The 57,671-nt window shown below is 72.2% G+C and carries 47 protein-coding genes (2 of these 47 running past the window's edge); 20 read left to right on the top strand and 27 right to left on the bottom strand.

The window, feature by feature from the left end:
- The 5 genes from EV385_RS06000 to EV385_RS05980 form a co-directional block, all read left to right on the top strand.
- Positions 1-236 carry the final stretch of an FAD-binding oxidoreductase gene (locus tag EV385_RS06000; protein WP_130508543.1) on the top strand. The gene continues 1,333 nt to the left of window position 1, outside the view, so the window shows 236 of its 1,569 coding nt (coding positions 1,334-1,569); its start codon lies beyond the left edge, outside the window; the stop codon is at positions 234-236.
- Positions 233-1,138: a diacylglycerol/lipid kinase family protein gene (locus EV385_RS05995; RefSeq protein ID WP_130508542.1), complete on the top strand. Its 906-nt coding sequence runs from the start codon at positions 233-235 to the stop codon at positions 1,136-1,138. Before EV385_RS06000 ends, EV385_RS05995 begins: the two co-directional genes overlap by 4 nt.
- A gap of 213 nt (positions 1,139-1,351) precedes the next feature.
- Positions 1,352-2,695 (top strand): L-serine ammonia-lyase, encoded by a 1,344-nt coding sequence (locus EV385_RS05990; RefSeq protein WP_130508541.1) that lies wholly within the window; start codon positions 1,352-1,354, stop codon positions 2,693-2,695.
- Positions 2,696-2,879: 184 nt separating this feature from the next.
- A complete protein-coding gene (locus EV385_RS05985; protein ID WP_207229764.1) occupies positions 2,880-4,940 on the top strand; it encodes a GGDEF domain-containing protein in 2,061 nt (686 codons plus the stop codon).
- A 119-nt stretch (positions 4,941-5,059) separates the two neighbouring features.
- Entirely contained in the window at positions 5,060-6,031 is a 972-nt protein-coding gene (locus tag EV385_RS05980; protein WP_130508539.1) for an extracellular catalytic domain type 1 short-chain-length polyhydroxyalkanoate depolymerase, read from the top strand.
- A 22-nt stretch (positions 6,032-6,053) separates the two neighbouring features.
- Here the strand turns inward: EV385_RS05980 and EV385_RS05975 are convergent, their stop codons facing one another.
- A complete protein-coding gene (locus EV385_RS05975; RefSeq protein WP_130508538.1) occupies positions 6,054-7,136 on the bottom strand; it encodes a DUF3616 domain-containing protein in 1,083 nt (360 codons plus the stop codon).
- A gap of 257 nt (positions 7,137-7,393) precedes the next feature.
- Between EV385_RS05975 and EV385_RS05970 the strand changes: the two genes are divergently transcribed.
- Positions 7,394-8,629 carry an acyl-CoA dehydrogenase family protein gene (locus EV385_RS05970; protein WP_130508537.1) on the top strand — a complete coding sequence of 412 codons (1,236 nt, stop codon included), beginning with the start codon at positions 7,394-7,396 and terminating at the stop codon, positions 8,627-8,629.
- Between the two features lie 42 nt (positions 8,630-8,671).
- Here the strand turns inward: EV385_RS05970 and EV385_RS05965 are convergent, their stop codons facing one another.
- Positions 8,672-9,091, bottom strand: coding sequence for a glycosyltransferase (locus EV385_RS05965; protein WP_130508536.1), 420 nt, complete (start codon positions 9,089-9,091; stop codon positions 8,672-8,674).
- A gap of 359 nt (positions 9,092-9,450) precedes the next feature.
- Here EV385_RS05965 and EV385_RS05960 point away from each other — a divergent pair, with 359 nt between their 5' ends.
- Entirely contained in the window at positions 9,451-12,273 is a 2,823-nt protein-coding gene (locus EV385_RS05960) for a S8 family serine peptidase (protein ID WP_130508535.1), read from the top strand.
- Positions 12,274-12,319: 46 nt separating this feature from the next.
- On the opposite strand, the gene EV385_RS05955 is transcribed toward EV385_RS05960, so the two are convergent.
- From EV385_RS05955 to EV385_RS05945, 3 genes are all read right to left on the bottom strand, one after another.
- On the bottom strand, positions 12,320-15,256 hold the full coding sequence (locus EV385_RS05955) for a glycosyl hydrolase (RefSeq protein WP_130508534.1): 2,937 nt from the start codon (positions 15,254-15,256) through the stop codon (positions 12,320-12,322).
- Between the two features lie 815 nt (positions 15,257-16,071).
- Positions 16,072-16,968 carry a polyphosphate kinase 2 gene (ppk2, locus tag EV385_RS05950; RefSeq protein ID WP_130508533.1) on the bottom strand — a complete coding sequence of 299 codons (897 nt, stop codon included), beginning with the start codon at positions 16,966-16,968 and terminating at the stop codon, positions 16,072-16,074.
- Between the two features lie 56 nt (positions 16,969-17,024).
- Positions 17,025-17,204 carry an ATP-binding protein gene (locus EV385_RS05945; RefSeq protein ID WP_242624738.1) on the bottom strand — a complete coding sequence of 60 codons (180 nt, stop codon included), beginning with the start codon at positions 17,202-17,204 and terminating at the stop codon, positions 17,025-17,027.
- A gap of 432 nt (positions 17,205-17,636) precedes the next feature.
- Between EV385_RS05945 and EV385_RS05940 the strand changes: the two genes are divergently transcribed.
- The gene (locus tag EV385_RS05940; protein ID WP_130508532.1) at positions 17,637-18,740 is read left to right on the top strand and encodes a HesA/MoeB/ThiF family protein; all 1,104 of its coding nucleotides are present in this window, start codon (positions 17,637-17,639) and stop codon (positions 18,738-18,740) included.
- Positions 18,737-19,996, top strand: coding sequence for a hypothetical protein (locus EV385_RS05935; RefSeq protein WP_130508531.1), 1,260 nt, complete (start codon positions 18,737-18,739; stop codon positions 19,994-19,996). The genes EV385_RS05940 and EV385_RS05935 overlap by 4 nt, the downstream gene beginning before the upstream one ends.
- A gap of 43 nt (positions 19,997-20,039) precedes the next feature.
- Here EV385_RS05935 and EV385_RS05930 read toward each other — a convergent pair whose 3' ends face one another.
- On the bottom strand, positions 20,040-20,579 hold the full coding sequence (locus tag EV385_RS05930; protein WP_130508530.1) for a hypothetical protein: 540 nt from the start codon (positions 20,577-20,579) through the stop codon (positions 20,040-20,042).
- A gap of 304 nt (positions 20,580-20,883) precedes the next feature.
- Here EV385_RS05930 and EV385_RS05925 point away from each other — a divergent pair, with 304 nt between their 5' ends.
- Positions 20,884-21,423 carry a hypothetical protein gene (locus tag EV385_RS05925; RefSeq protein ID WP_130508529.1) on the top strand — a complete coding sequence of 180 codons (540 nt, stop codon included), beginning with the start codon at positions 20,884-20,886 and terminating at the stop codon, positions 21,421-21,423.
- A 15-nt stretch (positions 21,424-21,438) separates the two neighbouring features.
- Here EV385_RS05925 and EV385_RS05920 read toward each other — a convergent pair whose 3' ends face one another.
- The 6 genes from EV385_RS05920 to EV385_RS05895 form a co-directional block, all read right to left on the bottom strand.
- Entirely contained in the window at positions 21,439-22,374 is a 936-nt protein-coding gene (locus tag EV385_RS05920) for a helix-turn-helix transcriptional regulator (protein ID WP_130508528.1), read from the bottom strand.
- Between the two features lie 596 nt (positions 22,375-22,970).
- Complete coding sequence (locus EV385_RS05915) at positions 22,971-23,213, bottom strand: hypothetical protein (protein ID WP_130508527.1); 243 nt, start codon at positions 23,211-23,213, stop codon at positions 22,971-22,973.
- 263 nt (positions 23,214-23,476) lie between these two features.
- Complete coding sequence (locus tag EV385_RS05910; protein WP_130508526.1) at positions 23,477-24,580, bottom strand: helix-turn-helix domain-containing protein; 1,104 nt, start codon at positions 24,578-24,580, stop codon at positions 23,477-23,479.
- A 95-nt stretch (positions 24,581-24,675) separates the two neighbouring features.
- Positions 24,676-25,674: an SMP-30/gluconolactonase/LRE family protein gene (locus EV385_RS05905; RefSeq protein ID WP_242624737.1), complete on the bottom strand. Its 999-nt coding sequence runs from the start codon at positions 25,672-25,674 to the stop codon at positions 24,676-24,678.
- A 100-nt stretch (positions 25,675-25,774) separates the two neighbouring features.
- A complete protein-coding gene (locus EV385_RS05900) occupies positions 25,775-26,452 on the bottom strand; it encodes a response regulator (RefSeq protein ID WP_130508525.1) in 678 nt (225 codons plus the stop codon).
- A complete protein-coding gene (locus EV385_RS05895; protein ID WP_165449404.1) occupies positions 26,440-28,185 on the bottom strand; it encodes a sensor histidine kinase in 1,746 nt (581 codons plus the stop codon). The genes EV385_RS05900 and EV385_RS05895 overlap by 13 nt, the downstream gene beginning before the upstream one ends.
- Before the next feature lie 220 nt (positions 28,186-28,405).
- On the opposite strand from EV385_RS05895, the gene EV385_RS05890 reads away from it, so the two are divergent.
- The gene (locus EV385_RS05890; RefSeq protein WP_130508523.1) at positions 28,406-29,161 is read left to right on the top strand and encodes a hypothetical protein; all 756 of its coding nucleotides are present in this window, start codon (positions 28,406-28,408) and stop codon (positions 29,159-29,161) included.
- A 66-nt stretch (positions 29,162-29,227) separates the two neighbouring features.
- On the opposite strand, the gene EV385_RS05885 is transcribed toward EV385_RS05890, so the two are convergent.
- Complete coding sequence (locus EV385_RS05885) at positions 29,228-30,196, bottom strand: matrixin family metalloprotease (RefSeq protein ID WP_130508522.1); 969 nt, start codon at positions 30,194-30,196, stop codon at positions 29,228-29,230.
- 193 nt (positions 30,197-30,389) lie between these two features.
- Between EV385_RS05885 and EV385_RS05880 the strand changes: the two genes are divergently transcribed.
- The 3 genes from EV385_RS05880 (at position 30,390) to EV385_RS05870 (ending at position 32,637) form a co-directional block, all read left to right on the top strand.
- Positions 30,390-31,178 (top strand): prolyl oligopeptidase family serine peptidase, encoded by a 789-nt coding sequence (locus tag EV385_RS05880; protein ID WP_130508521.1) that lies wholly within the window; start codon positions 30,390-30,392, stop codon positions 31,176-31,178.
- Positions 31,179-31,235: 57 nt separating this feature from the next.
- The gene (locus EV385_RS05875; protein WP_130508520.1) at positions 31,236-31,802 is read left to right on the top strand and encodes a hemerythrin domain-containing protein; all 567 of its coding nucleotides are present in this window, start codon (positions 31,236-31,238) and stop codon (positions 31,800-31,802) included.
- A 67-nt stretch (positions 31,803-31,869) separates the two neighbouring features.
- Positions 31,870-32,637, top strand: coding sequence for a DUF4190 domain-containing protein (locus EV385_RS05870; RefSeq protein ID WP_130508519.1), 768 nt, complete (start codon positions 31,870-31,872; stop codon positions 32,635-32,637).
- Positions 32,638-32,685: 48 nt separating this feature from the next.
- Here EV385_RS05870 and EV385_RS05865 read toward each other — a convergent pair whose 3' ends face one another.
- From EV385_RS05865 to EV385_RS05855, 3 genes are all read right to left on the bottom strand, one after another.
- Positions 32,686-34,269 (bottom strand): TROVE domain-containing protein, encoded by a 1,584-nt coding sequence (locus EV385_RS05865; protein ID WP_130508518.1) that lies wholly within the window; start codon positions 34,267-34,269, stop codon positions 32,686-32,688.
- A gap of 702 nt (positions 34,270-34,971) precedes the next feature.
- Complete coding sequence (locus EV385_RS05860; protein ID WP_130508517.1) at positions 34,972-36,096, bottom strand: ScyD/ScyE family protein; 1,125 nt, start codon at positions 36,094-36,096, stop codon at positions 34,972-34,974.
- Positions 36,097-36,216: 120 nt separating this feature from the next.
- Positions 36,217-37,470, bottom strand: a complete 1,254-nt coding sequence (locus tag EV385_RS05855) for a threonine/serine exporter family protein (protein ID WP_242624736.1) — start codon at positions 37,468-37,470, stop codon at positions 36,217-36,219.
- A gap of 215 nt (positions 37,471-37,685) precedes the next feature.
- Between EV385_RS05855 and EV385_RS05850 the strand changes: the two genes are divergently transcribed.
- Positions 37,686-38,174 (top strand): DUF1269 domain-containing protein, encoded by a 489-nt coding sequence (locus EV385_RS05850; RefSeq protein ID WP_130508515.1) that lies wholly within the window; start codon positions 37,686-37,688, stop codon positions 38,172-38,174.
- 4 nt (positions 38,175-38,178) lie between these two features.
- Here EV385_RS05850 and ppk2 (EV385_RS05845) read toward each other — a convergent pair whose 3' ends face one another.
- From ppk2 (EV385_RS05845) to EV385_RS05820, 6 genes are all read right to left on the bottom strand, one after another.
- Positions 38,179-39,054, bottom strand: coding sequence for a polyphosphate kinase 2 (gene ppk2, locus EV385_RS05845; protein WP_130508514.1), 876 nt, complete (start codon positions 39,052-39,054; stop codon positions 38,179-38,181).
- A 16-nt stretch (positions 39,055-39,070) separates the two neighbouring features.
- Positions 39,071-41,887: a cation-translocating P-type ATPase gene (locus EV385_RS05840; protein WP_130508513.1), complete on the bottom strand. Its 2,817-nt coding sequence runs from the start codon at positions 41,885-41,887 to the stop codon at positions 39,071-39,073.
- A gap of 174 nt (positions 41,888-42,061) precedes the next feature.
- On the bottom strand, positions 42,062-42,637 hold the full coding sequence (locus EV385_RS05835; RefSeq protein WP_130508512.1) for an HdeD family acid-resistance protein: 576 nt from the start codon (positions 42,635-42,637) through the stop codon (positions 42,062-42,064).
- 121 nt (positions 42,638-42,758) lie between these two features.
- Positions 42,759-43,787, bottom strand: coding sequence for a YhjD/YihY/BrkB family envelope integrity protein (locus EV385_RS05830; protein ID WP_130508511.1), 1,029 nt, complete (start codon positions 43,785-43,787; stop codon positions 42,759-42,761).
- 5 nt (positions 43,788-43,792) lie between these two features.
- Positions 43,793-44,992 (bottom strand): AI-2E family transporter, encoded by a 1,200-nt coding sequence (locus EV385_RS05825; protein WP_242624735.1) that lies wholly within the window; start codon positions 44,990-44,992, stop codon positions 43,793-43,795.
- A gap of 41 nt (positions 44,993-45,033) precedes the next feature.
- Positions 45,034-45,483 carry a DUF7144 family membrane protein gene (locus tag EV385_RS05820; RefSeq protein ID WP_130508510.1) on the bottom strand — a complete coding sequence of 150 codons (450 nt, stop codon included), beginning with the start codon at positions 45,481-45,483 and terminating at the stop codon, positions 45,034-45,036.
- Positions 45,484-45,725: 242 nt separating this feature from the next.
- Here EV385_RS05820 and EV385_RS05815 point away from each other — a divergent pair, with 242 nt between their 5' ends.
- Entirely contained in the window at positions 45,726-47,057 is a 1,332-nt protein-coding gene (locus tag EV385_RS05815; RefSeq protein ID WP_130508509.1) for a cation:proton antiporter domain-containing protein, read from the top strand.
- Complete coding sequence (locus tag EV385_RS05810; protein ID WP_242624734.1) at positions 47,054-49,078, top strand: phage holin family protein; 2,025 nt, start codon at positions 47,054-47,056, stop codon at positions 49,076-49,078. The genes EV385_RS05815 and EV385_RS05810 overlap by 4 nt, the downstream gene beginning before the upstream one ends.
- Here the strand turns inward: EV385_RS05810 and EV385_RS05805 are convergent.
- The 4 genes from EV385_RS05805 to EV385_RS05790 form a co-directional block, all read right to left on the bottom strand.
- Positions 49,015-49,773, bottom strand: coding sequence for a potassium channel family protein (locus EV385_RS05805; protein WP_242624733.1), 759 nt, complete (start codon positions 49,771-49,773; stop codon positions 49,015-49,017). The genes EV385_RS05810 and EV385_RS05805 overlap by 64 nt on opposite strands.
- Positions 49,774-49,790: 17 nt before the next feature.
- Positions 49,791-50,033: a hypothetical protein gene (locus EV385_RS05800; RefSeq protein WP_130508508.1), complete on the bottom strand. Its 243-nt coding sequence runs from the start codon at positions 50,031-50,033 to the stop codon at positions 49,791-49,793.
- Positions 50,034-50,064: 31 nt separating this feature from the next.
- Positions 50,065-50,946, bottom strand: coding sequence for a polyphosphate kinase 2 (gene ppk2, locus EV385_RS05795; RefSeq protein WP_130508507.1), 882 nt, complete (start codon positions 50,944-50,946; stop codon positions 50,065-50,067).
- A gap of 89 nt (positions 50,947-51,035) precedes the next feature.
- Positions 51,036-53,720 carry a winged helix-turn-helix domain-containing protein gene (locus EV385_RS05790; RefSeq protein WP_242624732.1) on the bottom strand — a complete coding sequence of 895 codons (2,685 nt, stop codon included), beginning with the start codon at positions 53,718-53,720 and terminating at the stop codon, positions 51,036-51,038.
- 203 nt (positions 53,721-53,923) lie between these two features.
- Here EV385_RS05790 and EV385_RS05785 point away from each other — a divergent pair, with 203 nt between their 5' ends.
- Positions 53,924-55,351, top strand: a complete 1,428-nt coding sequence (locus EV385_RS05785; RefSeq protein WP_130508506.1) for a DUF2252 domain-containing protein — start codon at positions 53,924-53,926, stop codon at positions 55,349-55,351.
- A gap of 95 nt (positions 55,352-55,446) precedes the next feature.
- The gene (locus EV385_RS05780) at positions 55,447-56,283 is read left to right on the top strand and encodes a class II glutamine amidotransferase (protein WP_130508505.1); all 837 of its coding nucleotides are present in this window, start codon (positions 55,447-55,449) and stop codon (positions 56,281-56,283) included.
- A 5-nt stretch (positions 56,284-56,288) separates the two neighbouring features.
- On the opposite strand, the gene EV385_RS05775 is transcribed toward EV385_RS05780, so the two are convergent.
- Positions 56,289-57,143 carry a M48 family metallopeptidase gene (locus EV385_RS05775; RefSeq protein WP_242624731.1) on the bottom strand — a complete coding sequence of 285 codons (855 nt, stop codon included), beginning with the start codon at positions 57,141-57,143 and terminating at the stop codon, positions 56,289-56,291.
- A 204-nt stretch (positions 57,144-57,347) separates the two neighbouring features.
- Here EV385_RS05775 and EV385_RS05770 point away from each other — a divergent pair, with 204 nt between their 5' ends.
- A protein-coding gene (locus EV385_RS05770; protein ID WP_242624730.1) for a diacylglycerol/lipid kinase family protein crosses the window boundary here: on the top strand, positions 57,348-57,671 show its 5' end (the start). 1,020 nt of this gene lie beyond the right edge of the window; only the first 324 of its 1,344 coding nucleotides appear in the window; its start codon is at positions 57,348-57,350; the stop codon falls past the right edge of the window.

Below are 57,671 nucleotides of genomic sequence, written 5' to 3'. Positions count from 1 at the left end.
CCGTGGTGGCGGCACAGGCCGACGACCCGGTGGCGCAGTGGCGGGCGGCCAAGACCGCGGCCGCCGACGCGATCGCCGCCACCGGCGCCACCATCACCCACCACCACGGCGTCGGCCGCGACCACCGCCCCTGGTACGGCCGGGAGATCGGCCCGGTCGGGGCGGCCGCGCTGCGCGGGGTCAAGGAGGCGCTGGACCCGTACGGAATCCTCAATCCCGGAATCCTGCTGCCGTGAGCCGCGAGGTCTTCACCGCGGTGGTCAACCCCGCGGCGGGCGCGGGCAGCGCCCCGGAGCGGATCATCCGGGTGGCCCGTGCCCTGCGGGAGGGCGGCGCCGCGGTGACGGTGTCGTTCAGCCGGTCCCTCGGGCATGCCACCGATCTGGCCGCCGAGGCCGCGGTGCGGGGCCACGCGGTCCTGGCGGTGGGGGGTGACGGGTTGGTCGGGGCGGTCGCCGCCGGGCTGGTCGGCACGGGGGCCGAGCTGGCGGTCGTCCCGGCCGGGCGGGGCAACGACCTGGCCCGGGCGGTCCCGTTGCCCGCCGACCCCCGCTGGGCCGCCGAGTCCCTGCGCACCCTGCCCGCCCGGGACGTCGACGTGGCCGAGGCGGAGTCCGAGGCGGGGGGCCGGGTCGTGGTCGGCGGTGTCTACACCGGCATCGACGCGGCCGCCAACGACCTGGCGAACCGGCGGCGGCTGCCCCGGCGGCCGATCGCGTACCAGTTGGCGGCGCTCGCGGTGATGGCCCGCTGGCGTCCGGTCGGCTACACGCTCACCGTGGACGGCCAGACCGTCCCGCTGACCGGCCACACCGTGGTGGTCGCCAACGCACCCTGGTACGGCGGCGGCCTGCGCGTCGCGCCCACGGCCAGCCTCGACGACGGCCTGATGGACCTGGTCACGGTCGGGGCGCTGCCGCGCCGCCGGATGCTGCCCGTGCTGTCCGCCCTGCGCCACGGCACCCACCTCGGGCTGCCCGGCATCGCCGCCAGCCGGGCCCGCGAGGTCACCATCGAAGCCGACCGTGCCCTGCCCGTGTACGCCGACGGTGAACCCCTCGGCCGCTGCCCGGTCACCGTCCGGGTCCGGCCGGGCGCCCTGCGGTTGATCGGCGCCCCCGACCCGGCGGGCGGCTGATCGGCGGCCCGGCGCCGGCCCTCGGATCTTGGTGGGTTTGGGTGAGGAGCTGACCCTAAGTCTTCAAGGTTCGGGTGCCGGGGTGAGCGTCGGCGGCGCGTTGGCCGGTGCCGGGCGCCGGGAGCCCTCCGGGCAGCGGGTTGATCCGCCGATACCACGGGTAGTCTCTGCTCCGCCGGAGCCGACGACGTCTCGCGGTGACAGGAGTGCGCGATGATCAGTGTGTTCGAGCTGTTCAAGGTAGGTATCGGGCCGTCGAGTTCGCACACCGTGGGGCCGATGCGCGCGGCCCGGATCTTCGCCGAGGGGCTGGCCGCCGACGGTGAGCTGGCGCGTACCGTCCGGGTCAGCGCGGAACTGTTCGGCTCGCTCGGCGCCACCGGGCACGGACACGGCAGCGACAAGGCCGTGCTGCTCGGTCTCGCGGGCGAGGCGCCCGAGACGGTGGACACCGACACGGCCGACGAGCGGGCCGCCGCGATGCAGGCGCGGGTGCCGCTGCTCGGCAAGCACGACGTCGACATCACCGTGGTGCTGCACCGCCGCCGAGCCCTGCCGCTGCACCCCAACGGGATGACCTTCACCGCGTACGACGCGGCCGGTGAGCCGGTGCGCTCCCGCACGTACTACTCGGTGGGCGGCGGCTTCGTCGTGGACGGGCAGGCGGGGACGGTGGTGGCCGAGCAGGTGAGCGTCGCGCACCCGTTCCGGACCGGCGCGGACCTGCTGGAGCTGACCCGGGCCACCGGGCAGCGGATCAGCGACGTGGTGCTGGCCAACGAGCGGGCCTGGCGTACCGACGCCGACACCCACGCGGGGCTGCTGCACATCTGGCAGGTGATGCAGGAGTGCGTCACCCGGGGATGCTCCCGGGAGGGCACGCTGCCGGGGAGCCTGAAGGTGCGCCGCCGCGCGGCCGAGCTGCACCGCAGGCTGCGCGAGGAGGCCTACAGCGTCGACCCGCTGCGGGTGATGGACTGGGTGACGCTGTTCGCCCTGGCGGTCAACGAGGAGAACGCGGCGGGCGGGCGGGTCGTCACCGCACCCACCAACGGCGCGGCCGGGATCGTGCCCGCGGTGCTGCACTACTACGCGCGTTTCGTGCCCGGCGCCACCGACGACGGCGTCGTCCGTTTCCTGCTCACCGCCGGTGCCATCGGGATGTTGTTCAAGGAGAACGCGAGCATCTCCGGCGCCGAGGTGGGCTGCCAGGGTGAGGTCGGCTCGGCCTGCTCGATGGCCGCGGCCGGGCTGGCCGAGGTACTCGGCGGCACCCCGGAGCAGGTGGAGAACGCCGCCGAGATCGCCATGGAGCACAACCTGGGCCTCACCTGCGACCCGGTCGGCGGGCTGGTGCAGATCCCGTGCATCGAGCGCAACGCGGTGGCCAGCATCAAGGCGATCACCGCGGCGCGGCTGGCGCTGCGCGGTGACGGGGTGCACAGCGTCTCCCTGGACAAGGTCATCAAGACCATGCGGGAAACCGGTGCCGACATGAAGATCAAGTACAAGGAGACCGCCCGCGGTGGTCTCGCGGTCAATGTCATCGAGTGTTGAACTCCACCCGCCGCTGAGCCGTTTCACCCGCCGATCCGTCCGTTGAGCGCGCGCGCCTGCTGAAACGGTTCACTGCGGCCCGGCGATGCTCCCGCTCTGCTCCTGCGCGGTCATTCAGTCGCACCCCACCGTGTCGATGCTGGTCACACATGGGCCGGTCCGTTGCGGGGAGGTGAGGCGGGCAGTGACGACCACGTCATCGCCGGGCGACAAGTCCCGCCAACGCCTGCGCAGCGTACGGGCCGGGGCCGCGCTCACCATGCTGACTCCGCTGTGCACCCTGGTGTACGTCGCGACCACCTGGTCGGCCGGGAACCGCCCGGCCATGGCGATGATCTGCGTGAGCATGCTGGTGCTGGCCGCCGTGGCCCTGGCCGGTGCCCAGGCCATCGAGCGCGCGGGGCGCCGCGCCACCGTCCAGATGGCCGGGCTCGTCGTCAACATCGCCGGATTCACCGCGCTGGCCCTGCTCGACGGCGGACTGAAGAGCGCGGTCGGCGCGTACCTGCCGTTCCTGGTCATCATGCTCGCGGTCGGCATGCCGCTGCGGCCGTTCCTCGCCGTCGCGGGCCTCGCCGTGGCCGGATACTGGACGGTCGCGATCATCGGCGGCCCCGCCCAGATGAGCTACGCCGTGATCCACACCATCCACACCGGCATCATCGCGACGCTGTGCCTGCGGTACTCGGCGGCCATGGTGTCGCTGCAGCGCCGCCTGAGCGACCTGTCGCGCATCGACCCGCTCACCGGCTGCCTCAACCGGCGCGGCTTCGAGGAACGCCTGGCGAACGAGCTGGCCGAGGCCGAGCGCACCGGCGACAGCGCCGTCCTGCTCCTGGTCGACCTGGACGGCTTCAAGGAGATCAACGACCGGTACGGCCACCAGGCCGGCGACGACCTGCTGGTCTGGACCGGCCGCACCATCGACGAGCAGTTGCGCACCCACGACGCCGTGGGACGCGTCGGCGGCGACGAGTTCGCCGCGGTGCTCAGCGGCATCGAACCCGACGGCGTTCCCGTGGTGCTCGAACGGCTGCATGCCGCCCTGGACGGGGTGGCCTCGGCCGGCATCGGGTACGCGTGCTATCCGGCGGAGGCGACCAGCCCCGAGGCCCTCAAGGAGATCGCCGACCGGCGCGTCTACCGCGACAAGGTGGACCACAACCGGCAGGTGCCTGCCGAGGCCGCGGTCGCCGGTGCGCGCGGCGACGGCGCGCGCCGCCAGTCGGCCAAGGTGTCCCGGCACGAGCGGCGCCGCCGCGCGATCACCGAGACCGGTCGGCTCGGCATCTCGACCCCGGGCATGGGGCTGCTCTACGTGCTGCTGTTCGCCGGCGGGCACCCGAACCGCTGGCTGATGGCCACACTGCTGACGGTCGCCGTCACCCTGGGCGTGACCACCGTCGCGGCGGCTGCCAGGCTGAGCCGCAGCTCCGCCGCCGCGATGATCATGCCCATCGTCGGCGCGCTCCAGTTCACCATCTGCACCGTTGTGGTCTGCCTGGACGGCGGGGCCAGCTCCACCCCCGCGCTCGGGATGCTCACCACGCTGCCGCTGATCGCGCTGATCAGCCCCAGGGCGGTGCTGCTGCCGTTCGCCGCGTCCGCATTCGTGGCCATCGCCGTGTTCGTCGGCGTCTCCAGCACGTGGTACGCGATCGGCCACCTCACCAGCGCACTGGTCGTCTCCCTGGTCTGCGCCAGCCGGGGCCGCGTCGCCGCCGAGCAGCGCCGAAAGCTGCGCGAACTGTCCCGAGTGGACGCGCTCACCCAGTGCCTCAACCGGCGGGGCTTCATGGAACGCTCCACCGCCGAACTGGCCCACGCCCACCGGCACCGCCGGGACCTGTCGCTGCTGATCCTCGACCTCGACCGGTTCAAGGAGGTCAACGACTCCGAGGGCCACGCGGCGGGCGACGAACTGCTCTGCTGGGTGGGCGCCACCCTCAGGGAGCGGCTGCACCCGCACGACGTGGTCGGCCGCCTCGGCGGTGACGAGTTCGTCGTCCTGCTCTCCTCGCACAGCGCCGGTGAGACCGACGACGTCGCCGGGGACCTGGAGGCCGCGCTGGCGGAACGCATCGGGGTCAGCGTCGGCGCCGGGGTCCTCGGCCGGCACGGCACCGATCTCGAAGGGCTGTACGCGCACGCCGACGCGGAACTGTACCGGCGCAAGCTGGCCCGGGGCCGGGGCCGCAGTCGCCGCCCGGCCGCCCCGGCGGACGGCAACGCGCTGGTCGCGTAGGCGACCCCGGTCGTCGGCGACATCGCGGCCCGCGTGGTTGTGGGGCGCGGACCCATGTCGCGGCCCGGCGGCGGGACCTAGCCTGGGCAGATCCCCGAATCCCCCACGCGGAGGCCGCCATGGCCCATTTCCCCATCCGCCGTGTCCGTCACCTCGCCGTCGTCCTCGCCGTCCTCCTCGGCACCGCCCTCGCCGCCCCCCGGCCGGCGCATGCCGCGGGCCTGGAACAGGTGACCGGCTTCGGCACCAACCCCGGCAACCTCGCCATGTACGCGTACCGCCCCGCTGACCTGCCGCCCGGGGCGCCCGCGGTCGTGTTGCTGCACGGCTGCACCCAGGACGCCGCCGGCTACTTCGCCAACTCCGGGTGGCGCACCTTCGCCGACCGGTGGCACTTCGCGCTGGTGCTGGCGCAACAGCGCACGGCGAACAACTCCGCCGCCTGCTTCAACTGGTTCCTGCCCGCAGACACCGGCCGGGGGCAGGGCGAAGCGTTGTCCATCCGGCAGATGGCCGGCTACGCCGTGGCCACGTACGGATCCGACCCGTCCCGGATCTTCGTCTCGGGCCTGTCGGCGGGCGGCGCGATGAGCGCCGTCATGCTGGCCACCTACCCCGACCTGTTCGCCGCCGGCTCGATCGTCGCCGGCCTGCCCTACCGGTGCGCCACCTCCGTGGCCGCCGCCGTGACCTGCCAGTACGTGCCGCCCGACCGGACGCCCGCGCAGTGGGGCGACCTGGTGCGCGCCGCCTTCCCGGGTTACCCCGGGCCACGGCCCCGGGTGGCGATCTGGCACGGCCAGGCCGACTGGAAGGTCGTCCCGGCCAACGGGGTCGAGCTGCGTGACCAGTTCACCGACGTGCTGGGCGTCCCGGCGCAGCCGACCGCGACCCGGACGCTGCCCGCGGGCACCACGCTGGAGGTGTACGGCGCCGACCAGGTCCGGCTGTACCGGATCGCGGGCATGGCCCACGGCCTGCCGGTGGACCCCGGCGCGGAGGCGCAGCAGTGCGGGACCGCGGCCGCGTACTTCCTGGACACGATCTGTTCGGCGTACTCCGACGCCGTGTTCTTCGGCCTCGACCGCTGAGCCTGCGGCCAAAGCCCGGGCGTCAGGCGTCGCCGGGCGGGAGGCGGACCACGTCAGCGACGACGGCGCCGTCGTCGGTGAGGCGGTCCGCCGCCGGGCTGTCGTACACGACCAGCACCCGGCCCTGCTCGCGCGGCGCCAGCAGCCCGATCCCCTCGGCGTGGTCGTCGCCCTCGCCGTAGGGCAGTTCCACCTCCCGGCTGACGGCCTCGCCGCGGACGACCGCGGGCATCTCCACCCGGCAGGCGCCATGCCAGCGGTAGATCCGCACCGGCCCGTCCAGGTTCATGGTCGGTCCGGCCAGCACGAGCAGGTCGTCGCCGTCCGGGCACAGGTCGCGCACGCCCAGCCCGTCGAGGTCCAGCACGTACTTGCGGTAGGGCCGCTCGTCGTCGAAGGGCCGCAGCAACAACCGGCCGGGATGCTCCGGATCCGGGTACGGGCGCACCTCGAGCACGATCGCCCAGCCGCGTAGCACGGGCCCACGCAGCCCGAGGTAGACCCGGTCACCGCGGACCGCGATGCCCTCGATGTCCAGCCCGTTGTCCTTGCCCGGGATGGCCAGGAACGGTGCGAGGTGCTCGTCGTCCGCCAGCAGGGCCCGCAGGTTGCCCCGCCCGGCGAGGATCGCCGCCCGCTGCGCCTGGCCGTCGACGACGATCTCGCGGACCGGGGTGGGCAGCCCGTCCACCTCGGCGATCGGCAGCCGGACCAGGATCTGCCGGTTGTCCTGCCCCTCCACCCGGCCCAGCCGCTTGAGCGCCTTCGCGTCGGGGTGGCGGGACTTGATCTGCCGCCGGCGCAGGCTGTGCGAGCCGACCGCCCACAGGAAGTGTCCCGTCCGGGCGAGGCCCTCGATGTCGGCCTCCTCCTCGCTGTCGTCGCCGGGGAGATCGACCAGGTCGGCCAGCCGGAACGTCGCCTCGTCACCGTACGCGGTGGGGCGGTGCGGATCGTCGGCCACCAGCCGCTCCACCGTCGCGGTCTCGTCACCCGCGACCCACAGCACTGCGCCGTCGGCGCGGACCGCGGACAGGTTCGTGTGCGTGGCGGCGGCCCGGGACCGGTCCCCGAAGTGCAGCCGGACGGTGTGTTCCAGAGTCATGCCCGAGATCCTGGCATCTCCGCGCACCCGGCGGGGCCGCTAGGGCGACATCGCCGGGATCCTCGCGCGGGTCCGGGGCGGGGGCGCGGGGCCGAAGGTCCTGGGTGCGGGGGCCGGTCGCGGCTGTCAATGATCGAGGGATTTCCATACGCTCGGCACCGGGATCGACCCGCGCGCGGCCGTGTCGTCGCGCGCCGGTCGAAACCCCGCCGGGTGCGGAAACCGCCCGGCCGTGTCCTTCAGGGAGGGTGCCGGTCATGGATTCCGCTGGAGGAAACGATTCCCGAACGGTCGAGGCGGCGCTGTCCGCAGTGGACGAAGGCGGGGCGTTCCACGCGTACCGGGTCGTCGAGCTGCGGGCCCGGGCGGATGCCGGCGGGGTACACCCGGCCGTGCTGACGTTCCTGCGCGAGACCGGCGGCCCCGACACCGCCGGTGCGCGCGTCGTGACCGGGGCCTGTGCCCTGGGGGCCGGGTGGGCGGCGCTGGACCAGGCCCTCGCCTACGCGCGCAGCCGGGTGCGCCGCGGCGCCTCCCCGGACGACCACCACACCCACCGGCTGATCGTGCCGCACGCGGTCCGGCTGGAGGCGGCCCGCGCCGCCCTCGAGGCGACCGCGGCCCGGATCGACGCGGGCAACCGCTCTCCGGCTGACGGCGCCTCCCGCTCTCAGGCTGACGCGGGCGACCGCTCCGGGGCGGGCGGACCCGCGTCTGGGCTGGTTTCGCCGCCCGGCCCGGGGACCGGGCTCGACACCGACGGCGCCATCGCCGCGTACCTGGCCGTCGAGGCCGGTGCGGCCGCCCACGCGGCGGTCGCCGCGTACGGCGGGCCCGACCCGGTGATCCCCGCCACCTGGACGTGCGGTGGGCAGGCCTGGGTGCTCGGCATCGCCCGTGACCGTTTACGGGCGTATGCCGGCACCGCGGGCCGGTTCCACCGGGACCTCGCCGCCGCTCTCGGGCGGCTCCCGGCCGACTCCGGAGCCCCCACCGCCGCGCTCGCCCTGGACTGCCTGGCCGCGCTGCTGGACGGCGCCGAGTCCCCCCGGCCGGGGTGGGGGGAACTGGTCGCGTCCGCGGAGGCCGCCGGGTGGCTGGCCCGCCGTGCGGTCGCGGCCGCCGCCGGTGCCCTGCCAGCGGCGGCGGACCGGGGGTTCGCACCGGCCGGGTGCGCCGCGCTCAGCCGGATCTTCGCCCGCCAGGCGGCGCTCGCGGTTGCCGAGGAGACGCTGCGCCGTGCGCCCGGGCCCGTGCGGCCGGGCCACAGACCGGAGCGAGACGCGCCACCACCGGGGCTGGCGGAGCGAGTGGGGCTGGCCGAGCGAGTGGGGCTGGCGGAGCGAGTGGGGCTGGCGGAGCGAGTGGGGCTGGCGGAGCGCATCGGGCTGCTGGACCGGGCCCGGGCCGCTCAGGCCGGGCTGTTCGCCGACCTCGACACGGTCGCCGCCGCACTGGCCGTCCGTGCGGTGGAACCGGTTACGGCCTCCTGATCAACCACTCGGCCGCTGGGGCAAGGCCGGCAGGGTGGCCGATCAGGCCTCGATGGCGTAGCCGTCGCGGGCGCGGTGCAGGTTCTCCACGACCTCGTACGGGTCGATCTCGCCATCGCCGTCGATGTCGAGGATGCCGATCCAGGTCCCGCCGGCGGCCGCGAAGCCCGCATCCAGAGCGGCGCCCTTGTCCTGGATCTCGCGGCTGGCGATGACCCGGGTGTGGGCCACGTCGGCCAGGGTGGCGCCGGAGCCGTCGATGCAGCCGGCGGAGACGGCGATCACCTCGAAGCTGATGTTCTGCGCGTGCAGCACCTCGGCCAGCCGCTGCACCGTGCTGAGCAGCCGGCCGCCGGGCTTGTGGAACGGGATCACGACGGAGAAGTCGACGGTGGTGGGGCGCGTTCCGGCGAAGGCGGGAACGACGACGGGCGGGGCGGCGATCAGGTTCGCAACGGTCATGCCCCAACGGTCGGAGAGCAACCTCAACGCCACCTCATTCGGAATTCAAGGCGTCCGCAAATGTTGTCACCGTCACATTCTGGGAGCCCTCCCAAGAACTGTCCATTGTGGTGGCACGCCTTTGTGAGGCCAATCCCACGCTGGAATGTGCGCCATCTGCGGGCCATTACCGGAGCCGGCAACATCTTTGGTGCCGTCCGGAAGCGATGGCCTGCGGCGGGTGCCGCCCGGCAATCGCGCCGTCATGACGGCGCAAGGCATCGGCAACAAGTGCAAGAACTTGCAAGCCATTCACGTACGTCGATAGCGTCCCCACCGGCTCCATTCGCGGAGCCGCTCCCGGGGAAGGGACGACCCAGGTGACGAACGACAGGCCGACCCGGCGCCGCTGGACCGCCGCCCTCGCCGCCGCGGCCGCCGTGACCGCGCTGGCGACGGACGCCACGGCGGCCCGCGCGGCGGACGACCACACCGGCCGCCCGACGAACACCACGGCGGCCCGCGCGGCCGCCGAGGCCCCGGCCGCGATCTCCGCCCAGGTACGCGCCGAGGTGGCACGCGGCGACACGACCTTCTGGGTCCTGCTGCGCGACACTCCCGACCTGAGCGCCGCCCGCCGCGCCGCCGGACAGGCCAAGGCCGGCGCGGTCTACCGGGCCGCCACCACGGCCACGGCCCGCCATCAGGCCGGACTCCGCGCGCTGCTCACCCGCCGTGGGGCACGGTTCAGCACGTACTGGATCTCGGACACGATCCGGGTCACCGGCGGCGCCGCCCTGCTGCGTGAGCTCGCCGCGCGGCCCGAGGTCAAGGCGGTGCTCCCGGACAACCCGGTCCGGCTGCCCACCCCGGTCACCGGCACCACGCACGCCGCCGTGCAGGGCACGGAGTGGAACATCGACCGGGTCGGCGCGCCGCGCGTCTGGAACGAGCGCCACGACCGGGGCGAGGGCATCGTCGTCGCCAACGTCGACACCGGCGTTCAGTACGACCACCCGGCGCTGGCCGCCGGATACCGCGGCCGCCGCGCCGACGGCGGCTACGACCACGACTACAACTGGTTCGACCCGGCGCACATCTGCGCCGACCCGGCCCCGTGCGACAACGTCGGCCACGGCACGCACACCATGGGCACGATGGTGGGCGGCGAGGGCGAGACCGCGATCGGCGTCGCCCCCGGCGCGAGCTGGATCGCCGTCAAGGGCTGCGAGACCAGTTACTGCTCGGTCGCCGCGCTGCTGGCCGCCGGGCAGTGGATCGTGGCGCCCACCGACCGTTCGGGCAACAACCCCCGCCCGGACCTCGCGCCGGACGTGGTGAACAACTCGTGGGGCGGCGCGTCCGGCTTCGACCCCTGGTACTCCGACGTCGTGCGCGCCTGGGCCGCCGCGGGCATCTTCCCGGCGTTCTCCGCCGGCAACTCCGGCCCCACCTGCGGCACCGCCAACACTCCCGGCTCCTACACCGCCACGTACGCCTCGGGCGCCTACGACATCAACAACGCCATCGCGTCGTTCTCCAGCCGCGGGACCGGCCAGGACGGTCTGGTCAAGCCGAACATCGCCGCACCCGGCGTGGACGTGCGCTCCAGCGTCCCCGGCGGCGGGTACGCGGTCTACAGCGGCACCTCGATGGCCTCCCCGCACACCGCCGCGACCGTGGCGCTGCTCTGGTCGGCGGTCCCGGCCCTGCGCCGCGACATCGCCGCCACCCGCGAGGTGCTGGACACCTCCGCGATCGACGTCGATGACGTGTCCTGCGGCGGCACCGCCGGCGACAACAACGTCTTCGGGCAGGGCCGCCTCGACGCGGCCGCCGCGGTCACCCTGGCGCTCAGCCCGTCCGGCAGCCTGGTCGGGACGGTCACCGCGGGTGGCACCCCGCTGACCGGGGCCACCGTGCGGGTGAGCGGCCCGGCCGAGCGCAGCGTCACGACCGGCGCGGACGGCGGCTACCGGTTCGCGCGGCTGGTGGCGGGCGCGTACCGGGTGCGGGTCACCGCGTTCGGGTACGACACGTCCGAGGCGCAGGTGCAGGTCGACAACGGCGCGGCGGACCGGCTCGACGCCGATCTGACCGCGAGCGCCTCCGGCCTGCTGACCGGAACGGTGACCGCGGGCGCGGCTCCGGTGCTCGGCGCGACCGTCGCCCTGGCCGGCACCCCGGTGTCGGTCACGACCGACACCGACGGCCACTTCCGGATCGCCGCGCCGCTGGGCACCTATCAACTCACGGTCCGCCCGGTCGGCGGATGCTCCGCCCCCGCCACCCGCGCGCTGACCCTCGCGGGCGACGCAACCCTGGCGATCGCCCTGGACCCGGTCACTGATCACTACGGCCACACGTGCGGGCCCGCCACCGAGGCGTACCGGACCGGTGACACCCGGGTCGACCTGACCGGGGACGACCTCGCCGCCCAGGTCACCATCCCGTTCCCGTTCCCGCTGTACGGCGTCGAGCACAGCGTGGCGTGGGTGAGCACCAACGGTGTGATCGCCTTCGGCGGTCCCGCGCCCGCGTTCGTCAACACCGCGCTGCCCAGCGCGGACCAGCCCAACGACGCGCTGTACCCGTTCTGGGACGACCTGTACGTCGACGCCGAGGCCGGGGTGTGGACCACGGCCGACGCGGACACGTTCGTGGTGGAGTGGCGCAACGTGCGGTTCTTCAGCGACCCGCAGCAGCGGCTGTCCATCAGCGCGATCCTGCACCGCGACGGCGGGGTCACCTACCGCTACCGCAATCCGCAGGGCGCCTCGGCCACCGGCCGGTACGCCACCATCGGCGCGGAGAACCCCACCGGAACGGACGCGCTGGCGTACTCGGTGGACACGGCGGGCGTGGCGACCGACGACATCGGGGTAACGATCCGCCCGCCCGCCGGGCGTGTCCCGGCCGCGTTCCACGTCACCACCCAGACCCGCTGGGGCCAGAACGTGTACGTCGTCGGGGACGTGCCGCAGCTCGGCGGCTGGGATCCGGCGCGCGGGGTGCCGCTGGGCGCCGGCGGTTACCCGGTCTGGTCCGGCGGGGTGGGCCTGCCCGCGGGCACCCAGATCGAATTCAAGTACGTGATCCGTGACCCGGACGGCACGGTGACGTGGGAGCCCGGCGCGAACCGCACCGCGCTCACCCCACCGTCCGGGCGGTACGAGACGAACGACGTCTTCCGCGGGCGGTGACCGCGTTGGGGGTCCGGTCCTCTCCGGCCGGACCCCCAGCGGCGGTTCACTCGTACGGCAGCTCCACCCGGGACTGGTCGCCCAGCCCGAGGGTGGTGGACTGACTGCCGATGGCGCTCCACACCTCGACGGTCACGGTGCCGTGCCGCAGGTCGCCGGCGGTGCCCGTAGCGCTGAGCAGGCCGGCGGCCTGGGTGTAGTGCTCGTATCCGGGCAGCGGATCGGTGGCGAAGTACCGGTACGTCTCGCTGCGCTCCACCGTCCCGTCCCCGGTCAGGTCGTAGGAGATCCGCACCTGCACCCCGTTGCCGACGGCCGTGCCGGCGTCGAGGAACAGGTCGAACGCGGTCGTCCCGCTCCGGTAGGTCAGGTCGACGCCGGTGGCCCGGTAGACCAGGGCACCGGCCGGGGTGCCGTCGTGGTTGCCGGCCGCGGCGGCCACCGTCGCGGTGCCCCGCGCCCCGGCGGCACCGGACAGCTGCCCGGCCGCACCGGCCAGCGCGCCCGAGACCAGGTAGAGCGTCGGCGACGCGGGCGTGGACGGCGTGGGGCTGGACGGTGTCGGGTTGGACGGCGTGGGGTTGGACGGGGTGGGGCTGGACGGGGTGGGGCTGGACGGGGTCGTCGACGGGTCCGGGTCGGTGGACGGCTGGGCGGAGCCGTTCCCGCCGCTCCACGAGTGCGCCCCGGCCGCGACGGTCCGCCCCGCCGGGACGTTGACGACCCTGCCGTCCGAGAACGTCACCGTGATCGCGCGGTCGCCGGTGTTCGCGGCGACGTACGTGCGGGCGCCGCCCTCCGTGAACACCGCCGCCAGCGGATGGTCGGCGTGCACCGCGGTGTCCACGGTGCCCAGGGCCGCCAGGTTGCGGATCCAGTGGAAAGTGTGCCCGCGGCTCTCGCCCTCCTCGGTGGTGTATCCGGGATTGGCCCGCAGGTTCGCCAGCGCCGCTGCCCCGTCACCGAGCGCCTGGTACGACCAGAGCAGGTCCTGCCACACCGACGGCTCGCCGCCGTTGTTGCGCACCATCTCCGCGTACGCCGAACGCACGTACCCCGGGTGGCGGCCCAGGTAGAGGTGGCCCGCGGTGATCGGCAGGCGGTTGATGCCGATGATCATCTCCGGCTCGGCGCTGAACCAGGTGGAGTACGCCCCGCCGTCGCCCCACACCATGCCGACCCCACTGTGGGCGAACGCGGCGGGGAAGTTGTCACCGTCCACATCGAACCAGTACTCGTCGATCGTGGCGGCCTGCGTGGTGTATAGGAACACCCCCGCGTCCCGGATCGCGGTGTTACCGGTCGCCTGACCCCACAGGATCGTCGCGGCCGCGAAGTTCATCCCCTCCGAGGACGACTCCTGGTTGTTGCCCGCCCCGAACGAGCCGTGACCCGACGCCCAGTCGTGCCCCTCGTAGATGTCGAAGTCGCGCAGGAACGGGAAGCGGGCGTCGGTGCGGTCGTAGTTGTTCGCGTCCCGGATCAGCATGTCGACCATGTCCGCGTACGGTGCGGTGCGCGCCCAGGCCGGGTCGAAGCGGGCCAGGGTCGCCGCCGCGGTGATGAAGTAGCCGTAGTGGAAGCTGTGGTCGTTGAGCTCGGAGTCGGACCCGTAGGACGCCGGGTAGCCGATGAGCGCACCCCAGTCACCGTTGTACGAGAACACCTGCCTGGTCTTGCCCGGCGGGGCGGTGAACCAGTCGGTGAGCGTCGCCTTGATGGCCGCGACCGCGCGGTCGCGCGTCTCGTTGTCGTTGACCAGGTCGGCGATCTCGGCGATCCGCGCCGCGCGGCCCAGACCCTTCCCGGTCCAGTATGTGTCCTCACCGACCCGGGCCTGCGGGTTGGCCCGGTCGGCGCTCAGGTACCTGGTCAGCGTGGCGAGGTCGGCACCCGTACCGTCACCGACCGCGGGCAGTTCCGGCAGGACGCCGTGGAACGTCATCGTGGTGCGGAACGTGCTCACCCCGGCCAGCAGTTTCATCGTGCCGCGGGCGGTCCGGTAGGTGGGCGCCAGCGGGGTGGCTCCGGCGAGGTGCTTCCACTGGTGCGGGTACAGCCCCACCATTGTGCCGGTGGCGTCGCCCTCGCGGGCCCGGGTGGTGAAGGAGTACGTGGTGCTGACGGCGCCGGTGGAGGGGGCGTACTGGTAGTCGAGGCGGGTGCCGGTCACGTGGGCGTGGGCGTACCGGCCGAACTGCTGCGCCAGGGCGGTGCGTCCGGCGTTGTCCGTGCTGCGGGGCAGCAGTGCCACGGAGAAGTAGCCGCGTCCCGCCAGCCCCGACGTGACGGTGGTGCCGGTGACGGTCCAGGATGCGCCGGTGGGCGCGTACCCGACGTAGTCGTGGCCGTTGGCGGTGAAGCCGATGGTGGCGCCGTCGCGCAGCCACACCGTCGGGGTGCCGGTGGTGGTGATGACCGCGTCGCCGCCGCTGGCCTGGAAGTAGGCGAACGGCAGGCCCTTGCCGATGGTCGCGCGCAGGGTGCGGGACCCGTCGCTCCAGTACGGCGTCACCGTCCAGTCGCTCCAGTCGTCGACGGCGACCACGGGCGCGGCGAGCCCGGCCACGCCGACGCGGATGTCCTGCACGTACGGATAGTGGAACTCGCCCACGCCGGTCGCGGTGCCGGAGATCGCGGGGGTGTCGTTTCCGGAGAGGCCCAGCCCGTCGCGGTAGGTGTCGAACGAGATCGGATGCGCGTGCAACGGCTCGCTGTACGCGCATTCGGTGCGCTTGAAGACCAGTGAGGACCACCAGTCGTTGGTCGGCAGGGCCCCGGCCGGGGCGCGCGCCGTGAGGAACTGGCGTGGCCGGGTGGAGAGGTCACCGCAGCCGGAGGGGAGTGGGCCGACCCGGTCGGTGGTGTAGCCGGCGGTGGGCGCGGCCTGGGCGGGGAGCATGGCGGCCGTGAGTGCGACGCCGGTGAGGACCAGCGCGGCGGTCGCCCCCGCCAGCCCGGCACGAATTCCCTGAGGTGTCATCGAATTCTCCAGGAAATACAAGGACCCCCGGCCACCTCAGGCGGCCGGCGGTCCGGCGTGTGAAGGAAAGACGCTGTTTCTGGGCGGCGTCAGGCGACGGACCAGTGGCTCTGACCCGCTCGAAGGGGAATGGGGAGTGGGGGAGGAAGTGGGGAGATGGCTGTGAGAGCGCTCTCTCACGAAGGTAAGTGATCGCCATAAGTGACGTCAATGTTTCGGGACTGTTTCAACGTCTGCTGTGGACGTCCACCGCGCCCGTACTCGGTCAGCGCGCGTACGCTCCGGAAACGGTTCCAACAGGCGCAACGTCACCCGACGGAGGAGCCGGAACCGGTTCCAACCGGAACCGGTTCCGAAACTGCGCCAGTCACGCCGCATTCGTCGAGCGGGCAGGGCGCAGGCGAGCCGGGCGGGTGCAGGCGAACAGCGGCAAGCGCCGCCGGTTCGGTGGAGGTGCTGCTTTCCTTCGTTTCAGGAGGAGGCGGGCGGCACCGGGGCGGCCGACGGGGCGGCGGGCGCGGGTGCCCCGGGCGCGCCCGGGGCTCCTGGCGCGCCCGGTGACGCGGGTGGGACCTGCGGCGGGACGGGGGCGCTCTGTGCCGCGGTGGTTTCGGCGTCCGCGGCGGCCGGGCGGGGCTCCGTGGCGGGGGCGCCGCGCCTGCCGGTGTGGTCTCGTCGCTCATGATGTCTCCTGCTCGCTCGCCCGCGTGGTGCCGCCGATCCTGTGCGCAGGGGCGGTGACGGTCATCCTGCGCGCGCCGCATAGGCAGGGCGAGGGTCATTCACTAAGAACTCCCAAAAGCTGCCCGCCGTGGTCAGTCTTTGATCGAATCCCGGCCCCGCTGCACGATCAGCGGGTCCGCCGGGTAGACCACCGCCGGGTCCTTGCCCTCGTACGCGAATTGATTCAGGAAGAAGCGCATCGCGTTGATCCGGGCGCGCTTCTTGTCGTTGCTCTTGATCGACGTCCACCGGGCGTGATCGGTGTCCGTGTGCTCGATCATCGCCTCCTTGGCGGTGGTGTAGTCCTCCCAGCGGTCCAGGGACTCGATGTCCATGGGTGAGAGCTTCCACCGGCGCACCGGGTCGATCTGCCGGATGGCGAACCGGGTGCGCTGTTCGGAGTACGTCACCGAGAACCACAGCTTGGTCAACGAGAAGCCGCTTTCCACCAGCATCTCCTCGAACAGCGGCGCCTGCCGCAGAAAGACCTCGTAGTCGCGGTCGGTGCAGAAGCCCATCACCCGCTCGACCCCGGCGCGGTTGTACCACGACCGGTCGAACAGCACGATCTCCCCGGCGGTCGGCAGTTGCGTGACGTACCGCTGGAAGTACCACTGGCCGAGTTCGGTCTCGGTGGGCTTGGTCAGGGCGACGACCCGGGCGGCACGCGGGTTGAGGTGTTCCACGAACCGCTTGATGGTGCCCCCTTTCCCGGCGGCGTCGCGGCCCTCGAACAGGATGACGTGCTTGCTGGCGGTGTCCTGCGCCCAGTACTGGAACTTCAGCAGCTCGATCTGCAGCTGGTACTTCTGCTCCTCGTAGAGGTCGCGGTCGAGCCGCTCGTCGTACGGATAGTCCTCGCGCCAGGTCTCCACCGGGTTGCCGCCCGGGTCGATCAGGTCCGGGTCGGAGAGGTGCTCGTCGTGCCGCACGCTGTAGCCGTCGCGCAGCAGATGATCCAGGTACTCCCGGAAGTTCTCGCGTATCACCCCTGGAGTATCGATCCCCGCCTACAGCTTTGGGTGCCAACGACGTAAACGGCTGACTATCCCTGGGAGCGGGGCAGGCGGATGGTGCCGACGGTGCCGTGCGGCTCGTGCGGTTCCGTGGTGACCGTGCCGCCGTGCTGGGCGGCGGTCTGGGCGACGATCGCCAGTCCCAGCCCGGAACCGGGCATGGCCCGGGCGGCCGGTGCCCGGTAGAAGTCCACGGCAAGGATCCGCATCACCCTCCGTCGTCCCCGCTACCAGCATCGGCCGGGCGACGGCGATAAGAGTCGCCGCGCAAACGGTACGGACCACCCCGCCAAGGTGACGATAGTAACGAAACGGGTATAAGCCATAGATCAGATACATCCGTCTTGTCCAATCCCTGACTGGTATGTGTCGCATCGGCGAATGAGGCGCCCCCCGCCGTCCGCCTACCTTCGATGTGTCGGTCGGGCACACCGCCCGCCGGATCCGGAAGAACACGAGGGGAATCGCGTGAAGATCAAGGTGAAGAAGGTTGAGCGCATCGAGGCCACCCGTCCGCACCTGGACCCGGACCCGCCGCAGGGTGCCGCGTAAGCGTTGAAGGTTTGGCCGGCCCGGCAATCGCCGGGCCGGCCCCTTTATGTCCCGTCCAGCCCGAACTGTTGCGAACAGGAGCATGGCGAATGCCGGTCCGGCCCCGACTCAAGCCCATCTCGGTCGTACGGCGGCCCTCCGAGGTGATCCTCGTAGGGCGTGCGCTGGAGGCGACCTACCTCGACGACGCCGACGGCAGCGTCACCGCGCTGCTGCAGGTGCTCTCGCGCGGCGAGCACACCGTCGCCGAACTGCCCGACGCCATGCGCGGCCACGGCTTCGAGGTCACCGAGGCGGAGATGGCCGGCGCCGTCGAAGCCCTCGACGAGGTCGGCGTGCTGCTGCGCGCGGACGCCGACGCCGGACTCGACCCGGCCACCCGCCGCCGCCACGAAAGCAACCTGCGCTTCTACGACCTGTTCGCGGGCCTCGACCGCAGCGCCGTCGACTACCACCGCGACATGGCCGCCGCCGACGTGCTGCTGCTCGGCGCGGGCGGCATGGGCAGCGGCGTCCTGCAGGCCCTGGTCGGCCTCGGCGTGGGCCGGGTCCGCCTGGTCGACTTCGACGTCGTCGAGGAGAAGAACCTGGCCCGGCAATTCGCGTACGGGCGCGACGACATCGGCCGCCGCAAGGTGGAGGCCGCGCGCGACTGGGTCGCCCGGTACTCCCCGGGCACCACGGTCGTCGAGGCGGTCGACGAACGCATCACGGACGTCGCCGACCTGCGCCGCCTCGGTGCCGGGGCGTCGCTGGTCATCTGCGCCATCGACTCCCCGAACGACGTGCACCTGCTCGTCAACGAGGCATGCTTCGCGCTGGGCGTGCCGTACATCGCGGCGGGCCTGCAGTACTCGACGATGTTCTACTGGTCCGTCGAGCCCGGGGTCAGCGCATGCCGGCTGTGCCTGGAACTCGACCGCGAGGACGAGAGCGGAGGCATTCCCGAGCTGCTTGACCGGTCCGTGGTGCTGCCGGCCGGGCGGGTGAACCGGGCCACCGGGCCGATCGCGCAACTGCTGGCGGGCTACGTGACGCTGGAGGCCGGGCGCTACCTGACCCGTACCGATCCGCCGGTCGCCGCAGCGGTCTACCACACCGTCGAACTGGCCGACGGGATGCGCACCACCCGCGCCGAGTGGGCGCGCAACCCGCGCTGCCCGCTGTGCGCGGGGGCGGAGGAGGCTCGATGAGCGTCGACACCACCGAGGCCCCCACCAACTCGGCCGCGCCGTTGCCCACGCTGGCGCAGATCGCGACGCTCACCCTGGTGCCCGATGGCGACGGCTTCGTCGTGGGCAGCCCACACACCGCCGAGTACGTCGAGGTGCCCGAGCTGGGCGCGGAGATCATCCGGTGGTTGCAGCAGGGCGTGGACATGGCCGAGTGTGAACGCCGCGCCGCCGACCTCGCGGGCGAACCGGTCGACGTCGCCGACTTCCTGAGCGTCCTGGCCGACGAGGGTCTGTTCGCGCGGGAGCAGGACCAGAACCGCCTCGCGGGCCCGGTCGCCCGGCGCGTCGGCCGGCTGCTGTTCGGCCGGGCCGCCTGGATTCTGTACGCCGTGCTCGCCCTCGCGGGCCCGGTGCTACTGATCTCGGTGCCGGAGCTGCGACCGTCCTATCGCGACGGATTCCCGTTCCACACCCAGCTGCTCAACATTCTGGCGGTCAGCCTGCTCGGCATGGCCGCCGTCGCCGCCCACGAAGGCGCGCACGTGCTCGCCGCCGCCGCGTACGGAATGCGCAGCAAGCTGTCCGTGAGCCGCCGGCTGTATTTCCTGACCTTCCAGGCCGACCTGACCCGGCTGTGGAGCCTGCCCCGGCGCGCCCGCTACGGCCCGCTGGCGGCCGGGATGGTGTGGGACGCCGTCATCATGACGATCGCGCTGCTGCTGCAGGCCACCCTCGCGGACCAGCTCGGCCCGGTCACCGTACGTCTGCTGCGCGCGCTCGTGCTGCTGCAGTTCACCGCGCTGATCGCGCAGATCATGGTGTTCATGCGGACGGATGTGTATGCCCTGTCGGTGAACGCGACCGGCGCGAAGACGCTGTGGGCAACCAAGGGTGCGCTGCTGCGCCGCTACCTGCGCCGCGCCACCCGGGCCGACCTCCGGCAGCTCGCCGACGCCGATCCCGGCGAGATCCGGTGGGCGCGCCGCTACCTGTGGCTGTACGTGCCGGGCATCGCGGTCGCCCTGGGCTACCTGGTGTGGTTCGTGCTGCCCAGCCTGCCGCACCTGATCGAGCTGTGTGTAGCCCCGATCCGGGCGGACGGACTGACCACGCTCGCCGCGTGGCAGGGCCTCGCCGCCCTCGCGATCTCGGTCGTGCCGATGCTGTGGGCCCTGTCCGGCGCGATCCGCAGCGGTGTCCGGGTCGTCGCTACCGCGGCCGCCCGTCGCCGACCAGGCAACCCGGTCGCCGAGGCCGCCGGCCGGGTCACCTGAGTCGCCATGCGTGCCCGGCGCGTCCGCCGCCGGGCGGGGTGCGTCACGGTGCGGTGATGCTGAGCGTGACAGCCCCGAACTGCGAGGTGACCCCCGTGGTCAGGCAGTCGAGCGGGTTGACCGTCGGGTAGGTGACGACCCGGATCGCGGTGTCGCCCTGGAACTGCCCGGCGGTGATCGTCCCGGTGCGGGTGAGAACCACCTGGCCCGCGACGATGGTCGACACGGCGTTGAAGGTGAACGTACTGGTATTGCCGTTGTTCCAGGTGAGGACGAAGGAACCCGACCCGGCGAACGGCAGCATGTTGCACGACGAGTTCGGGACGGTGGACGTGGAGCCGCTCACGGCCGAGGTCAGCGTCGCGTCACTGGAGGTGCAGGGGCTGTAGATGAGGTTGGTCGTGTAGGTGATGGTCTGCGGGGTGTAGGTCAGCCCCGGCGTGAACGTCTCCGTGGCGGTGCCCACGCAGGTGACGTCCTGCTGCACCGCCGACGCCGGCGACGCGGTGACCATGGTGATCGCTATCCAGGAGACCAGCGCCACCGCGGCGGCGGCGATCCCTCGGACCATTTTCGCGGACATGACAGCTCTTCCTCCCTGAACGTGTTCCGGTGCTGGGTCCGACAACGTTCAGAATGTCAGTCGGGGCGTGCGGTGAGCCCTGAACACACGATTTTCCGGTGGACCATCCTTTTAGGACCGTCGGTGGAAGGTTGCCGGGCGGGTCGTAATGGTGGACAGAACGCTGCGCCTTTCGGCTAACGCCTGACCGGTCTTTCCAGCCTCGGATAGCGTGAACGGTTGGGCATCCGGCGACACAGTTCCCCGGCCGCGCCCACGGAGACGCGTTCAGGGCAGGGGTCCTCGTGACAGAGGAGGGAACACCATGCGCACCAACTATTCGCGATACCCACGGCTGCTGGCCACCGCCGTCGCCGCGGTCGCGTCGGTGGCGTTCGTCGCCCTCGCCGCCGCGCCCGCCGCCGCGGCCGCCGGTGACCTCGTCTGCACGGTCAGCAAGACCGTGACGTTCAGCCCGGGCGTGACGTTCACCCCGACCAGCCAGACAGTCACGTTCAGCGTCAGCTACAGCGGCTGCACCTCGACCACCGGTGCACCGGTCACCAGCAGCGGCTTCTCCGGCCAGACGACCGAGACGCGCAGCTGCGCCAGCCTGCCGCCGCCGCAGTCGGCGACCAAGACCCTGGTCTGGGACGACAGCAGCACCAGCACCATCGAATACACGACGACCGGCGTCGACACGGGCGGACAGACGATCTACACCCGTAGCGGCACCGTCACCGCCGGCCGCTTCACCGGCGACAGTTTCGTCGAGGTCACCAGCCAGAACTCGTTCGACGCCCTGGCATGCCTGACTACCGGCGTTACCAGTCAGACCGGAACCGGAGTCGTCACCTTCGCCTGACCCTTCCGTGCATAGTCAGTTGTTCAGCGTGTATCGGGGTGAATGGCCGTACTCGGAGCGGTAGTACGAGGCGAACCGTCCGAGGTGGCCGAAACCCCAGCGTCGGGCGATGGCGGACACCTCGTCACCACGGCCGGGGTCGGCGGTCTCCAGATCGCGATGGGCGTGAGCGAGCCGGACGCGGCGCAGGTGGAGCCTCGGCGTCGTGTCGAGGTGACGGCTGAACGCGGCCTGCAGGGCTCGAACGCCGATCCCGGCCGCGGTGGCGATGTCGGCCAGGCTCAGCGGGCGGGCGGCGTTGGCCTCGATGAAGGCCGCCGCCCGCCGCACCGCGGCGGGCCCGGCCCGCCCGGGGGGTTCGTCGGCCGGGTCGATGGTGTACGGGAACGTCGCCAGCGCCGTACCGGCGATCATGTCGATCGCTCCGGCCAGTACCAGTGGCTCCGCGAGGGCGGTGTCCGGCTCCCGCAACATCGAGTGGATGTGCTGCATGGTGGCGCGGAAGTAGCGGCCCAGCGCGGGTGAGTTCGGAGTCAATGAGGTGAACCGGAATCGCTGCGGATCCAGGCCGGCCCGGGCCGCCGCCAGCGCGACGGGCAGCCGCAGGAGCCAGATGTCGAGGTCGCGGGTGGCCGACGTGAAGGTCTCGTCCACCGGGTGGACCAGCGTGTGACCATCGAACACGTCGACCTCGTGACTGGCGGAGTGGATCCTGCACCGGGCGCGGTGCGCCGCTGCGAAATAGATTTCGGTCAAGGGCGGGCACTCGAAAGTGACACCCATCGGGCTGGTCATCTCGTCCATGGCCAGCGGTCCGACGGAAACGGTTCGTTGCCGGTAGAAGAACCCGGCCTCGTCCCCGGAGATCCGCATCCGGGTGTCGGCGTAGGTGCTGCGTACGATCTCGACGGCCTTCTCCGGGTCGTCGGTGGCCAGCTCAAAACGGCGCACTGGCACTGTGTCGGTGAGGGCCGGGCACACGGCTTATCCTCCTCGTTCTGTGCCGCCGATCACGGTGGAGTCGCTCGTGCCCTGGTCAGCGTCGCATCGGCGGCAGCGATTCGACTGACCATTCTCGCTGACACGACGCTCCCGTTCCTGAAGGCGTGGGGTGAAGCCGACTACGTTCAGGATGTCAAGCCGGGCAGTGCCGCAACCACCGTTTGGCGGCACTCACCCGATGCATCGCGGGCGCCCCTCATCGGGCTTGCGGCCGGAGGTTCGTGGGGCGCGGGATACTGCTGAGCGTGTTCTGTTTCCGGGGCACTCATGGTGCCCAGGAGGTTCAGGTGCGGGGGGCAGGGCAAGTGTCCATTTCGGATGGCGACACGACGGCCAGGCTCCCTGCCCCCTCGGGCAGGTAGCAACGATGGTCACAGTTGCCTGGAGCCGAACCCAACTCATTGGCAGTGCTCCAGCGGACCGCGAGGGCACTCCTGCTGCGCGCGGTTGCTACGCAGCCGGCTCTCCCCATTCCAGACGCGGCGGGAAGATTTGCCCGATGACGTATTGCGTCGCAGCCTCGATTGCTGCTGAAGGGGTAACCCTCAGGTCGGGAGAGCCTTCTGCCGCGTCCAGGCAATGAAGCGTGCAAAGGCCTCATCGAGCGGCCCGTCGCGGTGGTCAGCACAGTAGGCCTCAAGATAGGTCCACATCAGCATGGCAAGCCTGGTTCCGCCTTCGGTATCGGCGGCCAGGTACTCGCGGGCCGGGTCGCATGGCCAGGGCTGTCCGCACGCCGCGCAGTCCCACGACGGCCGCATCGGCTGGTGCTCGCATTGTGCAGTCATCGGGCTTCCACCGGTCCTGAACCGGGCCGGTCCCGCCCGCATCGCGCCTCATCGTGCAAGCCGGCCGCCAGCTCGGTGATACGCGCGAACGCGGCCCGGCGCTCCATCTCCTGGCATCGTTGCGCCGCGTCCCGCCATCGCGCCTGTGCGGTCCTGCGTGTCCATCGCGTCACCCATCGCATTGACGCAGCGTCGCCCACAGCCGGCGAGTCAGTGAGTGCGACGTCGTCCTGTCCGTGTCCGCGGACGCAGGCGCGGACATGTCAGCCCTCCAGGGCCTGCTCCATCCGATCCACGTCGCGGGCAAGCTGTTCGGAGCCGGTCGTGGCCGCCAGCGCGCGAACCTCATCGAGGTACCGTCGCGCCACGTCGGTATCGCCGACGGCAAGATGGGCCTGCGCCAGGTGGATCTTGTACTTGGCGACGAACTCCGCATTGATCAGCTCCGGCCCGGCATCAGCCAGACCTTCGCGGAGCTGCTCGATGGCGTCGCCGTTGCGGCCGAGGAGGCGGTACGCGAGCCCGCGCTGCATCCGCAGGTATCCGGGCGAGTAGAAGTACGTCCAGGGTGGTTCGCCGTCGGGCTGTTCGGTTGCGGCGCCCAGGTGTTCCTCGGCCAGGTCGAGCAGTCGATCGACGTCGCCTGTATCGCCGAGCAGGGCGTGCCCCCGTGCCCGCTGCTGCTCGGCCATGGCCCGGATGCCGGGTGCCCGCGCCTGCTCTGCCGCCGCTTCCGACAGACTGATCACCTGATCGGGGTGGCGAGCGATCCACGCCAGGTTCCCTCGCATGGACAGCGCCGTGGCGATCAGGTCTGGATCCTGCGCCTCCGTCGCGTGCTCCAGGGTTCGTGCGTACCAGTCGCGAGCGGCCTGGGGGCGGGCGGTTGCCGCGCGCAGCCAGCCGGCGAACTGTGCCCACTGCCCGGCGAGATCGACGACGCGGCGCCGGACCGGTCCGCGCGCCTCATCGGCCAGGGTCTGCACAAGCCGCAGCGGCTCGGCGCTGACGATTACCAGCCGGTCCGCCCCGATGGTGTCCTCCAGGCGGCGCATGTTGGCCAGGACTCCCGCCAGGGCGTGCACGGTGGCGGCGTCCACCGTGCGTGGCGCCGCGGCGACGTGGGCCAGGCGGTCGGCATGCCCGTTCGCTCCTGGCGTCCGGGCTGCGGCGGCGAGCATGCCCGCAGTGCCCAGGCGTTCGTCGAGGCGTCGGGCGGTCACCTCGTCGGGCACCTTCCGCCCGTTCTCCCATTCGGACACGACGCTCTTGGAATGGTTGACCAGTTTGGCGAACTCGCGCACGCCCAATCCGCGCTCGGTGCGAATCCGGCGAAGCGCGTCGCCGAAAAGTCTCGGCTCGTCCACGACGTCACGGTCCCTGCCAGCAGTCCGGAGGGCAGCCCAAGCACCGGGCCGCCGCGGTGGAGTCTACGGCTGGGAGCGCCGACGGCCCAGAGTCGTCAGTGGGAGCGGACCACCGCGACGGCGTCCTCGGACAGGCTGCCGACGACAAGCGTGCCGTCGCGCTCGGCCACCGACGTGACGAAGCCGTATCCGCAGTCCTTGCCGCGCAGGTCGTGCACCACCTGGCCGCTGAAGTCGAACGCCATCACCCAGGCGATCGGGGTGGCCTCGGGACGGACCGCCTCGGGCAGGTTCCACACCAGCGTGCGCAGGAAGCCGGGCAGTGGAAGCAGCCGGTCCAGCAGCGCGTTGCGCGGCGCGGCGATCGCCACCCACAGCAGGCCGTCGCTGCCCAGGCTCATGTTGTCCGGGAAGCCGGGCAGATTCTCCACCAGGGTGTCCGTGGTGCCCGCCTGCGGGCCGGTCAGCCAGTGCCGCCGGATCCGGTACCCGGAGGTCTCCGCGAACACCAGGTGCGAGCCATCGGGCGCGACCACCACCCCATTGGCGAACTTCAACCCGCTCTCCACCGTACGTACCGTGCCGTCCGGTGTGCGGCACAGCAGGCGGCCCGTGCCGGAGTGCTCGAACATGTCCCCGAGGTAGTGCTCCACGTGCCACTCGCTCGTCGAGGTGGTGAACCAGATCGTGCCGTCCGGCGCCTCGGCCACGTTGCTGGCGAACGTGATCCGCTGCCCGTCCACCGCGTCGGCCAGCACCTCGAGCCGGCCGTCCACCAGGCGCAGTAGGCCCCGGTCGTAGTCGCAGATCAGTACGGTGCCGTCGGGGCGCGGTTCGAGGCCGAGCGGCCGCCCACCGGTGTTGCCCAGGACCGTACGCGCGCCCGTCGCCGGGTCGATCCGCTCGATGCTGCCGTCGGCCGTGCCCGTGATGACCCCGCCCGTGGCGTCGAAGGCCACGTCCTCGGGGCCCGGCGCGCCCGTGGGCAGCCGCCGCTCGACCATCAGCGGGGCGGTCGGGCCCGCGTCCGGGGCGGCGGCCGGGGGTGTCCAGCGGCGCGGGTGGATGAGTCGGCGCGGCTTGGCGTCGGTCACGGTGTGCTCCTCAGGTCGGCCCGCGCGGATGGTGGGCCCGGGGACGACCAGTGCACCACATCCGGCGGGCCCCGGTCAGTGATGAGGACCGCCGGGTGATTCAGACCTGGTCGAGGCTGCGCAGGTAGACCAGGGCGGCGAGGACGCGCATGTTGACGTGGCGCCGGTCGGTGTCGCGGGCCGCCGGCAGCCGCAGCTTGTCCGCGATCACCGACACGTGCTTCTCCACCGTGCTGATCTGGTTGCCGAGTTCCCGCGCGATACCCAGGTTGGAGCGGCCCTCGGCCACCAGGGCCAGGATCCGGCGCTCGTGCGGGCTCAGCGCCGCCAGCGGGTCGGGTGCGCGGCGGCGGCGCATCAGCCGGTCGATCAGCAGCGGGTCGATGACCACCTCACCGGCCGCGACCCGGCGCAGGGCCTCGGTGAGTTCGGCGAGGTCGCCGACGCGCTCCTTCAGCAGGTATCCGATCGCGCGGGACTCGTCCTGCATGTGCAGCAGTCGTTCGGCGTAGGCCACCTCGGCGTACGACGACAGCACCAGCAGACCGACCTCGGGATAGCGCTCGCGGACCTGTTCCGCGATCACCAGGCCCTCGTCGCTGAACGTCGGCGGCAGCCGGATGTCGAGGATCGCGACGTCGGGGGCGGCGGCGTTGATCGCGGCCAGCGCGCCGTCGGCGTCCTGGACCTTCGCCGTGACGTGGACACCCTGCCCCGTGAGTCCTTCGGCCAGCGCGTCGCGCAGCAGGCCCTGATCCTCGACGATCACGACGTGCACGGCTGCTCCCCTCGCACGTGAAGACAGGGTTGGCGTAACGGGAAGTCGGCCACGACGACCGTGCCACCGGCCTCACCGGCGGTGATCGTGAGGGTGCCCCCGACCGTGGCGACCCGGTCGGCGAGCGCGCGCAGGCCCGTGCCGTCCGGGTCGGCGTCGCCGCGGCCGTCGTCGGCGATCCGGAGCACGAGACTGCCGTCGCGGCACCGGATGGACACGTGCACCTGTGTGGCGTTCGCGTGCTTGTAGACGTTGCCCAGCGCCTCGGCCACCACGAAGTACGCGGTGATCTCGATGTCCGGCTGGTGGCGGCCCGCGGAGGTGTCCACGGTGACGGGCAGCGGCGCCCGGTCGACGAGGCTTTCCACGGCGGGCGTCAGGCCGTGCTCGACCAGGGTCGCCGGGTAGATGCCCTCGGTGAGCAGCCGCAGGGACGCGATCGCGTCGCCGAGCTGCCGGTGCGCCCGGTGCGCCATGCCCGTGGCGGCTTCCGGATCGGACGCGCGGCGGGCCATGTCGAGCAGCACCAGGACGGCGAAGAGTTCCTGCTGGGCGCCGTCGTGCAGGTCGCGCTGGATGCGTCGGCGTTCGGCGAGGGCGCTGGTGGCGATGCGGTGCCGGGAATCGTGCAGCTGGTCGATCTGGGCGTGCAGTGTCGCGTACAGGTGGGCGTTCTCCAGGGCCAGGCCGGCGGCGGCCCCGGCGGCCTCGGCGACGGTGCTTTCGTTGTGCAGGGCTTCGTCGTGTTCGATGACCGCCATGAGGCGGCCCCGGCGTTCGACCGGGGTGACCGCCCGGCCCGAGCCGTCTCCGGGCAGTTCCGGCAGGTGTTTCCCGGCGCCGTCGACGTACCCGCCGCCGGGCGCCGGGTACAGCAGCCGCAGCGTCGGGTCGCCGACCGCCTCGGCCAGGGAGCGTTCCAGGCGGGCCGGTGCGGGTTCCTCGGTGGCCGGCTGGTCCTCCCGCAGCGCCACCTGGGCCACCCGCCACGTCGCGGTGCGGCTGCGGTTGCGCTGCACGACGTGAATGAGCGGGACGAACGGCAGGCTGGTCACCATGGCGGCCAGCATCAACGCCATCTCGATACGGCGGGGCAGGTCGAGCAGCGCCACCAGCGCGACCGCGACGCCCGTCGCGCAGGCCACGACGATGAACGTCCAGACTGGTGTCGCGGATCGGCGCCGCATCCGGCTGGCCCGTACCCAACGCCACAGCATGATCCCGATCATGTTCGCCGCGAGGACCGCGAACACCACGCTGCCAACCGCCGCGGCGGCCGTCCGACCGCCCGGCTGCCCGAACGCCCGCGGAACCGTCGGGCCGTCGACCACGTACACCAGCACCTGCGTCCCGATCGACGCGACGTAACCGACCGGGACGAACAGCCGCGCCAGCCGGGTGGTGGCCCGGCCGGTCGGCCAGGTGTAAAGCACGTGCCCGAGGGCGGCGGTCCAGGCGTACGCACCGCAGAAGCCCACGGCGGCGACCACCGGCTGATCCACCCCGCGCAGGAAGTTGAGGTGCCACACCGCGGCCGCCCAGACCATCAACCGGCCGAGGTGGGGTTGCGGCGCGCGGACCCACACCACCGTGCCGACCACCACGCCGACCAGTCCCCACAGGCGCATCCCCGCGTCCAGCCAGAGCTGGCCCGACGACTCCTGCCACGACGCCGCGATCGCGGTGAGGCTGAACGCCAGCGCCGCCGCGCATCCGGCGACGGCGCCTCGCACCCGCCCCACCCTCGACCTCCGGTCCGCATCTGAGGGTTCCGAAGTATTCATGGCGGTCGACGGGGGCGCAAATGCAGGTTCCCGCCGCCGGAACACCCAGGTTTCCGCATGTCCGGCCCGGCGTGACGCGGCTAGCGTCCGTTGCCACGCCCGGCAACACACCACCGGGCGACCGGGCCGCCGACCGCCAGCGGCCGCACCGACCGCACGGAGGATTCACGTGACATCGTCCCGCCGCATCGCGACAGCGCTCCTGGGCGCGGTGCTTTCCACCGGCGCGCTGCTGGCGCCCGCCGCGTCGCCCGCGTACGCCGTCCCGGCGCCCTGCCAGGCCGACTTCGCTCAGTTGAAGGGCCTCAACTCCGAACTGGCCTCGCTGCAGGACGAGCTGAAGTCCGCGTCACCTTCGCAGAAGCCCGCCATCGTGGAGCAGATCCGCGAGGTGAAGGCGGAGATCGCCGTGGTGAAGCCGCGCTACGAGAAGTGCCTGCGCGACAACGACGGGTCCAAGCCGGCGCTGCTGGCCACGTTCACCGGACGCGTGACGCTGACCACGACGGACAGCCGGGTTACGGAGCCGCTGGTCCGCGACGTGTCGTTCAACCTCTACTTCGACGGCGTGAACCGCGAGAACGTCAGTGTCCGGTCCTGGCCGACCATCACCAGCGACCTCATCCAGGCGGGCCCGGTCAGCTTCCGCGTGACCGTACGGCTGGAGTCCAACGCCGGGCAGTTCAACCGCTCCTCGGGCCGGCTGAGTCTCAACCTGGGCCTGCTGTTCGACGAGGACCTGGCCTGGCCGTTGGACTCGGACTCGCGCCTGCCGATCACCCTGGGCACCGACCAGCCGGGCGGCATCGCGATGGACGCGGCCGGCAACGTCACCCTCGCCGGCACGAGCACCTTCAACGGCGGGCATCTCAACGGTGCCCGGGCCACGCTGACCGTCACCGGCAACGTCACGCCCCGGCCCTGACGCTCCGCTGAACCGCACCTCCGGGCCGCCGGCACCCACCGGCGGCCCGATCCGGGCCGGGGCCGGTCAGGGCAGGGCGCGCGCCTCATGCCGGTCGTCGGCCGGGACCTGGCGCGGCAGGCTGGACACCCGGATGGCCGCCGGTCCGGCGGGCTCGGTGGGGTTCTCGTCGTACAGGCAGCCGCCCCTGGTTCCCAGGCGGCGCAGCCCGTTGATGTCGCCCGCGCCCCAGACCGCCTTCTTCCGGCTCATGGTCGGCGACATGATCTCGTGCCTGTCTTTGATCCTCGGGTGGTCGAGGCCGATCGCGTGCCCGATCTCGTGCATGAGCAGTTGGCCGCGTGTGCCCTGCCAGCCGTTCCGGTTGCCCTTGCCGAACCCGGCGGGCAGGCGCATCGACGCGTTCAGCACGACGAACCCGTCGGTGATCCGGCTGGCCGGGCGGCCGGTGCGGGTGTACGCCCCCGTCCACCACGAGCCGCCCATGCCGGCCAGGCCACCGGCGTCGGCGGGGATCTGGGTGCTGTGCTTGCCGGGGGTGGCCCAGGCGATGACCAGGTGCGTGTCGGCGGGGTAGTCGCCGGAGTATCCGGGTTTGGCGAACGGGATGACATTGGTCGTGCCCTTGTACACGAACCGCAGCCCGGTGGCCTGGTGGACGCGCCACAGGGCGGTCTTGACGTCCTTCAAGGCTCCCTTGCGGGAGCGGGCGAGGTTGACCCGGTAGGTGATGGGCGTGCACGGGTTCCAGCGCGCCACCAGATCCGTCGGCTTCGACTGGCTGAGGAACTTGTACGCCCGCGGGTTGCCGCGCGGCTTGCCCGCCGCCTGGCCGGTCGCGGCGGTGCCGGCGACCAGGCCGCTCGTCAGGGCCTCGGCGGCCGAGGCGGGACCGGTGGGCGCTGAGGCGTTCGCGGGGGTGGCACCAGGGACGGCGACGAGGGCCAGCGGCAGCACCACGAGGGCGAGCCGGCGGCGCCACGCGGAGTGACCGACGTCCGCCGCGGGCAGACGCGCCGGGTCCTTGTGTGTCATAGCGCACAGATCGCCCGCACAGGTGACGATCTTTAGTCAGGTGCGGGTTGCGGTTCGGGTGCGAGGCGCTGGCCGCCCATCCCATCCTGATCCAGCGGCCGATCATCACGGCCGTCGTCGCCCGCACCCCCGAGGCGGTCAGGTCGACGCTCGGCGGGCGAACCGCCCGGTGGCGGCGCCTAGGCTGTCGAGCATGACTTTCGACGGTACGGCCGGTGCGGTCCCGTACACCCTGCTGCCGCCCGCCTCGGGTGCCGGTCCGGCGCCGGTGGTGGTGGCCTGGCACCTGATGGACGCGCCCTGCACCGACGCCGCGTTCGCGGCGGCCCTTCCGCTGGCCGGTGTGGACGCCTGGCGGCTGTACCTGGGCATGCCCTGGTCCGGCAGGCGGGCATACCCGGAGGGCTACGAACTGTCCCGGCGTGACCCGATGATGGCCTACGCCGACCCGGTCGTCCGGCAGGCCACGCAGGAGTTCCCCGCCGCGTGGGCCGAGCTCGCGTCCCGCTTCCCGTTCGCCGAGGGCCCGGTCGGCATCGTCGGTGGTTCGCTCGGCGGGGCGGTCGCCCTTGCGGTCGCGGCGTCCGGCGTGGTGCCGGTGGCCGCCGTCGCGGTCGTCAACGCCGCGATCCGCGCCACGTCGTTGGTGTCGCTGATCGAGTCGATGACCGGCGAACCGTACGCGTGGAACGACGCCTCCCGGGCCGCCGCCGCCCGGCTCGACTTCGTGGCCCGCGCCGCCGAGCTGCCGCCCGCGACCCTGGTGGTCAGCGGCGAGGAGGACTACCCGTCGTTCCGCGCCGACGCCGCCGACCTGGCGGCGGCCCTGCCCCGGGGAAAGCTGGTCACCGTGCCGGGACTGGCCCACCCACTGGCGGAACGGCCGGGGGACCAGCCGGCCCCGCAGCTACCGGAGGCCAAGGCGGTCGACGCCGCGATGACCGACTGGTTCGCCACCCACCTGGGCCGGGGAGACGTGTAATCGTCGCGTCCCCGGGTACCCGACGCCTGTCCGTCGATTCCGACCTGGGGAGTTCCCATGACGACGAGCCCGAACCACGAGGATGTCATCGATGTTCTGACCGCCGACCACCGGGAGGTCACCGCCCTGATCGGCGAGATCTGGACGATCACCGATCCGATGATGCGGCGCGACCTGACCGACACGGCCATCAGCGAGCTGGTGCGCCACGCCGTCGCCGAGGAGATGTACGTCTACCCGGCCATGCGCAAGTACCTGGCGGACGGGGAGAAGGCCGTCGAGCACGACATCGAGGAACACAAGGATCTCGAGCGCGTGATGAAGCAGCTCGAAGACGCCGACGTGTCCGGCCCGGAGTTCGAGGAGGAGCTGCGGCGGCTGGAGGCGCTGCTGGCGGACCACGTCCAGGACGAGGAGGCGGAGCAGTTCCCGGAGCTGCGCCGCGTCGTGCCCGCGGACGAGCTGCGCGAGCTCGCCGGCAAGGTGGAAACCGCCAAGAAGCTGGCGCCGACCCGGCCCCATCCCAGCGCCCCGAACAGCGAGCTGTTCCACAAGCTCGTCGGTCCCGGCGTCGGGCTGGTCGACCGGCTGCGCGACAAGCTGACCGGCCGCGCCACCGGTTGAGCGTCGATGCCGGATCGAGATCCTCCGGGGCCACGAAACGATCACCCGGATTGCTAGCGTCCGTCGCGTGACCCAGCCGTTCCCGCAGCCAGACCCGGCACAGCCTCCGTACCCGGCGCCGCACGCACCACAGGCCGATGGGTCATACCCCGGCTCCCCGCAGCAGCCCTACGGTGGTGCCCCGCCCTTCGGCATGGCGCCCGCCGGGCCGTACCCGGGCTATCCGCCCCCGCCACCGGCCGGGACCAACGGCTTCGCGATCGCCTCGCTGGTCTTCGGCGTCATCGGTGGCGTGCTGTTCAGCACGATCTTCGGCATCATCGCCCTGAGCCAGATCCGGCGGCGCGGGCAGAGCGGGCGCGGCCTGGCGATCGGTGGCCTCGTCGCCTCCGGCTGCTGGGTCCTGGTGATCGGCGCCCTCGTGACCATCGGGATCGTCTTCGGCGACACCGGTGGCCGGCGGTCCGCCGACGCCGACGGCGGCACGGGTCCCGTCTCCGTCACGCGGCTGCACACGGGCGACTGCGTGGGCAAGGTCCCAGGCGATAACGGCACCACGATCGAGGACGTACCGGTGGTGCCGTGCGCCCTGCCCCACGAGGGGGAGGTGTTCGCCGTCTTCGACCTGCCGGCGGGTCCGTGGCCGGGCCAGCGGCAGGTCGAGACGCAGGCCGAGAAGCGCTGCCAGGACGAGCTGGACAAGTACCTCAAGACCCCGGACGACAAGCTGGAGAGCTACTCGCTGCTGCCGCTGCGCGAGTCCTGGGAGGACGACCGCGGGGTCACCTGCGTCGTCACCGGGCCGACCCAGCTGACCGGATCGCTGCGCAAATGAGCCGCGCGCCCCGCCCGAGGTGAAACACCCCGGGCGGGGCCGGGCCGGTCAGAACGGCCAGTCGGCGTTACGGCCCGCCTCGATGAGCGGGACGATCCGGAACGTCGCGTCCGTCAGCCCGCCGAACTCGATCCGGTTCGGCGTGCCCGCGTCGAACGCGGTACGCCGGTAGCCGCCGAGGGTGAAGCCGTACAGCGGCGTGCCGCGCGGCACCACCTCGGTCACGTCGCCCGTGCCGTAGCCCGGCGCGAACGTCTGCATGTCCGAGATGACGAACACGCGGTCGTGCCCGCGCAGCGTCGCCCGCACCGAATCCGCGATGCGGGTGCCGTGACCCACCTCGCCGACCCGGCGCACGAACCGGTCCACCTCGCGGATCACCGAGGCGCCCGCGCGCACGTCGTGCCGGAACACGCCGTCGGCGAAGCCGTGCAGGTCGACCCGCTCGCCCCGGGCCGCCAGGGCCACGCCGAACACCGCGGCCGCCTTGACCGGACTCATCGTGGACCGCTTCGAGAAGCCGCCCGACGACATCGACGCCGACGTGTCGACGAGGATCAGCGACCGGCCCGGCAGCGCGGGCAGGTTCGCCAGCGACAGCTGCAACGCCCGGTCCAGCGCGTGCCCCCACCGCAGCGACGGAGCCTGCTCGTACGCGGCGAGGAACCGGAACGGGAACTGCCGGGACCGGGCCACCTCCGCCGGGTCGGCCAACCGCGCGCAGACCCGCTCGGCCACCTCGTCGCTCACCCCGGCCTCGTCGAAGTTGCGCAGGTTACGCAGCAGCGCCATGTAACCCATGCCCGGGATCAGTGCCGTCCACAGCCGGTCCTTGGCCATGGTCGAACCCGCCAGCGAGAGCACGTCCTCCCAGGTCATGCCCGCCCGGGCGAGCGCGCCGTCGGCCAGCAGCGCCGCCGGGTCGGCGGCCGCCGCGTCCCGCAGCTCCGCGTTGGCGACCAGGGTCGCCAGCCGCGCGGGCGGCGTGGTGTCCCGGCCGTGGCGGCGCTCCAGCGCGTACCCGAACAGGGCACCCTGCCACGGCTTGTCGGCCGCGGGCGACGGGTGGGTCAGGTCGAGGACGTCGCCGAAGCGGAACGCGTGCGAGGCCGTGTCGTACTTCAGCAGCGACCGCTCCGAGTACAGCCGGGCCGCCGCGTCGGCGATGCCGCGCTTGACCGGCTTGGGCACCGCGCGGCCGTGCGTGGTCATCCAGTACGCGAGCGCCTCACCCGGCTCGTCGGGCCGCTGCAGCACCGAGTCGACGATGGCCCGGCCGCCGGGCACGCCCGCCTCCCGCAGTGCCTTCGCCGCCTCCAGCGCGCCGACCAGCGACGCCGAGCGCAGGTTGGCGCCGCCGCGCAGCCAGCGCAGGAACCGGGCGGTCCACTCCGGATCGTCCACGGCGACCCGGCGTACCAGGTCGGCGTAGCGCCGGTCGCGGTCGCCGGCCTTCTCGTAGAACGTGTCCTCGCCGACGAGGTTCGTCACGGCCAGCAGGAACAGCTCGCTCTTCGCGTCGCGGGCGTAGCCCGCGCCGCCCTCGTACGTGACGCCGGAGGGAGTCGCCTCGGCCGTGAGCGGACCGCGGCCGCGCTTGGGCATCAGGCCCTTGAGGTTGAACTTGGACATGGCGTCTCCTTTCGCCGTCGTGGGAGATGGAGCGGGGAGCCGCCGTCAGCGGGATGCCCGAGGTCAAGGTCGGCCACGGTAACGTGTGGTGCTCTGCCGATTGAGCTACGGCGGCGCTGGGCCGCCGGCGGGACTCGAACCCGCAACCTGCCCATTTCAGAGTGGAAGTAACCGTCGCCTTCGCACCGGGCATTCGCTGGCGTGCAGCTCCCCGAGTTCTGGTTGGCGTCCGGTGCCCCACCGTCTGGGGCGTCGCCCGTCGAGTCGGGCGCGGGGAATCGAACCTCGAAGTATCCGTACGCCTGCGCACCGGGGAGGTGCGTATTCCGTTGTGTTGAAGCTTCCCGAGTTCTTGTCGGCGTCGGCATTGTGGGGGACTTGAACCCCCGGGTTCGAATATGAACCGTTGCCAGGAAGTAGCCGCGCGCCTGCGCACCGGGAAGTGGTCTCTGTGTCGCGTTGACAGAAGCAACCGTACGGGCACCATGATCGGCCGGGCAACGCAATTACCGGGGATCGATGTGGGTCCAGGTTGCGAGGCCGTCGCGGGCCGGGCTGCCAAGTTGATGAGTTCGGGTTAGCGCCACACCTGAAGTCTTCAAGATTGCGGTCGGCCCGGGCCGCTTCGGCGTACGGATCGGGTGCGCCGGGAACCGGGACGGGCGCGGCCCCCGGCGGTCGTTCACCCGGTGAAGACCCGGGTCACTTCGAGGTACGGATCCGCAACACCTCTCCGACACCGACGAGAGTGCCCTTGTTGGACACGTAGAACGAGCCGTCCGCGCCGACCGCGACCGAGGTCGGCGTGACCAGGCCGGCGCTGGCCAGTTCGGTGTGTGTGCCGTTGCGCTCGACCCGGGTCAGCGCGCCGGCCGGGCTTCCGGACAGCAGCCCGTTCTTGGTGATCTCCAGCACGATCAGCCGGCCGCGCCGATCGAACGCGATGTCAATGATGTTGGTGAAGCCGCTGGCGTACACGGTGGGTGCGGCACCGGGCACCACCCGCCAGACCTTCGCGCCGCCGACCGGGAACGGGAATCCGGTGAGCTGGCCGACGTAGTAGGCCCCGTCCGGGCCGCGAACCACGGTGGTCGGTACGAAGTGCATGGGGATCTCGGCGCCCCCGGGGCCGGGCGTCGGCCGGACCGGGAAGACGGCCAGCGTGGAGATCCGGCCCTTGCGGTCGATCCGGAGCAGGTCGTTGCCGCCCGCGTCGGTGGCCACCACGCCGCCGGGGGCCGGGGCCAGCCCGTACGGATTGCTGTCCGGGCCGGTGCCGGGCTGACCCTGGTCGGGGTTGTTGACCCGCTCGAAGGCGGCGAGGTCGGCGAACCGGCGCGGGCCGTACTTCGTCAACCGGACGATCTGGCCGGTGAGCGCGCCGGCTCGGCCCAGGCTGGCACGCCGGGCCGGGTCGGTGCCCAAGCCGAGCGTGACGAGGAGCCCGGCCGAGGTGTAGGCGATGTCGTGCGGCCCGAGCACCTCGCTCGCGTCCCGGGTGCCGAGCGACGGCAGGCCGGTGACGATTCGGCTCTGCCGGCCGTGCTGGATCGCGGTGACGGCGCCGGTGGCGCTCAGGCAGAATTCCGCGCCGGCCCCGCCGATGACACACGGGCCGACGCCGGCTCGGCCGGCCTCGGTCACCAGGATCAGTCCGCCGGGTCCGAGCGCGAGGCCACGCGGGTTGTCGAGGCCGGTCGCCAGCACGTCGATCCTGATGGCGGGTGCGCCGGACGCGCGGGGGGAGGCCGGTGCCGGGCTGGCAATCACGGCGACCGTCGCCGCCGCCATCAGGACGGTCAGCCAGCGGCGGGGATGATTCACCATCTGCTCTCCTCAGGTACTCGGGCATAGATGACGAATCAACGCTATAAGCGGCATTATGCCGTCAAGGTGGCAAATAGGATTTTTAGCCCTAATGTTCCGGTCGGAGGCATGCCGCCCGGGTCAGCCTGCCCCCAGGCGGCGGTACATCGGGTAGCCGCAGAGCACCCCGAGGGCGATGGCCATGATCGTGCCCGTGGCGCCGATCAGGTCCGGCGTGGCGGCGTCGGCGCCGCGCGTCATGTACTCGGTGACCCCGATGAGGCTCACCCCGCCGGGCACCAGCAGCCAGAAGGCCGGCAGGAAGGAGACCAGCGCGGGCGGGCCCGACGGCCGCCGCTCCACCAGGTACGCCACCATGGTCATCAGCAGGGCGCCGGTGAAGCTGCCCAGGTACCCGGGGGAGACCTGCTCGCCCAGGTGGCGGCCGACCCACGCGGAGTACAGGACCAGACAGAGCCAGCCGAAGGAGCGCGGCGGCGCCGACCGGTACAGGTAGTTGCCGACCCCGACCAGGAACACCCCGGCCCAGGGCGCCCACGCGCCGAGCCGGTACTCGCTGGCGGCGGCCACGGCGTCCGGCCGGGGCAGCCCCACGAGCTGGACCGCGGCGAGCAGGCCGAAGGCCAGCAGCACCAGTTGCAGGCTCCCGGCCACGAGCCGGCTGGCCCCCGTCACGAGCTGGGCCGCGGACATCTCGACGACCCCCATCGTCAGCACCGCGCCGGGCAGGAAGGTCACCAGCGGGGCGATCATCGCGCGGGCCTCCACGTCGACCCAGCCCGCGCTGGCCAGCACCAGGGTGAGTGCCGCGACGCCGAAGGACGCGACCACCGGCATGAGGATCTGCGCGCTCGTCCAGCGCCCGCCGAACACCTTGAGCGCGCCCACCAGGGCGCCGAACGCCGCTGCCAGCAGCAGGTCGCTCAGCGTCGGGCGCAGCAGCATGCAGATGCCCGCCGTCAGGGTCAGGTGTCCGAAGATGATCACCGTACGGTTGAAGCGCGGCGCCATGGCCAGGATCTCCCAGACCCGCCGGGCCCCCTCGGCCGGAACCACCTCGGCACGCTCGGCGGCCTTGAGCACGTCGTACAACGCCGCGGTCTGGTTGAGGCGCAGCGTTCCACGCAGCTGGGGGGTCGGCTCCAGGGCGGCGGGCTGTCCCGGCTCCAGCGCGATCACGAGGTACGTCGGCAGCACACTGACCCGCAGCCGGGTCGCGCCGTACGCGGCGGCGACCCGGCGCAGCCGGTCCTCGATCCGGTTGACGGCCTCACCGGCGGCCGTGAGGCCACTGCCCAGGTACAGCAGGAACTCCAGCAGCTCATGCGGGTCCGGGCCGCCGTCGGTGCGGGAGGCGTAGTCCGGAGGGATCACGAGACCCGGCACCCCCTCCGGTTCTCGTCCGTGCTCCCCGGACGCTCTGCGCCGCCGTAGCCCGAGAATGAACGCCGTCCGGCGCCGGTGGATCATCCCGGCCGGACGAGATTGCCGCTGGGCTGCGAAATAGCCCGGCAGGGATGAGGGAGGCGGGGCCACGGTCCGGACACCATGGCCGGTACCACCCGTTCCCCTCATGCCGGGAGTAGACGATGACTGCCTTCACTGTGTGGAAGTTCGATGATCCGGACGGCGCCGACCGGGCGGTCCGGTTGCTGCGCGATGCCGAGGCGGACGGGCTGGTCAAGATCGACGACCATGCGGTCATCCGGTGGCCCGCCGGGCAGCAGCACCCGGACACCAAGCACGGCCACGAGGAGACCTGGAAGGGGGTCGGCTGGGGGGCGGTGCTGGGGCTGCTGGTCGGCACCCTGTTCTTCATCCCGGTGATGGGTGGGCTGGCGGGCGCCGCCCTCGGCGCACTCGCCAAGGCCACCGAGGACGCCGGGATCACCAAGGAGCAACTGGAAAGGATCCGCAACGAGGTGACCGAGGGGACCTCCGCCCTGTTCATCCTCACCGAGCAGGGCAACCTCGACCGCCTCGGTGAGCGCATGCGGGGCTGGCACAGCACCCTGATCGCCACGAACCTCACCGACGGCGAGCGCGAGATTCTGCTGCAGGTGTTCGGCGGCGCGTGAGGGGTCAGTACGGCGTCGGGATGTGCCGGACCCGCAGGTCGGGTTCCGTGTAGCCGTCCGGCTTCTGCCGCTTCGGGAGGGTCACCTCGTGCGGCGGCAGCGGCCGGTACGGCACGTTCGCCAAGAGGTGCGAGATGATGTTGAGCCGCCCGCGCTTCTTGTCGTCGGTGTACGCCACGAACCACGGCGCCCACGTGGTGTCCGTGGCCTCGAACATCGCGTCGCGGGCCCGCGAGTAGTCGTACCACCGGCTGTAGGACATCAGGTCCAGGTCGGACAGTTTCCACACCTTGCGCGGGTCGTTGATCCGGCTCTCCAGCCGCCGCGTCTGCTCCTCGGGGCTGACCTCCAGCCAGTACTTGAGCAGGATGACCCCCGAGTCCACGATGGCCCGCTCCACCTCGGGGGCCGCCTGCAGGAACTGCTGGGCCTGCCGCTCGGTGCAGAAGCCCATGACCCGCTCCACCCCGGCGCGGTTGTACCAGCTGCGGTCGAAGATGACGACGTCGCCCGCGCCGGGCAGGTGCGGCACGTACCGTTGCAGGAACATCTGCGAGCGTTCCCGCTCGCTGGGTGCGGGCAGCGCGACGACCCGGAAGACGCGCGGGCTCACCCGTTCCGTGATCGCCTTGATCGTGCCGCCCTTGCCCGCCGTGTCGCGGCCCTCGAACAGCACACACACCTTCGCGCCGGTGTCCTTCACCCACTCCTGCAGCGCGACCAGTTCGCCGTGCAGGCCGCGCAGCTCCCGCTGGTACTCCTTCTCCTTCATCCGGGGCTTGGCGTCCGGCTGGTCCGGCCGTGGCGGGGCGCCGTCGCGCTCCGCCAGCAGCACCTGGCCGTCCCCCCGGTGCTCCTTCGCGTGCTTGTGCTTCCCCATGGCGTCCTCCCCTTGATCAGGCCGCGGCCCGGTCGGCCGGCTTCCGGCCGGTCCGCGCCCGCAGCGGCGTGACGGCCCGCACCGGGTCGATCGTGGGCTGCGGCGCCCGGTTGCGGCGGATCCACTTGCCGGCCTCCACGACCACCGGCAGCACCAGCGCGAGGCCGAGGCAGGCCAGCCACTGCGGGCCGGTGAGCGGCTGGGTCATCAGGCTGCTGCGCAGGAAGTCGACCGTGGTGGCCGCGACGACCAGGGCCACGGTGATCAGCCCGACGCCGGCGGCCTTGAGGATGGGCGGCAGCAGGCCGCTGGCCGGGTCACGGCGGTTGACCAGCGCGTTGCCCACCGTGCCCAGACCCATCACCACGAAGGTCATGGTGAGCGCGGCGCTGGGCGCGTCGGTGCGCGGCTCGTCGGGGCCCGCGATCAAAGGTACGAGCGCGGCCCCGAACAGCACCGCGGCGTAGAGCAGCCAGAACGACACGGCCGTACGGTTGATGATCGGCACGTTGGGGTCGCGCGGCGGCCGGCGCATCACCTCGGGATCGCCCGGGTCGGTGGCGATGACGACCACCCCGATCGCGGTGGCGAAGAAGAACAGGTACAGGATCATCTCCGGGGTCATCGCGACACCCTGGTTGATGTTGAACGCGGTGGCCGCCACGAACAGCATCACCAGCGACAGCAGCTGGGTCATCTGGTAGCGGATGTAGGCGACGATCTTCTCGTACACCCGGCGGCCGATCTCGACCGCGTGCACCAGCGTGCCGAAGTTGTCGTCCGTGAGGATCATCCGGGCGGCCTGCTTCGTGACCTCGCTGCCGCTGCCCATCGCCACCCCGATGTCGGCCTGCTTGAGCGCCGCGGCGTCGTTGACCGCGTCGCCGGTCATCGCCACGATCATCCCCTGCTCCTGCATGACCCGTGCCAGGCGCAGCTTGTCCTCGGGCGACACCCGGCCGAAGACGTGCAGCTCGGGCAGGCGCCGGGCGAGTTCCTCGTCGGACAGCGCCCGCAACTCCTTGCCGCTGATCGCACCCGGGCCCAGCCCGAGGTTCGCGCCGATGGCCTGCGCGGTGACCGCGTGGTCACCGGTGATCATCCGTACGTCGATGCCGGCGCGCAGCGCCGTGTGCACCGCCTCGGTGGCCTCCGCCCGCAGTGGGTCGATGATGCCCACCATGCCGACGAACGCCAGGTCCCGGGTCAGGGTCATGGGGGCCTCGGCCATCGCCCGGCTCTGTTCGGGCTCCACGATCCGGGCCGCGAACGCGAGCACCCGCAGGCCCTTCTCGCCCATCCGCCGGTTCGCGGCGTCGATGTCCGCCCGGACCTGCTCGATCGGCACCTGATCGTCGATCAGCGGGCGGCCCGCGCTCGCGCAGCGGGCCAGCACCACGTCCGGGGCACCCTTGACCAGCTCGATCACGCGATCGCTGCCGGCCGTGGTGTCCCGGTGGAACGTGGCCATGAACTTGTACTCGGAGTCGAACGGCACCTCCGCCAGGCGCGGATACGTGCGCCGGGTCTCCTCGGCGTCCACCCCGAGCTTCGCGGCCAGCACCACCAGCGCGGCCTCGGTGGGGTCGCCGATCACCGCGCCGTCGTCGCTGACCGTCGCGTCGCTGGCCAGCACCAGGCCCAACGCCAGGCGGGTGAAGTCGGGCACCGCGGCGCCCGCCGCCGAGCGCAACGCCCCGACCTTGCGGTAGCCCTCGCCCTCGACGGTGAACCAGGCGCCGTCGATGAACAGCACCGAGACCATCATCTCGTTCATCGTCAGGGTGCCGGTCTTGTCGGAGTTGATCGCGCTGGTCGCGCCGAGCGTCTCGACGTCGGTGAGGTTCTTGACCACCGCCTTGGCCTCGGCGAGGCTCCGGGCCCCGTACGCCAGCAGGCCGGAGACGAACGCGGGCAGGCCCGTCGGGATGGCCGAGATGGCCATCGCGGTGCCCAGCAGCAGCACGTCGTCGAAGGCCATGCCGCGCAGCAGGCCGACCACGACGATGAACGCGACCGCGCTCCAGGCGATGATCCCCAGCACCTTGGTCAGCGAGTCCAGCTCCCGCTGCAGCGGCGAACGGGTCCGTTTGACCTGGGTCAGCATCGTCGCGATCCGCCCCATCTCGGTCAGCATCGCGGTCGCCGTGACCACCATCGTGGCCGTGCCCCGGGTCACCGAGGTGTTCTGGTACAGCATGTCGGAGCGGTCACCGACGGCGACGTCCCCGCCCGGCACCGTCCCGGCGTCCTTCGCCACCGGGGCGCTCTCCCCGGTCAGCGCTGCCTCCTGAACCTCCAGGGTGGCCGAGCGCAGAATGCGCCCGTCGGCCGGCACCAGGTCACCGGCTTCCAGGCGCACGATGTCGCCCGGTACCAGCTCGGCGGCGGGCCGGGCCAGCAACTCCCCGTCGCGGACCACCCGTGCCTCCGGCACCTGCATCTTCGCCAGGGCGTCCACACTGGCCCGGGCCTTGAGCTCCTGCCGGGAGCCGAGAACGACGTTGAGCACGATGAGCAGCGCCACGATGATCGAGGTGGACACCTCGCCGATCGCCACGCTGACCACGACCACCGCGACCAGCATGAGGTTCATCGGGTCGCGGAACTGTTGCAGCGCCACCCGCCACGCGGACGGGGGTTTCTCGCGGGCGATGCGGTTCGGGCCGTACCGGACGAGTCGTTTTGCCGCCTCGGAGCGGGTCAGGCCGCGTTCGGCGTTGCTCTCGAACGCGGCCACCACGGCGTCCGCCGGCCGGGCGTACCACGGCGGGGGTGGCGTGGCGTCGGCGGCGGACCGCGTCTGCTCGATGGTGCTCGTTCCGTCGCTCATCGCACGCCCCCTGGTATGCGGACAGGCGGGTCCCGCCCGCTCTTGCGGCTCACGCTCGCGGGTCCGGGCCCTGCCCCCCTCACCCGTCGGGGATGGTTTTCCACCCGGGCCGCTCCCGCCCGCCCGGCCTGCTCGCTGCCCGCCCGGGTCCGGATCCGGGCTAGGCGGTCCGGGCTAGGCGGTCCGGGCCGCGCGCATTCCCGCGATCGCGGAGACGATCTGGGCGATGCCGACGAAGACCAGGATGGTCGCGCCGACGAAGACGAAGGTGGCCAGGCCGATCTTCGGCCAGACGAGCACCGCGACCGCACCCAACACCATGATCAGGCCCGAGGCGATCCGCCAGCCCTTCCCGCCCTCGGCGTAGCGGCCGACGGCCATGAAGATCTGAACCAGGCCGTCCAGCAGCCAGCCGATCGCGACGATCACCAGCAGCAGGGCCAGCGAGGCGGTGATGTTGCGCAGGCACAGGATGCCGACCAGCGCGGTGAGTACGCCGAACGTGATGCCCAGCACGCGGAACAGCACCGGGTAACCCGGCACGAACAGCAGCATGACGGCGTGGATGGATCCGGTCAGCAGCAGGTTGAGGCCGAACAGTAGGCCGATCACCCGGACCGTGGCGTCGGGCCAGGCGAAGGCCGCCACGCCGATCAGCAAGGCGAACACCCCGATGCTCAAGCGCAGCCAGTCCCGGTGCTCCGGAATGGCCGGGTAGCCGAGCACGGCCGAGTCTTGATGGACGGTCATCGTCGTCTCCCCTTACTTTCGTGGCCGTCCGGGGGCCGGCGGCCGGTGCGGGACAGCTGCCCTGACCCGGATGCTCCGCCGCGCGCGCGGTCCGGTCATCACCCCCGCCGCATGAAACCCGTCAGCGCAGGGGTCCTCCGGTCGCGGGCGGGCGTTCGCCGCGGACCAGGCGGCCGGGAAACCCCTCGTCCTCCGCGATCACCTGTCCGAGGACGGCGGTCAGGAGAAGGCAGAAGGACACCACGTAGAGCCAGCCGATGTAGGCGAAGGCGACGCCGATGGTGCCGTAGCGGTCGGCGCTGCTGCGCAACGCGATGGGCAGGAACACCTCCCCGGCCGGGCGCAGGAAGATCATCGCCAGCGCGAAGATCAGGCCGCCGGCGGCCAGCAGGCGTGGGCGTACCGCGCTGCCGAGAACCAGCCAGGGCAACAGGGTGGCGACGGCGCAGTCCGCGGCGAACTGCAGCAGAGCCAGCGACAGGTGCGGCAGGGGCAGGTCACGCGTGGCCCAGCCCAGCAGCCGCGTACCCACCATGAACATGGCCAGCGTCAGCACGGTCGCGAACCACCGCCACGCCGCGCGGGCACCCGACGGCGCCTGCCGTGCCCCCCACACCGCGGTGTACGCGCGAGCCAGCGCCCGGGCCAGCCCGGTCGAACTCACCAGCACCAGCAGGCTGCCCACCAGGCCGAACGCGCCGAGCTCGCCCTGGCGTACCGCGTCGACGAACATGCTGCGGGCGGCGTCGGGCAGGCCGGCGATCTCCATCAGCCGGCTGCTGTCACCGGGACCGATCAGCGCTCCCATCAGGATCAGCACCGGGATGATCGAGGTGAACGCCTGGGCGGCCAGGGTCATCGAGCGGTCGAAGATCTGCACCCGGACGAGCCCGGCCGCGATCCGGGCCAGGATCCGGCCGACCCACTGCTTGGCGAGCCAGGTCAGCAGCGGGCGCAGCCGCCGGGGCAGGCCGACCAGGATCCCCGCGACCCGGGCCTCCCAGTCGTCGCCCACCGCCGCCGCGGGACCGGACGCCGCCGTGGAACGGGGCGCCGGGGATTCGGCGGTCCGGGCGGATTCGGGCGTGGGTTCGGGGTCGTTCGGGCCGGGTGCGGCGGCGGGCCCGGGGCGGTCGGGGACGCGCGGCACGGCGGTCAGCCCGGGCGCGCCACGGCGGTGCGCCGGATCCGGTCGCGGCCGTTGCGCTCGGCGGGCATCCCGGCCGAGCCGTCACTGGAGATGAGCGAGTTCATCCACCGCGTCCCCGGGTCGATGTCCACCAGCAGGCCCTTGGCCAGCAGGCTCAGCGGGATCGCCAGCAGCGCGCCGAGCGGCCCGAGCACCCAGGTCCAGAACACCAGGGACAGGAACGACATCGTGGCCGACAGCCCGACCGCGTCACCGACGATCTTCGGCTGGATCACCGACTGGATCACGAAATTCACGACGCAGTACAGGACGATGACCATGCCCATCAGCCGGGGGCCGCCCTCCAGCAGGCCCAGCAGGGCGGGCGGGATCAGGCCGATGACGAAGCCGATGTTGGGGATGTAGTTCGTGATGAACGACAGCAGCCCCCACAGCACCGGCAGCGGGATGCCCAGCGCCCACAGCACGCCCGTGTCGATGACCGCCACGATCAGCCCGAAGACGGTCGACACCAGCAGGTAACGCCGGGTGCCCTGCGCGAACGAGCGCAGCGCCCCGACCACCTCGGGGCGCTGCCGCGCGGCCGTGCCGAGCCGGGCCGGGAAATGCACCGCGTCCAGGCAGAGGAACAGCAGCACGGCCAGCAGGAAGACCCCGTTGGACAGCGCCCCGACGACGCCGCCCAGGACGGCCTGCAGCAGGTCCGTGACGCTGCTGGGCTGGATCAGCCCGGCGACCTCCTGCACCTGCTGAGTGTCGATGCCCAGATCACTGAGGCTCTGCGCGGTGTCCGCGCGGAGCTGGGCGAACTTGTCCTGATAGTGCGGCAGCAGGTCGACCAGCCGGGCCACGGACAGCACCAGGGCGCCGCCCAGGCTGAGCAGCACCAGGTACACCGTCGCGACCAGCGCGAGCCCGGCGGCCCAGGCGGGCGCCCCCTTGCGGCGCAGCCACGTGCTGAGCGGGCTGGCGGTGACGGTCAGCATCAGGGCCAGGAACACGGGGGCGACGAGGTTCGCCACCTCCCGCATACCGGCCACCGTGACGACCGTGCCGGCCAGCCCGAGCAGCACGATGACCCCGCGAGGCAGGGCGTATCCGCCGCCGTTCGCGTCCCCGAGCAGGTGATGTCCGGGAACGGCGCCGTCGACGCGTCCACGAAGCCGAACGACGGCGGGACGGTAACGCCCTGGCCTCCGGGTCACCGGTGCACCCCCTCATCGAGACTGTCCGGGCCGGGGTGCCGTCAGCTGCTCTTCACCTCGCGGCCGTGCACCGCCAGCGCGTAGATCACCAGGACGTCCACCGCGATGACGATGGAGCTCCAGACGGGGTACGCGGGCAGGAATGCGAGATTCGCCAGGGCGCTGACGACCGCGATGACGATGCCCGTCACGCGGGCCCACATCTGGCCCATGAGCACACCGAGACCGGCCGCGATGGCGACCAGACCGATGACCAGGTGGGTCCAGCCCCAGGCCGTGTAGTCCATGGTCACGACCAGGCCGTTGCGGGTCACGAGGTAGTACTCGTCCCGGAAGATGGCGACCAGGCCCTCCATGACCTGGAAGCCGCCCAGCATCAGCATCATGATGCCGGCGAACAGGACGAAACCCACCCACGCCGTGGGTTCGCGACCCGCCCCCGCGTACGGCGCGTTGGCGGTATAGGTCGGTCTCTGCTGAGTCTCCGACATTGGTGTCACCTTTCCTCGGTTGCTTCTCCGCGTCCCGGCGCACGGGCCGGACGTCTGGTCTGACGCCGGGGGACCGGTTCCATGCTGGCCACCCGTACGCGCCCCGCGCGCCATCCGCCGCGAGTGAGAACATCACCCGCCGGGCCCGGTGTCCCCGCTGTTCACGGAGGTGACCGCGGGCGGGTTCCGTGCTCATTCGCGCGGGACGATCCGCCGGCTGGCAGTTTTCGGTGCCATGAGGTGTGACCTCGGGCGCCCTCGTACTGACCATGGCCGTCCTGTTCGCCTGGGGAGCGTTCGCGGCGCGGCTGGAGCGGGCCAACCTGACCGCTCCGATGGCCTTCGTCGGCGTCGGCGTGGTCCTCGCGAACCTGGTCGACTTCGGTCACCAGGCGGAGACCAACGCCGTCGCGGCGCTGACCGAGGCGACCCTGACCTGGGTGCTGTTCTCCGATGCCGCCCGGGTCGGGCTGCGCGAGCTGCGCAGCGACGCGGGGATCTACGGGCGCCTGCTCGGCCTGGCCCTGCCGGTGACCGTGATGCTGGGTGCCCTGTGCGCCTGGTGGCTGCTCGGCACCCCGGGATTCTGGGTGGCGCTGTTCATCGGTTCCGCGCTGGCGCCGACCGACGCGGCCCTCGGCACGGTCGTCATCAGCCACCCCGCGGTCCCGGCACGCATCCGGCGGATCATCAACGTGGAGAGCGGCCTGAACGACGGGTTCGTCACCCCGATCGTGGTGCTGGCGCTCGCCGGCGCCGCCGCCACCGAGCACGGCACGGGCGGCCCGGGCACCCTGCTGGTCGCGGCGCTGCAACTCGCGGGTGGCGCGCTCATCGGCGCCGGGATCGGCGGCGGGGGCGGCTGGCTGTTGCGGACCACCGCCCGGCGCGGCTGGGCCGGGGAGAACCTGGCGGGCCCGGCCGTGCTGGCGCTGGCGCTGCTGGCGTACGCGGGGTCGGTGGCCGCGCACGGCAACGGCTTCGTCGCCGCGTTCGTCGCCGGGCTGGCGTTCGGGCGGGTCGCCGGGCGGGGCGGGCCACGGGAGGTCTTCTACGTGGAGCAGACCGCGGGCCTGGTCTCCATGCTGGTGTGGATGCTGTTCGGCGCCATCGGGGTGCCGGTGCTGGTCGGCCACCTCGACTGGCAGATCGTGCTGTACGCGGTGCTCAGTCTCACGGTCATCCGGATGGTCCCGGTGGCGCTGAGCCTGCTCGGCGCGCACCTCGGGCCCCGTACCGTGGCGTTCATCGGATGGTTCGGCCCGCGCGGGCTCGCCTCCGTGGTCTTCGCGCTGCTGGCGGTCGAGGAGCTGGGCGACGAAGCCGCCCCGGCGGTGGCGGTCATCGTCGCCACCGTGCTGCTGAGCGTGGTGGCGCACGGCGTCAGCGCCGGCCCGCTGGCCGCCCGGTTCGGCGGCCGGGAGCCGGCGCCCGACGCGCCGGGGCGGCAGATCATCGCCCCCGCCGCGCGCCTGTCCTCCGCGGCCGTCGCGCTGCCGGACCCGGCCCCCGCGGCGACGGCGGAACGGTCCGGGCCGGACGGCCCGGCCGACACCGAGCGGAGGAACCCATGACACCGCCGATGCGGGTGTCCACCCTGGTCGCGGTCGTGCTGCTGGACTGGGCCGCGCTCGGGCTGACCATCGGGCTGCTGCCGGGGATCTCGGCCAGTTCCGGCTGGGCGGTGCTGCTGGCCGCGATCGTCCTCGGGGCGCTGGGCGCCGCGCTGCGCCCGGTCGCCGCGGTGCTGGTCACCCGCATCGGCTGGGCCGGTGTGTTCCTCGGCTGGCTGCTGAGCCAGGCGGTGCTCGTCTACCTGGCCCTGCTGGTCACCCCGGGCCTGCACGTCACCGGGTTCTGGCCCGCCTTCTGGGCGTCGTGGGTGTACGGCGCGCTGGTCAGCGGCGGACTGTGGGTGGTGACCGCCGGTCAGCCGGGAATGGTCACCCGGCACCTGCTGCGGATCAACCGCCGCCACCGGCGGGCCGCCACCACCAGCGACGTGCCCGGTGTCGTGATGATCCAGATCGACGGGCTGTCCGCGCCGCTGGCCCGGATGGCGCTGTCCACCGGCGCCCTGCCGACCCTGAACCGGTGGCTGCGCACCGGCAGCCACACCCTCGCCGAATGGCACGCCGAGCTGCCCGCCACCACCCCGGCCAGCCAGGCCGGCCTGCTGCACGGCGCCAGCGCGCAGGTCCCGGCGTTCCGGTGGTACGAGAAGGAATCCGGCCGCCTCGTCGTGACCAACCATCCCCGCGACAGCGCGCTGGTCGAGTCCCGCCTCACCGACGGGCGCGGACTGCTGGTCGACGGCGGGGTCAGCGTCAGCAACGTCTTCTCCGGCGACGCCCCGACCAGCCTGCTCACCATGAGCACGGTGGGGACGCCGCGGGCGCCCGGCCGTCCGGCGCGGTTTCTCGGCGCGTACCTGATCGATCCGTTCGGCTTCACCCGGTCGCTGTTCCTCACCGTGGGGGAGATCGTCAAGGAGCTGTACCAGGCCCGCCGGCAGCGGCTGCGCCGGGTGGAGCCGCGCATCCCGCGCACCGCCTCGTACGTGCTGCTGCGCGGCCTCACGAACGTGCTGCTGCGGCACCTGAACCTGTCGCTCATCGCGGAGCACATGATGCGCGGGGCGCCCTCGGTCTACTGCGACTTCGTGGACTACGACGAGATCGCCCACCACGCCGGTCCGGCCCGGCCGGAGGCGCTGGCCTCGCTGGAGGGCATCGACAGCGTGCTGGCCACCCTGGAGGAACTGGCATCGGCGGCGCCGCGCCCGTACCACCTGGTGGTGCTCTCCGATCACGGGCAGAGCCAGGGTGCGACGTTCCTGCAGCGCTACGGTGTCGCGCTGGAGGATCTCGTACGGCAGCTCAGCGCGGCGCCCGGGCACGGCGTCGTGGTGGCGCCCGAGGACGAGCAGGCCGGGCGCGCCCGTACGCTGCGGGCGGGTCTGCTGCCCAAGCTGGACGGCCCGGACCCGGCCGGCGTGGCGGTCGATGACGGGCGGCCGGAGCTGGTGGTCGCCGCCTCGGGCAACCTGGCCATGGTGTACCTGGCCCGGCATCCCGGCCGGGTGACGCTGGAGGAGATCGAAGAGTGGCATCCGGCGCTGCTGGCGGGGCTGACCGGGCATCCGGGCATCGGCTGGGTGATGGTGCGCTCGCGGGAGCTCGGCCCGGTCGTGCTCGGCCACGCGGGGCGGCGGGTGCTCGCCGACGACCGGGTGGAGGGTGACGACCCGCTGGCGGGCTGCGGGCCGCTGGCCGCCGCCGACCTGCGCCGCCACGACGCGCTGCCGCACGTCGGCGACCTGCTGATCAACAGCGTCGTCGACCCGCGCACGCAGGAGGTGGCGGCGTTCGAGGAGCTGATCGGCTGCCATGGTGGCCTCGGCGGCTGGCAGAACCGGCCGGTGCTGATCCACCCGGCCGCGTGGCCCGTGGAGCAGGAGCTGGTCGGCGCCGACGCGGTGCACCGGCAACTGGTGCGGTGGCTGGAACTGCTCGGCCAGCGCGCCCCGGATCAGCCCGGGTCGGCCGCCGGTTCCGGGCCGGCCGCCGGGGCGGGCCGCTCCGCCGCCGCCTGATCGGGGTCGCCGCCGGAGCCGCCGTTGCGGTGCCAGCCGCGCGGGCGCCAGTTCTCGACCACCTTCGCCACCGCCGTCACCAGGAACAGCTGGCCGATCAGCGCCTCCAGCACCGCGATGCTCTGCGCCGGGTTGCCCGCGGGCACCAGGTCGCCGTACCCCGTGGTGGTCATCGTGACGAAGCTGAAGAACAGCGCCTGCGACATATTCGGGTCGCCGTTGGCCCCGAACAGCGGGCCGGGCTGCAGCGCGCCCAGGCACGCGTAGAGGAAGCCGAACGCCATGCCGATCAGCAGGTACGCGGCCAGCGCGCCGAACATCGTCTGCTGGTCGACCCCGCGGCGGAAGCCGATGTCGAGCACGATCGAGATCGGCGCGACCAGGTAGAGGGCGCTCCCGGCCAGGAACGTCAGGCCGGCCAGAGTGTCGACGTCGGTGAACAGGCCCGCCACGGCCAGGACCAGGGCGAGGGCGAACACCACCGAGGCGGCGATCCGCAGGCCCAGCCGCGCCCCGGACACGCGCAACGCCTGCCACACCGTCCCGGTCTGCACGAACAGCACCACGGCCACAACCCACGGCAGGTCGGCCTGCAGCGCCAGCACGTACGTGACCACGATCAGCAGCAGCACCAGCCCGTACCCGTGGCGTGGGGTCCGCAGCGGCAACCGTGCCGTGGCCGTGCCGTTGCCCATCCTCGGCTCCGGCGGGTTCAGCGGGTGAAGTCCCGCGGCGGCTCCAGGCCCTCCTCGGGCGGCAGCCGCCGTACCTCGATGAGGCGCAGCCCCAGGCCGTGGATGCGGGAGATGAGCCCGACGACGGCAGACTGGTCGGGAAGTGACCCGTGCAGCACGGTCTCCGGCGGCTCCACGCTCACGGTCAGGTCCTGCAGCTCCTTGAGCAGTTCCGCCGGGATCACCCCGGACACCCTGACCTGATAGGTCGCCTCGGGCATGGCCTTCCCTCCGTCGCCGTACGCGAATCCGTCATCCCGTGAATCTGCCGCTGCGTCTGCGTTCGGCCCGCATCAACGCGATCTCCTCGGTGCCGGGCACGACGATGTCCGGGTCGACGGCGAAGTCCAGATCCGGGTCGCGCTCCTTGTAGTCGACCGCGTTGAGCAGGACCTTGATCGTGTTCAGCCGCGCCCGTTGCTTGTCGTTGGCGCGCACGATGACCCACGGGGCCGTCCGGGTGTCGGTGCGCGCCAGCATCTCGTACTTGCGGGTGGTGAAGTCGTCCCAGCGGTCCTGGGCCTGCAGGTCGATCTCGCTGAGCTTCCACCGGCGCAGCGGGTCGGTGCGGCGCCGTTCGAAGCGGCGGGCCTGCGCCTCGCGGGTCACGCTGAAGTACAGCTTCACCAGGATGGTGCCCTGGCGGACGAGGTCCTTCTCGAAGCCGGTGACCCCGCGCAGGAAGTCCTGGTACTCCTTCGGCGTGCAGAAGCCGAAGACCCGCTCGACCATCGCGCGGTTGTACCAGCTGCGGTCGAACAGGACCATCTCCCCGCCCGCCGGGAACTGGGCCACGTACCGCTGGAAGTACCACTGGGAACGCTGTTCCTCCGTCGGGCGGCCCAGCGCGACGACCCGGTAGTGCTTCTCGTTCATGTACCGGGTGACCCGCCGGATCGCGCCGCCCTTGCCCGCCGCGTCGCGCCCCTCGAAGAGCACGATCATGCGCAGGTTCTCGTCCTCCAGGTGGCGTTGCAGCTTCAGCAGCTCGATCTGCCAGGGCCGCAGGTTGCGCTCGGACTTCAGCTTGCGGGCCAGCACCGTACGCTCGTGCCGCAGCGTCTCCAACTGGCGCACCGCTTCCTGGTACGCCGCGCCGAGATCAGCCGGCACCGGCGGTTCCGTCTCGGCCATCGTCCTCCACCTCCGTGCTGCTCCCGACATCAGCCTGCGCGACGGGCCGGGCGGGCACGTCATCCCCGGCGGGTGACGGGTGGCGGAGGTCAGATGAGGCCGAGCGCCCGGGCGCGGCGTACCGCCTCGTTGCGCCGCGACGCGGACAACTTGCGCAGGATGCTGCGGACGTGTGTCTTCACGGTGTTGACCGAGACGTACAGGGTGGCGGCGATCTCCTCGGTGGGCAGCATGCCCGCCATGCCCTGCAGCACCTCCATCTCGCGCCGGCTCAACGGCTCGACGATGACCAGGGTGTCCGGGTCCGGCTCGGCGCTGCGTTGCGGCCCCGGCTGATTGCCCAGCAGCGACCGGTACTGTTCCGCCAGCCCGTCGTCGTCGCGCAGCACGCGCCGCAGTTGCGCCCAGACCAGCTGGACGGCGCGGCGCTGGGACTCGGGGGCGGCCAGCCGCAGCGCGTGCCGCAGTGCCGTACGGGCGCCCTCGCCGTCACCGGCCTGGGCGGCCAGGGTCGCCACGACGAGCCAGGCCTCCACGGCGACCGGCGGGGCGAGCCCGGCGGTGCCGGCGACCGGCTGGATCGCCGCGCGTGCCCGGTCCACCTCGGCCGTCGCGGCCAGCGCCGCGGCCTGCACCACGACGATGTCCGGCGAGTACGGCTCGGCGAATCCGCCCACCGTCGCCAGCGCCTGATCGGGGTGGCCGGTGGCGATCATCAGCCGGGCCCGGGACAGGGTGATCTCGCGGCCCAGCCATTCCGGCGGCTGGGTGCCGTCCCGCGCCGCGGCCACCTCGTCGAGCAGGCTCACCGCCCCGCGCAGCTCCCCGCGGGCCTGCAGGCGCCGCGATTTCACCAGCGCGAAGGCCCCCGCGGTCAGGCCGCCGTGACTCGGGCGTCGCTTCGGGTCGGCGATGCGCAGGTGCCGCCCGGCGGCGTCCACGTCGTACCGTTCCATGGCCACCCAGGCCAGGGCCAGGTGACCGTCGGCGGGCCGCCGCGCGGGCTCCAGCCCGCACCGGTCGGCGAGGTCGATCGCCTCGTTCGCCAGCTTCTCGGCGTGCCCGAGCCGCCCCCGGTACGCCTCGATCAGCGCGAGGTGCTGCAGGCACTCCACCCGGGGGTACTCGCATCCGGCGACCGCCCCGGCCACCGCCTCGGTCAGCGTCACCGCCGCCGCGTCGATGGCGCCGCGCCCGCTCTGCGCGAAGCCCTTGGCGGCCAGCAGCAGCACGCGCAGCTCGGGGTGCCGGGCCAGATCCTCCCGGGGCGCCTGGGCGACCGCGTGTTCCGCGGCGGCGCTGAGCTGCAGCACCTGCGCGTGGTCGCCGCTCGCGGCGGCCAGCAGCACGCCGAGCAGCAGGTCGGCCAGGGCCAGCGCCTGGCTGTACTCCCAGCCGCGGCGCATCACCAGCTCCTGCGCCCGGCTCAGCTGGTGGGCGCAGCGCTCCGCGGACCCGTCGGCCAGGGCCAGGGCGGCCGACACGATCGCCACCTCGGCGTCCTCGGAGTCCTCCGGCAGGTGCCGCAGCAGGGTGCCGAGCCGCCCGGTACGGCCGTCGAGCACGAGCCGGCCGATCGCGTGGTGGTCGACGATCACGGTGCTGGCGCCCACCCAGTCGCCGGCGCGGACCGCGTGGCTGACCGCCTCCGCGGTCTGGCCCTGGGCCGCGAACCAGCCGGCGGCGCGGCGGTGCAACTGCGGGGTCCGCTCCGGGGCCTCGTACATGAGCTGGGCGCGCAGCAGCTCCGCGAAGAGCCGGTGGAACCGGTACGCCGCCGAGTACTCGGCGGCGGGCTGCACGAACGCGTTGCGCCGGGCCAGCTCCACCAGCAGCCGCAGGGCGTCGGTGCGCCCGGTGACCGCCTCGGCCAGCTCCGGCGTGAAGGTGTCCAGGATGCTGGTCTCCAGCAGGAACGCCCGTACGTGCGGCGGCTGGACGCGCAGCACCTCGTCCACGAAGTACTCGGCGATGGTCGCCTCGTTGCCGGTGATGGTGTCGACGAGGCGGTCCGCGTCGCGCCGGTCCTGCAGCGCGATGGCGAACAGCCGCAGCCCGGCCGCCCACCCCTCGGTGTGTTCCAGCAGCGAGGTCAGCCCGGCGGTGCTCAGTTCGACGCCGTGCAGCGTGAGCAGTTCACCGGCCTCCTCCGCGGTGAACGCGAGGTCTTCGCTGCGTACCTCGGTCAGCCGGCCGTCGAGCCGGTACCGGTGCAGCGGCAGCGGCGGGTCCCAGCGGCCGACCAGCACGAGGCGCAGCAGCGGGCTGGTGTGGCGCAGCACGAACTCCAGGTCGGTGGCCCACTGCTCCCCGGTCAGCGCGGACACGCCATCGAGGACGAGCAGCACCGGCATCTGCTGTTCGGACAGCTCCGCGGCGAGGCGTACCAGGAACGAGCGGTCCACGCCCGAGCTGGAGGCGACGGGGCTGAGCGCGGGGGAGATCGGTACCCCGGCGCGGCGCAGCGCCTCCACGATGTAGTTCCAGAAGCCGCACGTCTGGTCGTCGTCGTCCTCCAGGGTGACCCAGGCGACCGCGGTGCCCTCGGCGCCGCCGCTCACCCAGGAGGCGACGAGCTGGGTCTTGCCACTGCCCGCCGGGCCGACGACGAGCCGGACCGGGACGTCCGCCCGGTTCGACAGCAGGTCGCGCAGGCGCTGGCGGGCCACCATGAAGCGGGGGCGTTCAGGAACCTCAAACTTGGACCGGAGCAGTGGATCTTCCGCGGTGGCTGGATCGGTCACCGGCATGGAAACGGCGAGATCAGCGCGCACGGGCCCTCCCTCCGCTGTCGAAGACGACCGGACTCCATGCTATCTTTGCCCGTTGATCGCCGAGCCCACATCGTTCGGATCGGGTAATCCCACGCTTGCGGAGAGTGTGCTCGTCCCCGGCGGATGGTGTGCCGCGGCCCCCGTGGGTGTTCTGTCGCGTACAGGGATCGGAGTCTCCGATCCACCCACGCGGGAGGCGCGCGATGACCGGTCGGAAGGCAAGTGCCACGGCGCCCGCCCAGGATCCGGCGGCACGGCTCAAGGCCGGCAAGGCCGCGCGCCGCGCCGTACCGTTCGAGGCGCACGCGGAGCTGCCGGCCGCCGCCGACCGGCCCGACCCGGTCGAGCTGCTGATCGAGCAGGGTGCCACCCGGGTCCCGGAGCTGGTGCCCATCCGGTACGGCCGGATGCTGGTCTCGCCGTTCACGTTCTTCCGGGGCGCCGCCGCCGTGATGGCCGCCGACCTGGCCCGTACCCCCGCCACGGGGCTGAACTGTCAGCTCTGCGGCGACGCGCACCTGAGCAACTTCGGGGCGTTCGCGTCGCCGGAACGGCGGCTCGTCTTCGACATCAACGACTTCGACGAGACGTACCCGGGCCCGTGGGAGTGGGACGTCAAGCGGCTGGCGGCGAGCCTGGCCGTGGCCGCGCGGGGCAACGGCTTCCGCCGCAAGGAACGGGCCGCCGTGGTGGCCGGCGCGGTGAGCCGCTACCGGCAGGCGATGAGCGAGTTCGCCGAGCAGCGCGAGCTGGACGTCTGGTACGCGCGGGCCGACCTCGACGAGGTCAACGTGCTGCTGCGCGACCAGATGAGCAAGGCCAAGCGCAAGCGCCTGGAACAGGCGCAGGCGAAGGCGCGTACCCGCGACAGCATGCAGGCCTTCCGCAAGATGACCGCCATGGTGGACGGGCACCGGCGCATCGTGGCCGACCCGCCCCTGATCGTGCCCATCGACGACCTGCTGCCGGACGAGAAGCGGGCCGAGTTCGAGCAGTGGATCCGCCAGGTGCTCGACGGCTACGCCGAAACCCTGTCGCCGGACCGGCGGCACCTGCTCGGGGCGTTCCAGTTCGTCGACCTGGCGCGCAAGGTGGTCGGTGTCGGCAGCGTCGGCACCCGGTGCTGGGTGGTGCTGCTCAGCGGGCGCGACCCGGACGACCCCTTGCTGCTGCAGGTCAAGGAGGCGCCCCCGTCGGTGCTGGCCGCGCACGTGCCCGACGGCAAGGCCGCCGGCTACCCCAGCGAGGGGCAGCGCGTGGTGACCGGGCAGCGGCTGATGCAGGCCGTCAGCGACATCTTCCTCGGCTGGCAGACGATCGAGGGGGTGGACGGGCGGACCCGCGACTTCTACGTCCGGCAACTGCGCGACTGGAAGGGCTCGGCGGTGGTCGAGGCCATGGATCCGGAGGGGATGCAGGCGTACGCGGCGCTGTGCGGGTGGACCCTGGCCCGGGCGCACGCCCGTACCGGCGACCGGATCGCCATCGCCGGGTACCTCACCGGCGGAGCCGGATTCGACCAGGCGCTGGTCGAGTTCGCGGAACGCTACGCCGATCTCAACGAACGGGACTTCCAGACCCTCGCGGCGGCGGGCAAGGCGGGCCGGATCCCGGTGCACAGCGGCGTCTGAGCTGGGCCGTACCCGGGCTCATCCCAGCAGGGTGAGGGCCGGATCCGCCGTCGTGCCCACGATGGCGGAAGACCGCACGCGGAAGGAGCACGACGATGTGCCGGTGGCTTGCCTACTCGGGAACGCCGATCCTGCTGGAGGAGCTGCTGTACAAACCGCGGTACTCGCTCATCGACCAGAGCCTGCACGCGCGGATGGGGGTGGAGACCACCAACGGCGACGGGTTCGGTGTCGGTTGGTACGGCACGGACGGCGCCGCCACCCCGACGCTGTTCCGGGGCACCGGCCCGGCGTGGGGCGACGTCAACCTGCGGGAGCTGGCGTCCACGGTCACCTCGCCGCTGTTCCTCGCGCACATCCGGGCCAGCACCGGGACACCGGTGCAGACGACCAACTGCCACCCCTTCCGGTACGGCTCCTGGCTGTGGATCCACAATGGCTCGATCCGCGACTTCCAGACGGTCAAACGCGACCTGGTGTTCGCGGTGGATCCGGAGCTGTACCGGACGATGGTGGGCTCGACCGACTCCGAGGTGATGTTCCATCTCGCGCTGACGTTCGGGCTGCGCGACGATCCGGTGGCCGCCGTGGAGCGGATGGTCGGGTTCGTGGAGTCCGTCGGCCGTGCGCACGGCGTGCACGACCCGATCCAGATGACCGTGGCCACCACGGACGGCGACCGGATATTCGCGTTCCGATATTCCAGCGAGGGCGCCAGCCGCACCCTGTACTTCAGTACGGCGGTGACCGCGCTGCGGGAGCTGTACCCGGACAACGAGCAACTCCAGAAAATCTCGGACGAGACCCGGATCATCGTGTCGGAGCCGCTCGGCGAGCTGGTCGGTGCGTGGCAGCCGGTTCCGGAATCCAGTTACGGGGTGGTCCAGGCGGGCCCGGACATCCTCGGTGACTTCCATCCCCGGCTGCCCTGAGCACGTCAGACGGCGTGTTCCGACAGCCGGGCGTGGAACAGCCCGAGGCGGTACAGACGTTCCAGGCGCCGCACCGTGAACGGGTGCGAGCGGGGCAGCTGCGACAGCGCGACCCAGAAGCCGCCGAGCGACTGACCCTGCCGGACGAGTTCGTCCACGTCGACCACGTCCTCGGTGTGCCGTCCCGAGGCCAGCAGCACCAGGCCGGTCGCCCCCAGCGGCGACAGGTGCGCGCCGTGCCGGTCGCAGGAGTACTCCCGCAGCCGGGACAGCAGTGGGCCGAGAAGCGGGATCATCTGCGAGTACGCGACCGCGATCTGGTACCACAGCGAGACGTGGTGCAGCCGGATGTGGCCCAGCTCGTGGCCCAGGATGAACCGCAGCCCGTCCCGGTTGTTTTTGTGGAGATTCACGAACAGCTCGTTGGCCAGCACCACGTAGTCGTGCCCCGTCGCCTGCGCCGCGAACGCGTTCAGCGTGCCGTTGCCGTTGGCGAGGTAGATCTGCGGGCGCCGGCGTAGCCCCAGCTGCTGGGCGAAGTCGTCCGCGGTCTTGTACAGGTCCGGGTACTGCCGGGCGGAGAGCAGCACCGCGGTGCCCCGTACGGACGCGCGCTGGGTCTCGCGGATCACGATCAGTCCGGGGATGAACAGCAGCAGGCCGATCAGGGCGGTGCGGATGGCGGTCGCCCAGCCGGTGTCGTGCAGCTGTTCCGGCAGGTACGGCAGGACCATGGCGGCCCGTACGATCGCGACGACGATGATGACGTTGAGGATGACCATGAAAGTGAAGAAGGGCAGTTCGGCGGGGTGACGTAGCCGGCTGCGGGGGGCCACCCCCGGCCGCGTTTTCGTCGCCACAGCGGTCCTCCTGTTCAGCGCGTTGCCGCGCGGACGCTCGACAGGCCCCGGGCCACGACCCCCCGTCCCGAGGAATGCAGTCTGCCGCGAGCGCGGCGCCCGCCGGTTCACCCCGCCGGAATGAGGCTCCGCCGGCGGGCCGGGCCGACACTGGTGGCCGGGCCGCTCTTGGACGGGCGGCGCGCGCATCGACGGGAGGCAGCCATGGTCGAGGTCACCGCCACCGACGCGCCGATGCTGTCGGCGTCCTCGCGGCCCGCTCAGCGGTGGCTGGCCCGGCTGGCGTTCGTCACGGCGGCCGCCGCGGTGCTGCTGGTGCTGTCGGTCGCGGGCGTCACCGGCAGCATCAACCTGCTGGTGGTCGGTGCGGCGGGGATGGCCATGGCGCTGGCCGGGGCCTGGTGGTTCCTCAGCCACCGCGGGGTGCTGCGCTGGCTGGCCGGTGCCCTCGTGATTCTGGCGCCGCTGGTCGTGGCGATCCTCTTCGCGCGGGCCCGGCTGATCTGGGTGGTCGTCGCGTTCGCGCTG

It is taken from the genome of Krasilnikovia cinnamomea (assembly GCF_004217545.1).
Lineage (GTDB): Bacteria > Actinomycetota > Actinomycetes > Mycobacteriales > Micromonosporaceae > Actinoplanes > Actinoplanes cinnamomeus.
This window is presented reverse-complemented; position numbering and strand designations above follow the sequence as displayed.

Excerpts from the sequence above, each read along its gene's own strand:
- EV385_RS05965 (WP_130508536.1), bottom strand. The coding sequence starts at position 9,091 with ATGACCGTTGCGAACCTGATCGCCGCCCCGCCCGTCGTCGTTCCCGCC.
- EV385_RS05865 (WP_130508518.1), bottom strand. The coding sequence starts at position 34,269 with ATGTCCAAGTTCAACCTCAAGGGCCTGATGCCCAAGCGCGGCCGCGGT.
- EV385_RS05780 (WP_130508505.1), top strand. The coding sequence starts at position 55,447 with ATGTGCCGGTGGCTTGCCTACTCGGGAACGCCGATCCTGCTGGAGGAG.
- EV385_RS05850 (WP_130508515.1), top strand. The coding sequence starts at position 37,686 with ATGACTGCCTTCACTGTGTGGAAGTTCGATGATCCGGACGGCGCCGAC.
- EV385_RS05785 (WP_130508506.1), top strand. The coding sequence starts at position 53,924 with ATGACCGGTCGGAAGGCAAGTGCCACGGCGCCCGCCCAGGATCCGGCG.
- ppk2 (WP_130508514.1), bottom strand. The coding sequence starts at position 39,054 with ATGGGGAAGCACAAGCACGCGAAGGAGCACCGGGGGGACGGCCAGGTG.
- EV385_RS05800 (WP_130508508.1), bottom strand. The coding sequence starts at position 50,033 with ATGCCCGAGGCGACCTATCAGGTCAGGGTGTCCGGGGTGATCCCGGCG.
- EV385_RS05805 (WP_242624733.1), bottom strand. The coding sequence starts at position 49,773 with ATGGGCAACGGCACGGCCACGGCACGGTTGCCGCTGCGGACCCCACGC.
- EV385_RS05970 (WP_130508537.1), top strand. The coding sequence starts at position 7,394 with ATGGATTCCGCTGGAGGAAACGATTCCCGAACGGTCGAGGCGGCGCTG.
- EV385_RS05925 (WP_130508529.1), top strand. The coding sequence starts at position 20,884 with ATGCGCACCAACTATTCGCGATACCCACGGCTGCTGGCCACCGCCGTC.
- EV385_RS05810 (WP_242624734.1), top strand. The coding sequence starts at position 47,054 with ATGACACCGCCGATGCGGGTGTCCACCCTGGTCGCGGTCGTGCTGCTG.
- EV385_RS05860 (WP_130508517.1), bottom strand. The coding sequence starts at position 36,096 with ATGGTGAATCATCCCCGCCGCTGGCTGACCGTCCTGATGGCGGCGGCG.
- EV385_RS05875 (WP_130508520.1), top strand. The coding sequence starts at position 31,236 with ATGACGACGAGCCCGAACCACGAGGATGTCATCGATGTTCTGACCGCC.
- EV385_RS05835 (WP_130508512.1), bottom strand. The coding sequence starts at position 42,637 with ATGACCGTCCATCAAGACTCGGCCGTGCTCGGCTACCCGGCCATTCCG.
- EV385_RS05915 (WP_130508527.1), bottom strand. The coding sequence starts at position 23,213 with ATGACTGCACAATGCGAGCACCAGCCGATGCGGCCGTCGTGGGACTGC.
- EV385_RS05945 (WP_242624738.1), bottom strand. The coding sequence starts at position 17,204 with ATGCGGATCCTTGCCGTGGACTTCTACCGGGCACCGGCCGCCCGGGCC.
- EV385_RS05935 (WP_130508531.1), top strand. The coding sequence starts at position 18,737 with ATGAGCGTCGACACCACCGAGGCCCCCACCAACTCGGCCGCGCCGTTG.
- EV385_RS05980 (WP_130508539.1), top strand. The coding sequence starts at position 5,060 with ATGGCCCATTTCCCCATCCGCCGTGTCCGTCACCTCGCCGTCGTCCTC.
- EV385_RS05840 (WP_130508513.1), bottom strand. The coding sequence starts at position 41,887 with ATGAGCGACGGAACGAGCACCATCGAGCAGACGCGGTCCGCCGCCGAC.
- EV385_RS05975 (WP_130508538.1), bottom strand. The coding sequence starts at position 7,136 with ATGACTCTGGAACACACCGTCCGGCTGCACTTCGGGGACCGGTCCCGG.
- EV385_RS05955 (WP_130508534.1), bottom strand. The coding sequence starts at position 15,256 with ATGACACCTCAGGGAATTCGTGCCGGGCTGGCGGGGGCGACCGCCGCG.
- EV385_RS05880 (WP_130508521.1), top strand. The coding sequence starts at position 30,390 with ATGACTTTCGACGGTACGGCCGGTGCGGTCCCGTACACCCTGCTGCCG.
- EV385_RS05990 (WP_130508541.1), top strand. The coding sequence starts at position 1,352 with ATGATCAGTGTGTTCGAGCTGTTCAAGGTAGGTATCGGGCCGTCGAGT.
- EV385_RS05820 (WP_130508510.1), bottom strand. The coding sequence starts at position 45,483 with ATGTCGGAGACTCAGCAGAGACCGACCTATACCGCCAACGCGCCGTAC.
- EV385_RS05930 (WP_130508530.1), bottom strand. The coding sequence starts at position 20,579 with ATGTCCGCGAAAATGGTCCGAGGGATCGCCGCCGCCGCGGTGGCGCTG.
- EV385_RS05885 (WP_130508522.1), bottom strand. The coding sequence starts at position 30,196 with ATGACACACAAGGACCCGGCGCGTCTGCCCGCGGCGGACGTCGGTCAC.
- ppk2 (WP_130508507.1), bottom strand. The coding sequence starts at position 50,946 with ATGGCCGAGACGGAACCGCCGGTGCCGGCTGATCTCGGCGCGGCGTAC.
- EV385_RS05940 (WP_130508532.1), top strand. The coding sequence starts at position 17,637 with ATGCCGGTCCGGCCCCGACTCAAGCCCATCTCGGTCGTACGGCGGCCC.